The sequence below is a fragment of the Calothrix anomala FACHB-343 genome, assembly GCF_014696435.1.
GTDB lineage: Bacteria > Cyanobacteriota > Cyanobacteriia > Cyanobacteriales > Nostocaceae > Aulosira > Aulosira anomala_A.
The window spans coordinates 1-57,671 of record NZ_JACJQG010000035.1 but is presented as its reverse complement, the minus strand read 5'-3'; the positions used below and the strand labels follow the sequence as shown (position 1 = coordinate 57,671).

Sequence of the window (57,671 nt, the reverse complement as noted above, 5' to 3'; positions counted from 1 at the left end):
CAACTGCTACCAGTTGGCCAACTGGTGCTAGTTCTTCCACCCATAACCAGCCTCAACTGCCATGTGACACGGCAATTTTACCACCCCATGCCCAATGCCCCATGCCCATAAAAAATGCGATCGCGTTTCTTTGGAATCAGGGCGTGTAGAAGTGCGATCGCGTTTGTGAATAACCAACAATGAGTTAAAACTCATGGGTCAATCCTAAGCGACGGCGGAAGTAATGCAGCTTCATATTCATCCCAAACCCGGTCAGCGATACCTTCTAGAGATTTTGCTAGGGTTTCGGGGTTGTCCATATCGCCGTTGAGTATTTGGCCAATTAGGTAACCAAGGGAAAGTATCAAATCGGTTTTGTTGATCATAGAGTTGCGATCGCCCCCAAAACTTGGTCTTCAGTAGTGTCAATGTACAGTTGAAGACTTTGTAAACTAGAATGCCCCGTAATTTGTTTAATCACAGGTAAAGCTATTCCACTGCGAGATAACTGAGTAGCAGTAGAGCGCCGGAAACTGTGAGTGCTGTAACCCATATCATCCAACCCAGCTTTTTTAATCGCCCGCCGCAAAGCATCATCAGCAGACTGAAACTGCAAATGAGTACCTTCAATCAACCCAGGAAATAAAAAATCATCATAATCCGGCTGTATTTCCTGCCAGTAGGCTTGTAAATGTTGTTTAAGCGTTTCACTGACTGGTATTTGTCGGGTCTTCTTAGTTTTAGTAGAACCTTTCTCATAAGTAATCTTGTCAAACGGTTTACCAGTACGGAAATAAACATCAGATGTTTTCAGCTTGCAAACCTCACCCATCCTGGCAGCAGTCCAATAACACAGCCGAAAAATCATCCGGTGATTCTTGCCCGGAGTCAGCAGCAAAATTTTTTCATAATCTTTTTTAGAAAAAACACTAGCTTGACCATGACCGTTGACTTTCATAACTCATATACAACTTTTACTATTTAGCAAATAAAATCAGGTATATAGCTTAATTAGCTATTAATTAATAATTCATCAAGTATAGACACAGCAAGCATCACAGCCCCTCAGTAAATCTACAGCTTTTAGGTAAAAGATGTAGATTTACTATTTTTTTGATTGCTCTTATAAAAGAATTTAAAGAGTTTCAATCATCATCAAAATGGCAGAACCAACATTAACAGACGTTTTCGGTGCTAACGCCACACAAACCAGCACTACCATCACAATTACAAAAGCAGACCTACCAGGACTAACAGCAGGAAGTAACAATACTGCTGAAAGTTTACTAATAGCAATTTTATTAAAAGCGCAAACACCTTTATCACAAACAAACTTTGAAAGTAATTTAGACCAGAGTATTTATATTGCAAATGGCTTCCCAAGTTTTGCTTTTAGGGGAACAAACAACGACCAATACAGAGTTGACCAACTAACAATTAACGCTGCAAAACCAGATACAACAAGCACAATTGATCCAGATGATTACTAAATATGGCGATAGGGCATTTAGAAGGAATTGTTGGTGTAGGGGCAACAGGAACTTATGAATTCAGAGAATTACCAAGTACTGACATACCTCCTAATTCATCTGGACAATACATTGTTACCTACCAAGCTTGGGTTTTCTTCGCTGGAGAAACTGCTTACAAAGTTTTTGTAAACGGCATTGAACCTAATCCCGGATGGGGTTTTAGATACGGTACTGCTGCATGGATTTTAGATCCTTTTAAATATGATTGTATTAACGGTGCTTGCATTCCCAGCAGTACCTATAATACGCCGGGAATTTACCAATCATTATCAGAATGTGAAATTGCTTGCGGTACGGGATGCAATGGCAAGTGTATCTCCAATGCTGAATGGTCAAAAATTGAAGGATTGTCCAGTCAATTGAGAAACAAAAATTGTAGTTAGCAGGATAAATTAAATGAGTGCTTCCAGCACAATAAATAATTTGCAACAAGCCTTAAATTGTGCTGGCAAGTGCGACTGTTGTTCCAACTTACAGCAACAGATTAATGCTTTAAGAGCCGAAATATCTGCATTAAAAAATCAAAGTTCAAATGTAGACGAATATGCCAGAAGAACAGCAAAACAAGCACTAGCAGAAGCTTATCGCGCTTCTGGGCAAGCACTTGCTGCAATGGGTGAAGCCGAAAACATTCGCGCCGAATTAAAAGAACTCAAAGCGATTCTCACAGCGGCCGCGGCGGCTGCGGCAATTGCGGCCGCCGCCTTAGCTGCTGCTGGGACTGCGGCTGCCACTGCTGCTAGTGCTGCAACCACAGCATCGACAGCCTTGGGTCGCATAGCTTCAGTTTTAGACAAAATTGATAGGCTACTGAGCATCATTGACACAATTTTGTTTTTAAAACAGGTAGTCCAAGAAATCCAATCCGGTCAATTGTCACTAGAAACTACTGTTAATGGTTTGCAAATGGCTGTTGGCTTTTTACGAAATCGTGCAGCTACACCAGGCCCGGCGGGTAGAGCCGGACGAGATGGACTTAACGGTAGAGCCGGACGAGATGGACGTGACGGTAGAACCGGACGGGACGGACGTAACGGACGAGATGGACAGCGCGGTTTACCTGGACGTGATGGTAGAGCAGCGCCACCCGGACGCGATGGCAGACCAGCATTACCCGGACGTGATGGTAGAAATGGCATTGATGGCAAACCAGGACTACCAGGACGGGACGCAAGACCAGCATTACCCGGACGTGACGGTAGAAATGGCGTTGACGGAAGACAAGGAATACCAGGACGGGACGGGCGTAACGGCGTTGACGGTCGCAACGGACTAAATGGACGGGATGGGCAGCAAGGTAAAAACGGCGTTGACGGTCGCAACGGACTAAACGGACGGGATGGGCAGCAAGGTAGAAACGGCGTTGATGGTCAAGACGGCAGAACCGTAACCATTGAAGTAACCAAAGTCGAAACCATCATGAGAGAAATTAAGGTTCCTGGGCCAGCGCCCATAGTGATACATGGCAAAGATGGACGTAACGGTTTAGCTGGTCGCAACGGCGTTGATGGACGTAACGGTTTGGCTGGTCGCAACGGCGTTGATGGGCGTAACGGTCGCGATGCTATTCCCTTAAAACCTTATCCCATCCCAAGAAACGGAATTGATGGTCGCAATGGAACCGATGGCAGAAATGGCGTTGACGGGCGTAACGGTTTACGCGGCTTACCTGGGACAAATGGGCGTAACGGTACTGATGGGCGTAATGGAACCGATGGCAGAAACGGAATTGACGGACGTAACGGGGTTGACGGTCGCAATGGAACCGATGGCAGAAATGGTGTTGACGGTCGCAATGGAACCGATGGCAGAAATGGCGTTGACGGGCGTAACGGTTTACGCGGCTTACCTGGGACAAATGGGCGTAATGGCATTAACGGCCGCAATGGCACTGACGGACGTAACGGTACTGACGGGCGCAATGGCACTGATGGCAGAAATGGTGTTGACGGTCGCAATGGCATCAATGGACGCAATGGTACTGACGGACGCAATGGCGTTGACGGACGTAATGGCGTTGATGGACGTAATGGCGTTGATGGGCGTAACGGTGTTGGCGTTGATGGACGTAATGGTGTTGATGGCAAACCAGGTGAGGATGCGGATGTGAAATTTATTCCTGTTCAAGTTCCTGTTTGCCAATGTACTAAGAATGAACAAGGTGAATGGGAAGTTAAAAGAGTTACTGAAACTGTTAAAGCCATAGCTAACAAGACTGGTACAGCAAGTAATTCGTCAACAATCATCGGCGAATATGAGGAATTATTTAAAGCTAATTCTGAACTTTGTTTAGCTAAAAATAAAGAATTTGAAGCTTATTTATCTGTACCTGATTATTGGCAGACTCGCACCCGTCAAAGACCTCAATTAGCTATTCAATATGCAGAGAATTTAGGCAACGGAAAAATAGGTAGAAGCCGATGGACTTTGATACTACCCCACTACAGGTATAACCAAAATCACAGTCCTAATTTCCCCGACTATGAGAAAGGTAGATACAGAGGTATTCAGACATTAAATGATAATTCTAAAATTATTGTCTGGTGTAAAACTGAATCTGAGTGTTTACGAGTATTAAGAGCGCTATTGCTATATGTAGAACCGGATTATTTAAAAGGTATTAAATCACCAGAAACTACTAATTCTAATGAGAATTATAAAGAAGTTTCAGTAACTCCTACACTCTGTCAATTCTTCCCCACAGGTCAAAAAGATACTGTGCCAACTTGGACTAAAAAGTTAAGAGATAAAAAATGAGGATAGTAGAACTTGATACTGTTTTTGTTGTTAATGGTAGGTTAGCCGTTAAATTAATTACGTTTGCTAGACTTATACATTATTCAGAAAAGTATCTGTTACAGTTAATTAAAAAGCTCTTAAAAAAGAGAATTAAAATAGCCTTTAAATGGAAGAGAAACTGGTATATATTTCTTCCATCTACTTCAATAAAATCAATTATTCAAAATAGAGACAATACTATTACTGATAGTGGTAATGATGGAGATAGTGCAATTACCCCATCAGGGAATAGTATTAATACTGACTGGAGTGCAGCTATTGATGAACTACCACCAGCAGTAAATACGGTTTTGGAGCGAACTAGTTTTAGTACCACTGTTGTTAATAATCGGCTTGTAATTCCTACTCCATCATCTGAGTTGCTGTCTTTGACATTAACCCCAAAGACAGTAACTCAGTTTATTCCCCCCAATTTGGGGATGTTTCCGGCTATGACTGATTACAAGTACGGCTATTACATTTATTACGACGAGGACAAGATGTCTACTTTTGATCCAGGTACTTCCGGAACTTTAAAATCTACTCAATTACCTGCTGCTTTTTTTGAAATTTGTAGAGCGTTGGATGCTGCTGAAAATTCTCGCAATGGTGCTAACCCAGGACTGACACCTAGACGTAATATTTCGACTACAGTCAGTTTTGATACGGGAACAATTGCTGTAGCAGCAACTTTACCTGTAACAACTTCTATTGGTGCTGGTGGCGCAATTGATATTGTTGTATCTGATTATTTAGGTTCTACCTATTCAACCTTTGCTAATGGTGGTGGTGACTTAGCCTCAGATACATTACCAGAAGCACTATTAGAAATGGCAAGCTTGCTTGCAGCAGCAGAAAAAGCGGTAACTCCAGCAGAAAATCAGCCTAATAATATTCAAATTCAGTTTGATTTAGAAACTGGAAGTGCAACTATTTCAGGTAACTTACCATTTACCACCTCAGCCGCAACCAATGGTGATGTTACTGTTCATGCCATTGATTATCTCTAAATCTAATTAATGACTATCCACAACTTATTAATAGATAGGTAGGTAATTAGATGGCAGGTAAAAAATTAGGCCCTAGGGCTACTGTTTTGTTTAAATCTGGTACTGGACAAGGTGCTGGCGCAAAATCTCAGTATGTTTATATGTTGCGCTCAGTCGCCGAAAAACTTGGATTTAAAATTGTCCAAGAGGCGACAATTACCCGTAAACCGTCCAAAACTAGCAAGGGTAAGAAAGACGTTAAAGTCGCCGTTCGTGGTTCTGTTGGCGCAAAACGTATTAAAGTGCCCCTACCAGGTACTAACAGCAGCGCTGCATCAAAAAAAGGCGTTGCAGTTAAATACTTGAGTGTTCCAGTTCCCGCTAGCGCTAATATTTCTGACATTAAGAAATTTTTACAAGGTGCTAGTAAGAAGCCGACTAGTTTTGTTAGTCCCAACGGACGGACATATTCACTCGTTACAAAGTGATGATTGAAACACAGCTAGTGTTTAAGAATGAGTATAGGCTGGATTTAAGACAAATTCAGTCTATTCTTTTTCCTTACGTATTTGATAGCAGCGATACTAATTTAATTATTAGCGTTCAAGCAAATCCTACCCGAAATTATAGAAGTGCTGGACGTATAGAACGCATTTTGATTGATTATCCGGGTAGGGTAATCTCTGGCTCTTATATAGTCGGCTTCAGTAATCAAGAAATCGAACTCCCGCCTAAGGGTAGGTTTAAATTAGAATTTTTTCCTAATACTTATTTAGGAAGAACAACAATTAGCATTAAAAAAATATTGTCTTTTGAAGCAGATGAAAATTGATGTTAATAATGCAATTACTGTTATCTCTGGACTGCTTTTAATCATCGGCGCAATTTATCGACTTTCTCAAGTCGAGTCAAATATCAACGCCAAAATTACCAAAGTTGAAACCAGCATTTTAACAACGATGGATCAGCTTGAAGATAAACTGGCCATTCGGTTTCACGATACCGAGAAGAAATTAGATATCCATCTAACTGAATATTCTGAGAAAAAAGTATTTCTCGATTATCGGCTTAACGCCACAGATAAAGCGATTGAGCATAAATTCAACCGCCTTGCAAACTGGATTAAGCAAATAACTGGCTTCCTTGGTAAGGAGTCTAATTTTCAGATCCGCGATGACCAGTTTTAACTCTCTGGGGATTCTATTGTGCCGGATTTAGGGCGATCGCAGTTATCTTCATCTGTGTTCCTTTAGGTTTCCCAGAAACGTAACTATAATGACAAGGCTAAGATATGGGGACAGAACATGGCTAAAACAAATTCCTTTGCAATTCTGGCACCTGTTCCGGAGATGCACTTGCTATCTGCATTGGAAACAATGGAAAAGCTAGAAAACGAACTCAGCGATGAAACAATTAAAGTCGCTTTTGGTAGCATGGCTTTTGAAGTCTTCCGTAAAGCCGATGAATTACGGGGAGATAAAGAAGTAGAAGTATTAATTTACGCTTCTAACTGTGTTAATCAACCGCTAAACTCAGAAGCTGCTTGGCAAGGTTTATATATTGGTCATGGAAATTCGCGCAATGGTAGATATGCAGGTAAATCTCAGTTTCGTCCGCCATCGACTGCAACAGATAAACCTACTTGGGCAATTTTTTGGGAAGTCAAAGAGTTAAAACCGTTAAAAGCACCCATCCCTGTAGCTGCTTTAAAAGTTTTAGGTAAAAAAACTAACTTTACCTCTCGCTTCATTCCCGAAGGGCCGTTACTGATTGAATATTATTAATTTTTGTAACTAATTTTCCTCGCTGCCATCTTCACTCTTGGGGAATTCAAAATTTTACAATTCAAAATTGAAGACCCCCATTGATATTTTTGTATCCGCAAAATTGCTCATTGACAAAAGCAGATTAATTAGCAAATCTGCAAATGTTAATTTATCCTTTAATTTTTTGGATTAATCGCAGTTTTATGTATTACGAAAAAAGCGATCGCTCTTGCCAAAAGTTTTGAAGAGCGATCGCCATTAATATGATTAAGGGGTGGACAATTGCCCGCCCCAGAGATTTAGATATCGGTTTCGCTCAATTCGCGAGTGATATGGTCAAATGGCTCATCAACAAAGGCGGTATTAGCCACGCCTGCTGCTGCTACTTGTGCCTTGACGATATCCTTCATAATTTGTACGCCGCGTACTGTAGGGCCGATGGGTACGCCTAAAGAATTGTAAGTTTCGCGCAACCCTTGTAGTACCCGCTCATCCAATACATTGGTATTGCCAGCCACTAGCGCGTATGTAGCATAGCGCAAGTAGTAATCCATATCGCGCAGACAAGCTGCATAACGACGAGTTGTATAAGCATTCCCGCTAGGGCGAATCAACTCTGGCAATTCTTCAAATAATTTAGCACCAGACTGCTTGACAATTGCAGCTGCATTGGAATTGATTGCTCCCGCAGCTTGAACTCTTGCAGTACCACTATCAAAGTAGGATTTAAGGCTGTCGAGCGCATTCCGGTCAAAATACCGTCCAACTACGTCATAATTCTTAATTAAAGTTGTTACTGCATCGCGCATTCTGGTTTCTCCCAATCAATACTATCTATGGTTTGATATTTATTTGGCTGCTTTTATGCACAGTCATTTTTTGTGCCAATTACAATATAGATTTCGGCACAAAACAATCTATCCGCTACTTAAGGATTTTATGCCAAAGTTGCCCCCTATGAGATGATATGTTTGAGTTTTGTACAGATGTTACAGAAAGGTTAAATAACTCGGAAACTAAAAGAACTGTAACAAAAACTACAAATTTTCTTAATCTCCTATCATTAGGATATTCCAGGTGTGTCACAATTGGGTTCATCTCAGCAGGGTCAGCAAGCTTTGAAGATTCTAGGTTGAGTTTATTTAATTGGCAGAGAAGGAGTAACAATGACAACCCCACAAGAAGTCTTGAAAAGAATTCAAGACGAAAAAATTCAGATGATTGATCTCAAATTCATCGATGCACCAGGGACATGGCAGCACCTCACTGTGTACCATAACCAAATCGATGAGAGTTCATTCACTGATGGTGTACCTTTCGACGGTTCCAGTATTCGGGGTTGGAAAGGCATCGAAGAGTCAGACATGACAATGGTTCTCGATCCAAACACTGCCTGGATCGATCCATTCATGAAAGAGCCAACACTAAGTATAATTTGTAGCATTAAAGAACCTCGCACAGGCGAATGGTATAATCGCTGTCCCCGCGTTATTGCTCAAAAAGCCGTAGACTACTTAGTTTCTACAGGACTTGGTGACACAGCCTTCTTTGGCCCTGAAGCCGAATTTTTCATTTTTGATGATGTCCGTTATGACCAAACCGCTAACGAAGGCTACTACCATGTAGATTCTGTAGAAGGTCGTTGGAACACAGGTAGAAAAGAAAGTCCCAACTTAGGTTATAAAACACGCTTCAAAGAAGGCTACTTCCCAGTACCGCCCACTGATAGCTTCCAAGATATCCGTACAGAAATGCTGTTAACAATGGCAGCTTGCGGCGTACCCATTGAAAAGCAGCACCACGAAGTTGCCACCGGTGGTCAATGCGAACTGGGTTTTAGATTTGGTAAGCTAATCGAAGCAGCAGACTGGCTGATGACTTACAAATATGTCATCAAGAACGTTGCCAGAAAATATGGTAAAACCGTCACCTTTATGCCAAAACCCATTTTTGGTGATAACGGTTCGGGTATGCACTGTCACCAGTCTATCTGGAAAGATGGTAAACCCCTATTTGGCGGTGATAAATATGCTGGTTTGAGCGAAATGGCACTGTATTACATCGGTGGTATCCTCAAACACGCACCAGCATTATTGGGAATCACCAACCCCACCACCAACTCTTACAAGCGTCTAGTACCTGGTTATGAAGCACCAGTTAACTTGGCTTACTCCCAAGGTAACCGTTCTGCTTCTGTGCGGATTCCTCTGTCTGGTAATAACCCCAAAGCCAAGCGTTTAGAGTTCCGTTGTCCAGACGCTACCTCTAACCCTTACTTAGCGTTTGCTGCTATGCTTTGTGCTGGTATTGATGGTATCAAAAATAAAATCCATCCCGGCGAACCTTTAGATAAGAACATCTATGAACTATCTCCAGAAGAACTGGCGAAGATTCCTTCTACGCCCGGTTCTCTAGATTTAGCATTGTCAGCGCTGGAAAACGATCATGCTTTCTTAACAGATACTGGTGTATTCACAGAAGACTTTATCCAAAACTGGATTGAGTACAAGCTAGTTAACGAAGTTAAGCAGTTACAACTACGTCCTCATCCTTACGAATTTTATCTGTACTACGATTGCTAATTTTGATAACTAGCATCAGCAGGCATCAGGAAAGAAAGCTGAAGAGATAAGTTTTCTACCTTTTGCAACTGAATATTTCTTGCTGCTAATTTTTAAGCCACCCCTGAGGGTGGCTTTTTTTTTAAGTTAATCGTTATCAGGATGCAAAACCCCCTTTCAAATTAAGGGGGTTTTGATTAAAGCTGAGACACCTGATTTATCAGTCATGGTGTATTTGTTTCTCCTTGAACTCAGCTAAATTACACTTCCAACCTAACTCATACCAGCGTGGCTACTGCCATAAAGTGTACGCGAAGCTTGGTCTACTTTACCTTGAATAGGATTCCAATAATGAGACATTTCTTCAGGAAGACCAAGTTCTTGTGCGCTACGCATCAGCATCGATTGTTGACGTTTCTTTACTTCTTGATATTGACGCACCATAATTGCACGAGATTTTTCTTCAATAGACATAACCTAGTCCTCTCTATTTTTTAGTTATAAATAATTGGTTTCGTCTTTCTTTTAATTAATATAGCAAACAATTCTGTAACAACAGCTACAAAATAGATTTTTGCAACAAAACTTAACAATAAATATTACTTTATCGCGGAAGAAAACTATATGGCATCAGCCGCAAATGCTTATTATGCATAGGCATCTAGCTTCAGGATGTTCTCCAAAAAGATATAAGCCTGTCTTAAGGTCAATTGCTGGTTTATTACAGTTATTTATATTTGAGGGGGAAATTCTCAGAAAGTCCAAAACCGTAATTTCTGGGAAATTGCCGATGAGTTGATTCTCGAGAAGGCAGGGATTTTACTGAGAAGTAAGATTCTCCAGCTTGCTGCTGTTTGATCAAAGGTAACTAAGTTACCATCAAAAGCAGATGAAAACATAGTTAACAAAAGTTAATCCAACTATGACAGTTATCTATCCCAGAAAATCTCCGAACGGAATGAGCGCGCGCGATATTCTCAAAAGAGTAGTAAGCGATCGCGAATTGCATTTAATTATCCTCAACCGCTACCGATACAGCGAACAACGCAGTTGCAAAGACTTGACAGAGGTAATTGAACAGCTAGATGGACAGCCCAAGGAACTGATTAAAGATTTATCACACCATATATCTGATGAAGCGCGTCATGCTATGTGGCTGACAGATTTGCTGGTAGATTTAGGGGCAGATATTGGCAAACCACCAGGGACTTCTTATATCGACGAATTCGATCGCCTCATAGATCGAGACTACTTCAATACCAAAACTGACTTAGAAGACGCTGTAATTTCTGGGTTAGCAGCGATTAACATTACCGAAAAGCGTGGTTGTGAGTATTTCTCTGCTCACATATATGCATTAAAACAAGCACCACAAACTGAAGAAAATCTTAAAATTCGCGAAACCATAGAAAGGATTTTGCCAGAGGAAGCCGGACATGTGCGCTGGGGTAATCGTTGGTTAGCACAAATAGCAGATAAAAGCCCAGAACATCGGCAAAAAGTTGAGCAAGCCAAGTGCAAGTATGCAGCAATTGAACAAGCGGCTTTTGAGTCTGGGATGGATATTACCTTAGGTGCAGAACTGCGACGAGTTGCTAAGTTAATGGATGTGGCTAATACTATGCCTGTATGGCAACGTCCCCAATACCTAATGGAACGGTTACCACAAACATTGCTAGCACCGGAATTGCAATTCACAAGGCTTCAAGTTGCCCAAAAAGCATGGGAACGAGATCCTCAAGCATTTATGGAGAAATTTGTGCCCATGTTCCTCAATGGCGTTCAAAATAGGGGTTAGGGGTTAGGAAGAAGGACAAGGAGGACAAGGGAGACAAGGGGGACAATTGTACAGACGCGATTAATCGCGTCTCTATGACCATTGACTATTGAGCATTGAATAATCAAGAAAATTTTCGCTACTTCAGTCTTGGTAAATTCAACTAAAGAAAATATTTGTACTTAGGGAACTCCAAAAAATAAATTATGCCAACTCGTAGGGGCGGGGTTACGCCCACCTGTGTCAACTTAAGTATCTCTGACTTACCCAACAGATCGCCCACAGGCTGTAAGCCTGGGGCTAACGTTACAAAGCCCACCTGCGTGGGCTAGATTTTCTTAGCCCACGCAGGTAAGCTCATGTTCAATTAGCCGCACCCTTCGAGGGTGACGGCGGTTTATTGGGTAAGCGAGGGGCTGGGAGTGAGGGCGAAACCTCTTCACCAAGTGGGTTTCGCGTTAAGTTGACACCAATGGGTTACCCCGCCCCTACGAGTTGCGGATTTGGTAAGTTAATGATTGGAATATTTTTTTATTTGCAAGTCCCTGATAGCTGTAGCCAGAGAGATTAAGACATCAAGCTAAAATAAAACCCGGTTAACAGTCAACGGTCAACAGTCAACTTTCAGCAGCCATATCTGCAAACTTGGCTGGAAACCTACAGCTGAGATACTTTAAAAAAAATAAACAGTCTATGAATCTGGAGGGCAGACAAGATAAAGTTAGACGCAGTATTACGTCCAGAATCAGGTTCAAAGTAAATTTAGAAGAAAGTTTATGGAGATGTATAATTAGCGCGTCTCCTATTTAATCGTATATAAACATAACGTTAAAGCTGGCCGAATTTCTGTATTTCTGTACCCTGATAAGGAGCATATGTGGCAAAAATCGAAACAAGATAGTGCAATATTCCGTTTGGCATTACTGCTGGCTGTGGGTACTATGCCTATGGCTGTAAATCTTTTAGTACCAAAACAGATACTGGCACAATCTGCAACTGATGCTCCCGCTTTTCCCTTACCAACAACAGTAGAAAATGGGACTACAGTGCGGATTGATGGCTCAAGTGCCTTGAATGCAATCAACCAAAACCTCAAACAAAGTTTTGAACAGCAATTTTCTGGATCGAAGGTTGAAGTTCAAGCGAATGGTACTAAGGCGGCACTGAAAGCTGTACTAGATGGTAGTGTAGATATCGCCGCATTAGGTCGTGGCTTGACGAAAGAAGAACGGGCACAAGGTTTAGAGCAAGTGCGCTTGTACCGAGAAAAAATAGCGGTGATTGTCGGTGCGGACAATCCTTTTAAAGGTGGCTTGAGTAGTAGAGAATTTGCGCGGATTTTCCGAGGAAGAATTACAGATTGGTCGGAAGTTGGCGGTGTTAAGGGTAAAATCCGTCTGATCGATCGTCCGACAACTAGCGACACTCGCAATACTTTTCGGACTTATCCAGCCTTTAAGGCGGCTACTTTTGCTACAGGTTCTACAGCAACTCAAGTGACTGATGATAATACTGTAGAAATTGTCAAACAATTGGGTAATGACGGAATTAGCTATGCCTTAGCTAATCAAGTATCGCAAATACCTGGCGTGCGGGTTGTCCCCATAGATAAAGCTACGCCCACAGAAGAAAAATATGTCTTTTCCCAACCTTTAGTTTACGTCTACAAGAAAAATCCCAGCCTTGGCGCGGCTAGTTTTTTAGGCTTTGCGATCGCACCTCCAGGACAGCAAGCCATCGAAACAGCCAGAACATCAGAAGCCGCCGCGATCGCTCAAGGACAATTACCTACATTAGCTACCGCGAACGCCCCAACACCAGAAGCGACAACGGTTGCAACTAATACCTCACCTGTATCTGAGGCGACAACTACCACCGCCGATGCAAATACAACTGCTGCGCCTAACGAGTCATCAGTAAATTCTGCTGCGAGTAACAATGGCACTTTACCAACGCCATTGTTAATTCTATTACCTTTGTTGTTACTGGGTGGTTTAGGTAGCTGGTTTGTGTTTTCCCGCAAAAAACCCTCGCCAGAAGCGGAAACAGCAGATAAAGATGTAGAATCAGTACCGACTGCACCACCATCACAACCGATATCTCTAAATACATCGACTGAGGATGTTAGTATTAATGATGACAATGCTTGGGATGCAGAAGCCCCAGCAGCAGTTGTAAATACTTCCTATCCCCACATACCAGAAGCCCCAGCAACTAACAGCGATTTAGCCAAAGAGGAAGAACCATCTCTAGGTACTGAGAATTCTGGGCAGCAAGTAGTAGCATCGGATATTCAAAACGCGGCAGAAGAACAACCGCCGTTAGAGTCTAATAATGTAGATGCGATCGCCACAATTGGCGGTGCCGCTTTAGGAGGTGCAGCCATAGCAGCTGGTGTTGCTGATACAGTAGCAAATTCTACCGAGCAAAATACTTCTATCGGTAACAGCAATTATGCTATCTGGGATGCACCAGAGTCTGAATTACCTGTGATGGATACAGCAGGGACAATTCCCACAGATGTAACCGCACAGACAGCAGACGAAAATTTACCCGTGATTGAAACAGCAGGGACAATTCCCGATGTTGCGGATGTGACGGAACAGACAGCAGGTGAAGATTTACCGATAATTGAAACAGCCGCCACAATTCCCGATGTTGGGGATGTGACGGAACAGACAGCAGATGAAGATTTACCTGTCATTGAAACAGCCGCGACAATCCCAGATTTACCAGACATTCCCGAACAGATAACAGATGTAGACTTACCCGTAATTGACACAGATGCGACTATACATGATGTAGCAGATGTGACGGAACAAACAGCAGATGTAGATTTACCTGTCATTGAGACAGCCGCGACAATTCCCGATACAGCTGATGTTCAAGACTTAGCATTAGATGCGGTTGCAGACGCAGCAGAATCATTCCCTGACGATACAGAAGAAGAAATCATCGAAATCGTCTCAAATTTCCCAGAACAAACAGATGAAACATCTGCAAATGCACCAGAAGATGTATCTCTGGGTAACTTAGGCGCATTAGCTGGTGGCGCAGCAGTAGCAGCTGGTGTAGGAATTGGCGCTTGGGCATCAATTTCTGGCAATAATCCAGATGTGGAAGTTAATGATAATATCAGCGATGCACCAGTAGAGACAGCAGAAGTTAGTGCAGCGACAAATGGTAATGTCAAGGATAGCGTTAACCTCAGACCCCATACACCGAAATGGGCTTATGCATCTTGGCACATTTCTGACAATGAAAAACAAGCAATAGAAGATGCTGATTCCCGGTTAGCGCTGCGACTGTACGATGTGACTGATATCGATTTGAGTTATCAGACTCCCCATTTGGTGCAGCAATATGAATGTGACGATACAGCACAGGATCGCTTTATAGCCATTCCCGCAAGCGATCGCAATTACTTCGCCGAAATTGGCTATGTCACAACAGGCGATCGCTGGGTGAAAATTGCCCATTCCCCGACTGTGCGTGTATTTAGCAACCCCGCTTTACCCGGTGAAGATAATGATGATGATTTAGCCGATAATCTCCAAGACAGTATTACCTTCACACATCAAAGCGCAAAATCGGCTCAAGTCTCATGGCAAATTTCTGATGTCAACAAGCAAGTATTGCAACAATCAGGTCGTCAATTAAGCTTGCGGTTGTATGATGTCACGGGAATCGATCTCAGCTACCAAACCCCGCAGTTTATCCAGCAATATGAATTTGATTCCGCAACCGAAAGTAGCGTCATCGAAATTCCTGTGAGCGATCGCAATTACATCGCCGAAATTGGCTATGCTGCAGATGGCGAAAATTGGATAGCGATCGCGCGATCGCAAACCGTGCGCTTTTTCAGTCCAGTTGGTACAGAAGATCCAGAAAATGCTGGCTTACTAGAGACAGATCGCGAACCGATAGAAAGTACTATTACACTCACACCCCGCACAGCCAAATGGGCTTATGTGACTTGGTACTTTGCGGAAACTGAACAGCAACTATTAAATAATAGTGGAATTTCCCAACTGACAATTAAGCTGTACGATGTCACCCATCTCGACTTGAGTTATCAACATCCCCAGCTAGTACAACAGTACGATTGTGAGGTATTTTCAGGCGATCGCTTTGTCGCCATTCCCAACAGCGATAGAGACTACATCGTCGAAATTGGCTATCAACAAGAAAGCGAACCTTGGGTAACGCTAGCACGTTCTAGCACTGTGCGTGTCTTCAGCCGTCCCTATCCTGATTTTTGGTTTGTCGCCGACGCAGAAATCATTATTCACGGCGCAACCGAACCAGACGCAACCGTCAACATCGCCGGACATCCCATCAAACTCAAGCCAGATGGTACTTTCCATTTCCGCATTCCCTATTCTGACAGCTTAATCGAATATCTAATGACAGCAACTTCTGCTAACGGACAGCAGACTAGAAGCATTCATAAGAAATTCTCCCAAGATAATCCAGAAGTATAGGGCATGGGGCATGGGGCATTGGGCATTGGGGAGCCAGTCGCGTGGGCGGGTTTCCCGACTTGAGCGAACTGGCGTCATGGGAAAGACAGATTCACAAGGTATTCCTCATCAAAAAATTGCTCGCCCCTAACCCCTAACCCCTAATACAACCTTCCCCCACCAGGCTAAAACTCTGGCTGGGGGATTCTTATACTAATTTAAATAGGGTTTACGGCACATCAAAAATATTCTAGAGGGCATGGCAATGCCCAATGCCCCATGCCCAATGCCCCATGCCCAATGCCCAATGCCCCATTCCAATTTTCCCTTTAGCTAATTTAGATATGGATGTACAATACAAATAAAGGTGAATAGACTGCTCAAGCGCTTCAGTCACAGTCCTCTGAACGCCTTGAATCTGCGTGTTCTGTGCAAAACTAACAGTCAATTTGATTGGATAAATAGCAGTCTACTCATAAATATTGGGGAAATTTTGTTAAATCTAACTTGACAATATGTCATAAATTTCAGATATTGCACTGCAAATCTGCACCACCACCAGCGATCAGGTTTATTAGCAGCAATTAACAGTATGGTATTTACTGTTAGGATAGCAGGTGCATAAATAAACCAAGCAGGAGAGATATCTGAAATCTAAAAAGATAATAACGAATTGCCCTTTACAGGAATTTACCTAACTTTGCGGTAAGTAGTGGCAAATCTACAACACCAAGATGGTAAACCTTAATCAATTATTAATTTTTAGCAGCATTGCTAGGCTAATAAATTAGTACTGAATCTTCACTGCTAACTTGCCCAAAAACCTTTTGTACTAGATAATCTAGAGGGATCGGCCAATGAATATTAATACATTTACCACAGAAAAAGAAAAAGATAAACCTCTCAATGAGGATTTATCTGGCAAAGAACAACGGTTCATCAATCATGAACCAGAAAGTTCCCTACTTAAAAAACCAAATTCCACAGCATCAAGTTCACTATTCCAAGGAATTCATCGCGGTCGCGTAGCTATTTTTATTGATGGAATCAATCTCTTTCATGCAGCTTTGCAAGTGGGTTTAGAAATTGATTATCTCAAACTACTCTGTAGATTAACAGAAAATTCCCGTTTATTACGGGCTTTTTTCTATACTGGTATTGATATGTCACGACCACCAGCAATCCGGCTGCGTTCTCAAGAAAAGCAACAGGGTTTTCTGTTTTGGATGCGGCGGAATGGTTATCGCGTCGTCACTAAAGAATTCCAACCTGTAGAGAGTTATAAAAAACCTAATTTGAATGTAGAAATTGCTGTAGATATGATAAATTTAGCGCCCTACTACGATACTGCGGTATTAGTTAGTGGCGATGGCGATTTAGCTTATGCAGTCAATGCTGTAACCAGCACCGGTGCGAGGGTAGAAGTTGTGAGTTTGCGGGCGATGACCAGCGATAACTTGATTGATGTCGCTGACTATTTTATTGACTTAGATAGCATTAAACAATACATTCAAAAAGATGCTAAATCGGGATACAATTATCGCACTTTATCCAATTCTACTGTTTAATAGGACTTTAGAAATGATGGAAAACTTTTGCTAACGACATATTGACAAAATGCGATAAATAATATGTCAGATGATTAGTTGAAAATTAAAATTTGGGAATTTCTCTGCGTATAATACTTTCTTTAATAGAAATGGATATTTTAATAGTTGAAGATGAAATAGATATTGCGGAATTAATCCAATTAACTTTAGAAAAAGAAGGATTTATTTGCCGAATTAGTCGTGATGGTGTCAATGCTTTGCGGATGTTTCAAGAGCAACCACCAGATTTAATCATTTTAGACTTAATGATTCCTGGTTTAGATGGGTTAGAAGTTTGTGCCAGAATTCGCCAAAAACCAGGTGTAAAAGATCCTTATATTTTAATGCTCACAGCTAAAGGTGAGGAAATCGATCGCGTAATTGGTTTATCTACTGGTGCTGATGACTACATGGTTAAGCCTTTCAGCCCCAGAGAATTAGTGGCGAGAGTGCGCGCCTTGTTACGCCGTAGTCTCCGCCAAGGGGGACAAAATCAAGTCAATCGCAGCCAACATTTTATTGTCGATGTAGACCAGCGTACAGCTAGCCGCCAGTTAGATTCCCAACAAGCGGAAGTCTTAGACTTAACAACTCTAGAATTTAACTTGTTAACTACCTTTGTCAGCAATCCCGGTAGAGTGTGGAACCGCAGCCAATTAATTGACAAACTTTGGGGTGATAACTTTTTTGGTGATGAGCGTGTAGTTGATACGCATATAGCGCGATTGCGGAAAAAAATTGAACCAGATCCATCTAATCCTACTTTTATTAAAACTGTTGTGGGAGTAGGCTATAAATTTGATGATTCCACCATGAGCTAAACATTATGAAAAAGGGTTGGCCTTGGACAAAGTCCTTACCTTTAACATCACGCCTGTTATTTTCACACTTGGTAGTGATGGTAGTAGGCGTATTTAGTCTGGTGATCATTAGTAAAATCTCCTCTCCCCGGTTTTTTGTTCTCCACCTAGAACGATTAGAAGATGAAGGGGTAGATTTAATTGATATCCGCACTGAATTAGTGCAAGGATTTGAAATAGCTTGGCAACGCAGTACTCTGTGGTCAGTATTAGTGGGGACAACAGCAGCTGGGGGATTAAGTTACTGGGTATCTCGCCGGATCATGCAGGGATTGACCGATATGGAGCAAATTACCCGACAGTATGCTTCCGGTGATTTTGAAGCCAGATTACCCATATCTGATATTCCCGAAATTAACCAATTAGGTGCGAGTTTTAACCGCATGGCTGATAGTTTACAAGGAGTGGAAACTAGACGGCGGGAATTAATTGGAGATATGACCCATGAACTACGAACACCCCTAACAGTTGTTCGTGGTTACTTAGAACAACTCGCTGATGGCGAAATTGAACCATCAGCAGATGTTTATCGCAGATTAGCCAAAGAAACTAAGCGTTTAGAGCGCTTGGTGAACGACCTGCAAGAACTTTCTAAGGCGGAAGCTGGTTCTTTAGCGATTAATATCCAGCGCGTCAATATTCGTCCTTTATTAGAATCATTAGTAGAAAAATTTACTGACCAATTATTAGAAGATGGCCCGACCCTGCTGTTAGAATGCCCGCCTACACTGCCTTTTGTGTTGGCTGATTTAGACCGCACCGAACAAATACTGGTAAATTTGCTGGGTAATGCAGTCCGTTATACCATTCAAGGTACAATTACCATTCATATTTGGGTTGACTCAAAATACCTGTGGATTGCAGTTGTAGATACAGGTATTGGAATTGCGCCGGAAGAGTTACCCCATGTATTTGAGCGGTTTTGGCGTGCGGATACATCGCGCGATCGCCATTCTGGGGGTACAGGTATTGGTTTAACCATCTCTCAACGGTTAGTTGAACTCCAAGGCGGCAAAATTCACGTAGAAAGTCAAAAAGGACTGGGTAGTAAATTTGAATTTTCTCTACCTTTAGCTTAAGACAAGGTTGGTTTAAGCTAATGGGCGTCTAAATTGCATAACTAATAGGCTGTCAACAGTCAACCGTCAACCGTCAACCATCAACCGTCAACAGCCCTCACGATGGATTGTGCAACTTAAAAGCCCAATTCCCAATGCCCCATGCCCCATGCCCAATGCCCAAATCTAATGTTACGCCTTCAACCTTTCTGGGAAAACTACTCTTATTGACACTCCGTCGCCGTAGAACGGCGAGGATTCTTGGGCTAATCACTGCCCTTTGAGGATTGCTCCCTACCGAGGTCTTACACGATTATGTCTAATCCGAGCTTACTAGAATATCACTTGCTATCTAGTCGCCCTTTTAGTGGACTACTCCCCAAGCGTTTACCCATTTCAGGGTACGTTTGCGTATGCCCTAACCTATCTGTTGTAGATGAGGTATTTCATGTCAGCAGTTAACCTCAAAAGAATTCTCAATAAACCAGAGTTACCATCTTTGTTGCAAAACTTCGCTAATCAATTCAACATAGCGATCGCGGTGGAACTACTAGACGGGACAAAAATCTTGACTATGGGAGAGCATCTGGTTGCTAACCGCTATCCCATTGAAGTGTCAGGAGAAATCATCGGTTGGGTTGTGGGCGCACAACCAGCAACTTTAGTGGCGAATTTGCTTTCATTGCTAGCCAAGCAAGAAGCCGAAAAGAAAGAATTAGCCAAAGAATTATTAGAAAGATATCAGGAAATTGATTTATTTGAAGATATTTCTACTCAACTTACCACTAGTTTAGATCGGCGACAAATTGCTCAACTCGTGCTGCATGAAATGAGTCAATTAATGGAATCTTCTGGCGGTACAATTTTACTTTTGAATGCAGATGCTACAGCTTTTGAAACTTTGGCTGATTTTGGCGATTTCTGTCAGTACAATCAACCAAAACCGGGTAAAGGAATTATCGGGGATATTGTTCAATCTGGTAGAGCCGAATTGATCAATAATGTACCAGCCGATCCGCGATTATGGCGAGAGAATAATATTCAGGCGTTGATTTGCGTACCCTTACGCGCTAGAGAACGGATATTAGGCGCGATCGCTATTGGTGCAGATCGGATCGATGCTTACAAAGCAGAACACTTGAAACTGGCGAGTATCTTTGCTTCCCAAACTGCGATCGCTCTTGAAAAAGCATTACTTTACGAACACAGTATTCAAGCTACCGCCCAAGCCAAAGCCCAAACCGAAAAACTGCAACAAGCTCTCCACGATTTGCAATTAGCTCAAACCCAGTTAATTCAAAGCGAAAAAATGTCCAGCTTAGGACAACTCATCGCCGGAGTCGCCCACGAAATCAATAACCCTGTAAATTTTATTTGCGGTAATTTAAGATATGTTACCGACTATGCCCAAGACTTATTGCATCTGTTGCAGGTGTATCAAAAATTCTTAACTGTTACCCCAGCAGATTTGGAATCAGAGCTAGACAATATCGATGTGGAATTTATTATGGAGGATCTCCCCAAATTACTTGATTCGATGAAAATGGGGAGCGATCGCATCGTCGAAATTGTCCAATCGCTGAAAAACTTTTCCCGCCATGACGAATCTCAAAAGAAACCCGTCAACATTCATCATGGCATTGATGGAACGCTGATGATCCTTCGCCATCGCCTGAAAGCAGCTACCAATCGTCCAGAAATTGCCATTATCAAAGAATATGCCTCACTCCCCCTGATTGAATGCTATCTCGGACAGTTGAATCAGGTATTTATGAATATCCTTTCTAATGCCATTGATGCTTTAGAAGAGTCCATAGTCAACAATCCTGAAGAATTCACTCAACCCCAAATTACCATTCGTACAGAACTCCTGAGCGATCGCTGGGTAGTAATTCGCATTGCTGATAATGGCCCGGGAATGGAAGAGGAAGTCATGCGGCGCATTTACGATCCATTTTTTACTACCAAAGAACTAGGTAAAGGTACTGGCTTAGGCATGGCAATTAGCCATCAAATTGTTGTGGAAAAACACCAGGGAATTCTTAAATGTCGTTCTCAACCAGGACAAGGTACGGAATTTTGGATTCAGATTCCTGTAGATTCGGCAATGGTAGAAGTTGTTGAACCAAAAAATAGCAACATTTCTGACCCTGTCGTCTCAGTAATTTCTCCCACAGAGTCATCTCCCACCGCCGATCCAGAAGGCTTTATTCCCTCCACAACTCCTATGCTCAAACCAACGGATCTGCTAGCACGCCATACTCAAATGTTACAGCAACTTTCCCAACACAATCCAGATGTGGCAGCTGCTACTCCTGAGCAGATTTACGAAATTTTCCAACGCCATCCGATTTCCTTAAAACTTTACGCCACCTTATTGTCTTGGTTTTATTGCCCCAACTCTACCCCAATCCATCATTCAGAGAACAACTATGTCCAACCAAATTGAGCAATACAGCCGTCAGCTATTAGAAACCTGTCCTCTGGGTATGGTACTTTGTCGTATGGATGGGACAATAATTTACATTAATCCCGCCTATGCGGCGATTGTGGGGCGTACTGTCTCGGAAACTCTCAATTTCCCCTACCCCATCAAGCCAGATATATTAGAACAACTCCAACAAACTACTTGCTACGGGACTCATGAACAAAAGTTAATTCATCAAGATGGGCATTTAGTTCCTGTCAAAGTGTCAGGACAAATCATAGAGCAGGATGGAGAATCGCTAATTTGGTCGATTGTAGAGAATATTAGCGATTTCAAGCAAATCCAACAAGAACACCAACAATCAGAAAAAAGCTTAAAACAGAGCGAAGCGAGATATCGTTCCTTAATTAAGACTAACACCCAAATTATTTGGGTTAGTTCCCCCGAAGGAATTTGCTTTGAACTCGAAGATTGGATCGCCTACACAGGACAAACTTTAGCCGAAGCAGAAAACGGCGGTTGGATTGAGGCTGTTCATCCTGACGATCGCGGCTACACTGGTGAAGCTTGGGGTAAGGCTGTCGCCAACCTCAGTCAATATCAAATTGAATACCGCATCCGGGGTAAAGATGGTAACTATCGCTACTTCTGGGTTTGGGGCGCTCCCGTAATTGAAGATGACGGGAGCGTGCGGGAATGGATTGGTACCTGTACCGATATTCACGATCGCAAATTAGCTGAAGCTGAAAATCGCCGTCTCAAAGAAAGATACCGTTCCCTAGTTGCAGCTACCTCTCAAATTGTTTGGGGAGCAACTCCCGAAGGATTAGGTATCAGTAGTGAAATGATGACTTGGATGGCTTACACAGGACAAACGGAAGCAGAAGTTACTGACTGGGGTTGGATTGATGCTATTCACCCTGAGGATCGTCCCCATTCCTTTGACGCTTGGAGTACGGCGGTAGCGAAGCGAGGTATTTATGAAACTGAGTATCGTCTTTTGGGTAAAGATGGTAATTATCGCTATTTTTCGGTATGTGGTGTTCCCGTATTAGAAGCAGACGGAAGTATTCGCGAATGGATTGGTACCTGTACAGATATTCACGAACGCAAATTGGCTGAAGCCAAAAATCAACGCTTGCTGGATATGTTGAATCATTCCAGCGATGCCATTATTGTGCGTGATATGAGCGACAAAATTCTGTACTGGAATCAAGGCGCAGAAATACTCTATGGTTGGAAGCGCGAAGAAGTCAAAGACCAATACATTTACAAATTTATCCAAAAAATCTTTCCCCAACCCAAAGAATTAATCCTCGCCGAGTTATTACAGCAAGGTAATTGGGAAGGAGAAGTCCAACACCTTACCCATGATGGCAAACAAATTACCGTCCAAAGCCGTTGGACATTGCAACGCGACATCAACCAGCAACCCAGCGCCATCCTGGAAATTAATACCGATATTACAGCCCGCAAGCAAGCAGAAATCGCTCTGCGACAACTCAATCAAGAACTAGAAGCCAGAGTAGCCGAACGCACAGCAGCCCTACAAAATACCTTAGCTGAAGCCCAAGGTTTAAACGCGATTTTAGATAACCTCGCTGATGCTTTACTGGTGACAGATGTGACTGGACAAATTACCCACTTCAATCCAGCTTTTTTAACTATGCATGGATTGACAGCCAGCCAACTCAACGGACATTATCGAGAATTACCAATATCCGGTTTAGGACATTTAATTGAGCAAACCCAGTCTCATCCCCAAGAGGTATTTGCGGCGGAAATTGCCTTAGCTAAGGAGAAAATTGGGCAAGCAGTTGCAACCGCAATCTTTAAGAAAACCGTAGAAAATGAACCACCTACCTGCTTTGGTTCCGCCTTAATAATTCGCGATATCACCGCAGAAAAAGAAGTTGACAAGATGAAAACAGACTTTATCTCCACGGTTTCTCACGAACTGCGGACACCCCTAACTTCTGTTCTTGGTTTTGCTTCGATTATTAAAGAAAAGCTCGAAACCGATGTCTTTCCCATCTTGACAACCGACGATCGCAAATTGCAAAAAACCATCAAGCGGGTAGGTGATAATCTTAACATTATCGTTTCCGAAGCTGAACGGCTCACATCCTTGATTAACGATGTCTTAGATATCGCCAAAATGGAAGCAGGGAAGGTAGAATGGCACATGGAGCCTGTAGATCCCAGTGAGTTAATTGACTGGGCAAGCAATTCTACATCAGCATTATTTGAAACTAACGGCTTACAGCTAATTACGGAAATTGAACCAGGATTACCGCAAATAATAGGCGATCGCAATCGGCTGTTGCAAGTCTTGATCAACCTGATATCTAATGCCGTCAAATTTACTCAATCTGGTTCTATTACCTGTCGTCTTAAACAACATCATGATGGTGTTTGTGTTAGCGTCATCGATACAGGTATTGGAATTGCACCAGAAGATCAGCCAAAAGTCTTCGAGAAATTCCGCCAAGTTGGTGACACCCTCACCGATAAACCCAAAGGTACCGGTTTAGGCTTACCCATCTGCAAACAAATTGTTGAGCATCACGGCGGTAAAATTTGGGTAGAAAGCGAACCAGGTAAAGGTAGCACATTCTCCTTCCTCATTCCCTTTTACACCAACGAGCATAAAGCCAGTGCTAATCTCAATCTCGAAGCATTGGTGAAGCAGCTTAAAGAACATGTCATCGTCACCAATTCCGTCTTGCATGAGAACCGCAAAACTATTTTGGTAGTCGATGATGATATCAATATTCGCGAACTGTTGCGCCAACAACTAGAAAATGAAGGCTATAACGTCCGCGAAGCCAAAGATGGGATGGATGCAATCCAGCAAATCAAAATCCACCGTCCCGATTTAATTTTGCTAGATGTAATGATGCCGCAAATTAACGGCTTTGATGTCGCCGCCGTCCTCAAAAACGATCCGCATACCGCAGATATACCGATCATTATTTTGTCAATTATTGAAAATAAAGAACGAGGTTACCATATTGGCATCGATCGCTATCTTACCAAGCCAATTAACACTGAACAACTCCGCAGCGAAATTGGCTCACTGCTTTCTCAAGGTACTTCCAGTAAAAAGGTGTTAGTTGTAGATCGCAACGCATCAACTTTAAAAACCATCTCGGATGTATTGCAAACTCAAGGCTATAACGTAATTGAAGCCTCCAATCCCCAAGAATGCATCAACAAAGCCCTCTCAGTCAAACCTGACATGATTATTATCGATGCTCTTGTCTCCCAAGAAGCTGATTTAGTGAAAACTCTCAAGTTTGAGAAGGAATTGGAAAATGTATTGTTTATTATGCTGTCCGATAATTTCCAAAACGAACGAGGAAGATAAACAATTCAAAATTCAAAATTCAAAATTCAAAATTATATTTGCCCAATGCCCAATGCCCAATGCCCAATGCCCAATACCCAAATAATATGACTCAAAAAATTTTGATTGTTGACGATGAACCCAATATCGTAACTTTAATGGAACAAGCCCTAGAAGCCCTAGAAGATGAGGGTGTTGAACTACTCACCGCCAGAAACGGGGAAGAAGCGTTAGCAAAAATTAAAACTGAAAAACCAAATTTAGTTTTTCTCGATGTGATGATGCCGAAAATGAATGGTTTAGAAGTTTGTCATACTGTGAAACACGATTTGCAAATGACTGATATTTATATCGTCATGTTAACAGCCAAAGGGCAGGAGTTTGATAAACAAAAAGGTATTGATGTAGGTGCCGATTTATATCTGACTAAACCCTTTCGCCCCAAAGAGGTGCTAGAAAAATCAATGCAGGTGTTGGGTTTTTGAACAAGATTTATGAAGACGAAAATTTGTCTTCTGTTTCCCGCAGGTTTCTGGCGGGAAAATAGGGATTAGGGGAGAGCAAATAACTCAATTAATCGGGGATAACTCGAGAAAATAAACTTATATGTTGGCAGAATTGGCTGTTTTAACTTAAAATAAACAATATCACCATAAATATCCATTATTTTGATTCTATACAGGTTGCAATGTAGCATCATATACAAACTTCTTCGTCAAACGATTAAGCAAATTGCTGCGCATACAATATATTGACACAAGGTAGTCATGATGATGTCATATCAAATTGCTAGTTTAAGATTTAGAAAACCTAGTTTTTAAATCATGGATAGTGAGAGACTAAACTCTTATTTTGGTGCTAGTAAAAATCAGCTTTTATCTCTATTGTGCTGAGATTGATGAGACCTATCACTCTCAATCAACAGATTTTTTACTGTCTGTGTAACTGCAGTTGACAGTCAAGGATAGTGAAAATTTAGGTAATTGCTATACAACTACAACCAACTCATCATCGAATATGTCTACCTTCATATTAGCTGCATTTTTGGTCAGCCTATTAACTGCTTCTGGTTGTGCGGCGATCGCTTATCTATTTCCAAATAACCATTCTCAAGAATAATTGCTGCAAAATGTCAAGTATAGTTTACTTAATTTACCACAGCAGAAATGATTAAACTGTGATATTGTCGCCACCTTGCCGATTAATTACTAATCGCAAAACTGACAGTCCCAAAATGATTAAGAATAATACTAATCCAATTGTACAAGCATAACTAATTTCCAAATTGCTAAATGCTTGTTCATATAAATAGTAAACAATTGTTTTTGAGCGATTTAGCGGCCCGCCTTGGGTCATAATATATACTTCTTCAAACACTTTGGTTGCGGAAATAGCGGAAATTACCGCCACTAAAGCCAGATAAGGCTTCATTAAAGGTACAGTAATATCCCAATGTTTGCGAATACCATCTGAACCATCAATGGCTGCGGCTTCATACACATCAGCAGGAATTGATTGTAATCCTGCTAAGTAAATTACCATGTAGTAGCCTAAACCTTTCCAGACAGTCACAGCCATGACACTGGCTAAAGAAATCGGTACGATACCAAAAATTTTCATGGGTGGATTATTATCAGTTAACCAAGGTATCCCTTCAGCCACAATTCCTAAACCTTGTAACAACTGATTCAGTAATCCCTTTTCTGCATACAGCCATTTCCAAGCAATTCCGGCAACTACCATTGAAATTACTACTGGGGTATAGTAAGCTGCTCTAAACCAAGTCATTCCTCTGAGTTTTTGGTTGACTAAAATTGCTAACCCTAAAGGCGCAATTACTAAAATTGGCACTACACCAACAAGATAAATAAAAGTATTAGTCAAAGTTTGCCAAAAAACTTTATCTCGCCACAACTTGAAAAAATTATTCATCCCTATCCATTGTGGCGGTTGAGCAATATCTTCATAACTGGTAAAACTTAGGTAAAAGGCTTGCAATGCAGGCCAAAATACGGTTAAACCTAAAATTATTAAAGCGGGTAGCAAAAATAAATAAGGAGTTAGTCGTTGTTTAATTAACAGCCAATCTTTAGCAGATAATTGATGCATAAAAGTATTTTTTTAGTTTAAGTTTATCATTCAGATCCCCGACTTCTACCAGAAATCGGGGATCTAAACAACGCAAAATAACAAAAATAAGTCAGAGAAAATAACTATATTACACAATAATTGTATTTGAGCAACTAATTAGCGATAAATTAATTATTTGGAGGGGAAAAAGATTTTTATGCAGGTTGCAAGCGCTACTAACGGATGGATAAATACAATTGACTCGGAAAAACCAGAAATCATCGCCAAAGCGCAAAATTTGATTATTAATAACATATATTGCACTTTATCTACTTGTTCTCCAGCAGGTGAACCTTGGGCATCACCTGTATTTTTTGCTTATGATGAACACTGGTATATATACTGGAGTTCGGCTATTGTTTCCCAGCATTCACAAAATATTTATCATAATTCTGGACGGGTTGCGATCGCTATTTTTAATTCCAGCGTGGCTCAAGGTTCGGCAGAAGGTGTATATTTGTCTGGTGCTGCGGCTGAGATAAATGCAGATGATATTGAAAAAACGATGAAATTGCTAGAAAAGCGAGCGAATAAGCAACTTAATCGCACTGTCGCAGATTATTTACATGATTCCCCCCGCAGAATCTATCAATTCCAACCTCAACAGGTATGGCTGACAGGTAATCGCCTAGCAGTTGGTAATCAATTAGTCGATACGAAGATTAAGATCAGCTTATCGAGCTTTTTGAACTCTAAACCACATCTCTAAAAATTAGTACAGTCGGCATTGCCCACCATACACATAGCATATTTCCGGTAAATAAGGTACGCGCTTCGGGGTATGGCACTGCCCATTGGTGTCAAATTAAGTTCTCTGGCTTACCCAACAAATCGCCCACAGGCTGTAAGCCTGGGGCTAACGTTACATGAGCTTACCTGCGTGGGCTAAGAAAATTTAGCCCACGCAGGTGGGCTTTGTTCAATTAGCCGCACCCTTCCAGGGTGACGGCGGTTTATTGGGTAAGCGAGGGGTTGGGGATGAGGATAAAACCTTATCAACCAAAAGGGTTTCGCGTTAAGTTGACACGTATGGGCACAGCCATACCCCTACAATCAACGATTATCTGTACTCGTGACAAATTACGAATTACGAATTACGAATTATCACTTGCTTCCTTCCAGTAATTTTGGTGTTTTTGTGCTGGAACCGTATAGTTCAACAAATCTTTTAAACAGCAACATGGTTTGATGATTAGAAGCTAAACTAAGATGAAATAAACGCTCAATATTTTTTTCGTAGAGATTGCGCAAATAAGGTAAGTCTTCAAACAAAGTTAAACAAGATGCAAAATGCAATAAAACTTGTAGTATTGGTTTCGGCCAGTCTAAATCGCTGTAGATTTCTATAAATAGATGATGCTCTCGCTGAGATAGCGGTAATGCATAAAACATTACTGTGATTCTTTTACCATTATAGACGGGAATACTTAATTCAATGGTATAGGGAGTATGTAAAATTAAATCTACCTCAACTATCGGCTGTCGCCAAATTCTTAAAGCGTTTAATGGAGAGTCTAACACTGTTTGAAACTTGATTGTACCACCGCCATCTGTCTTCTGGAATGAGCTAATATTAATTACTCTTAAATTATTCAGACTAAACTTGTGGATAGTTTCTAAATGCTTTAAGTTCAACAAATGATAAATCTGGCACAAATAAGGCACTGGTAAAATATATTCCTGACTGATCATGTGCCGCTTTTTTAACTCAAAGCGATTATCTTGAGTCGGGCAAAGGTATCCATGAATATTCTGTGAATCCGTTTCTGGTCTTAAATACAGCCAACTTAAAAAGAAGAATGAAGCTGTAAATAATTGGAATACTTCTAAAGCAGATATATAACCATCAGCAAAAGCGGCGAAGCTTCTATCTGTGATGCCAAAAAGCCATGAGGGAATTCCCGCTAGCCAAACGCCATTTTTAAGTCTGGCTATAAAAAGCGCTAGTTCAAATTCTAGATTATGCGGATTATTTTTGGTAATTTCCGTATCCTTTAGGGGAGAATTTATAGGCATTTTAATTTAAGTTTTAGATATTTCTAATTACGCATATTCTAGCTATGGATAAAGTTTGAACCCTCTATCTTTAGCTGGAAATGTGCGAAGGAAGATGTTTAAGACTATTTGTTTGTGAAGCTGTATATTTTTTTATTTAACGCAAAGGTACGCTAAGGTTAGCGCAAAGGTACGCAGAGTTTTTTGGGTTCTATATTTTTGGAGGGTTTTGGTATAAGTAGGTGATTTTATGGGTTGATAATTTTAATGGATGAATAATCAAAGGAGGTATATCTATGAGTTGTTTACTAGATAATAAAGAGTAAAATTGAATACAGTTTCAGGGGGAAAGAATTGTAGTGAAAGTAACGGTAAATTTATAGGCTGTAGATGAGAAAAGACGAAACAGCCGATAGTTGTTGCTTTGGCAAGAGTTAGATGATAGCGATCGCTTGTTGCTAACCTGATATCAGCAACATAACTATTTCTAGCCTAACCTATAGAATTACTGGCTCGAAGGCTGTATGATTTTTAATTATTTTTAGAAAAATTCCCCTAAACCCGGCAGCAATGACTATCCGCCATGCAAATGAAGATGACTTACCTGCTATTGTAGCAATTTACAATGCTGCAATTCCTAGCCGCATGGCCAGCGCTGATTTAGAGCCGGTATCGGTAGAAAGTCGCCTGAATTGGTTTCGGGGGCGATCGCCTTCGCATAGACCGCTCTGGGTGGTAGAAGAAAACGGTATAATTGCCGGATGGCTGAGTTTTCAATCTTTCTACGGGCGACCAGCTTACAATAATACTGCGGAAATTAGCATTTACATTCAGCCAGACTTTCAAAAATGTGGTTTAGGGCGAAAACTCCTAACACAAGCTATTGAAAAAAGCCCTAATTTAGGTTTAAAGACTTTAATTAGCTTTATTTTTGCCCATAATCACCCCAGTTTAAAATTATTTACCAACTTCGGCTTTAAACCTTGGGGACATTTACCCAATATCGCCGAACTCGATGGTATTGAACGCGATTTAGTAATTATGGGCTTGCGAGTGAGTGATTAAAAATGGGTATTGGGCATTGGGCATGGGGCATTGGGCATTGGGCATTGGGCATTGGGCATGGGAAGATTGATTTTTATGGTTCTTTGTGAGAATTAAGACTTTTGTTAAAAGTCTAATGACTAATGACTAATGACTATTGACTATTGACTATTGACTATTGACTATTGACTATTGACTATTGACTATTGGCTAGGAACTAAATTATGTCATGGATGGAATTAAGCCTCGATACCACAAATGAGGCGGTTGATTGGGTATGTACGCTATTGGCTAAAAATAATTTTACTAGCGACGTTTATATTAAAAAGTATACAGAAGTCGAGAGTGGGGAAATTGCAGCAGACTGGGCATTTACTATCAGTTTATACTTACCCAATGATGTTTATGCAGATATCCAAGGCTCAGAAATCGCGCAATTACTCTCGCCATTACAGCGCACGGGAATGGCTACCGATTTGCAGATGGCTGTGGTAGAAGATAAACCAGCAGATACAGAAGTTGCGAGTTCGCTGATACATCGGATTGGTGAAAGGTTTGTCGTGGTGTCTACTGATACAAATTATACTTCTAAATATGAGGAAATTACTTTAAGACTTAAACCGAGCTTGGCTTTTGGTAGTGGTTTACATCCAGCAACGATACTGAGCCTCAAATTACTTGAACGTTATGTTACCCCTGGGATGAAGGTTCTGGATTTAGGTTCTGGTTCCGGGATTTTGACTGTGGCGATCGCAAAATTGGGCGCAAATGTTTTAGCTTTAGATAATGACAGTATCGCTGTTACAGCAACTCAAGACGCTGTATTGCGTAATAATGTAGAGCAACAAGTCACCGTCACCGAAGGTAGTTTAGGATGTGGTAGCGATTTAGGACATTGGTTAGGGGGAGATTCTATTAATAATGTACCTACAGTTACCGCGACAAATCAATTTAATTTAATCGTTGCTAATATTCCCGGTAGATTTCATATTGCTTTAGCTGCTGATTACCAAAAAGCGCTATGTACCACTCATATCGATGGTGGATTAGTAATTTTAGCTGGTTTTACCGATGATTATGAGGAAGATTTAGCTGTAGCCTTCACTGATTTAGGATTTGAATATGTCGATTGTGAGCGACAAAATGAATGGGTAGCACTAGCCTATAGATGGAAATCAAATTAAGTAGCTTTGGGGGAATAAACTCAAATATTTTATTAACAGTCTCTAGGCTTGTAATTCTTACACACGACAAATCACAGCCTTAAACAGCTATCTTTAATTGCGCTGCCATAATAAAACCAATTCTCTTAAATGAAACCCAAAATTTAAATCAGCCAATTCTTTCTACATCTCAGGTTCTTTTACTGCACCAACCTATTTATTCATGGTGTTGGCATTACTAGCACTTGTTCGCCTAAACCATTTAGCTGAATAGTTGTTTCTCCCAAATCCAAAACTAGTTGATTTTGATTTTTAGTAGTATAAGCTCCAAAATTTCCCCCCATTTGATTTAGCAGTTTGCTTAAATCAGCTAAATCTTCTAAATTTGTCACGCGCAATGCACCCAGATGTCCATAACGATTAGTTTTATCTAATCCAGCTTTAGTCCAAGCTTGAGCTACTTCCAAAATATTATTGATATAAAGCGCATCATTTTCTGGGTTAAAGTCTACAATTACATCCTTACCGCCATCTTTACCATCAATATAAAAAACATCATTCCCAGAACCGCCTGTTAAGTCATCATCACCTTTAGCGCCTACTAGTAAATCGTTACCATTTTGAGCAGATAGTCTATCAGAACCATCTCCGCCAATTAATACATCATCTTTATCTCCACCTTGGAATTTATTGTTACCAATATCACCAGAAATGAAGATACTAGATTGAGATTGGTTGGCGAAATTCTTATTACCAGCAACGTTAGTGACTACAATATCATAAGCACCTTGTTTAGCTGCTATAGATGCTTTATCGGGACTGGTAAAGCGCGTCCAAAAATTATGATCTGCATAACCTAAATCCTCAGTGCGCTGCAAATCTTGCCAAGCTAAATTACCTAACTCGGTCAAAATTTCTGTGTTAGTACCATTAAAATAATAAGCATGACCACCTTTTCCATAGGTCAAATCATTATTATCATTAGCAATTCCTACCCAAGCAATTCTGCCAATTTCCCGTGACTGAGCTGCTACCATCATATTGGAACTAGCTTGAATAACGCTTCTGCCAATATTTTCTGAGCCATATTCGCCTACTATCATGGGAATATCTTGCGCCTGGAGTTGATCGAAATAAGCGCCAATATCTTTATTTACCCACTGATCGTAAACATGGATAGAAAAGACAATATTTTCGTTACCTGCCATAATATTTTGAGCAGCGTTAGCAATTGTCCGGGTGTGATAATCTTGTCCCCAAGCTTCTCCATCAACGACAATTACATTGTTAGCACCTTCGCCTCGGATAATATCAATTAATTGACGATGATAATCTGCCCATTTTTCCGGTTGAGCCTTGCTATTTCCGGGTTCGTTATGTAAGTTAAACCAAACATAAGGATTATCTTTAAATTCTCTCGCCATTGCGCGCCAATAGTCTTTGAGAATTTCCCATTGATCGCCTTCGTAATATCCACCGATGCGATCGTGAGCGTCAAAAATAACTACAGCACCTTGACTTGTATAGACATCAACAATTTTGTGGTTAGTTTGATAATTATCTTTTGCTGGGTGGGGTTGATTATAACTACCTAATAAATAGTTAGGAACTCTGATAGTATTAAATCCCCAACTTTTTAAATAAGTATCATAACTCCGATCCCATGTAAAGGCATTGATACCTTTGGCAATAAATTCTTGTCCGTTGGGGTCATAAATTCTATTACCAATTGTTTTAAAGTTAGCAAATTTTAAGGGTGGTAAGGTAGCATTGATATTTGTTTGAGTATAATTGGTGCCGATAAGATTAGAGCCGTATTCCCCTGGTATTCTGGAATCCTGATTGCGGCTTTGACCTAACTTAGCCCCAATATTCTTGCCATTATCCTCATTTCCAATCATGCGATCGCCTGTGTCAAACATGACTACCGCATTTTGAAGGGTATATATATCTGTAATTTTCTGGTCTATTGTTTCATTATCCCCTATAGAACCCAGTTGATTATTGTTGGTTAAATCATCCTGAGGATATCTAATAGCATTAGAACCCCAGCTATCTAAATAAATATCGCGTATTTCATCCCAAGTGAAACCATAGAGTCCTTGGGTAATAAATTCTTGTCCATTGAGTCCAAAAATTTTATTTCTGATTACCTGAACGCTGGAGAAGTTTGAATTGCTATTTAGCATTTTATAAAAATCTGATGAATAACCATCCAATATTTACAGCTTGAACAAATTACAACAATGTCAGATACACTTATTTTATTTATTCATAAATCTCCTGATATTTGCTTACACGCTTATTGGAAAAATTTGAGATTTTATCTATATATTTAGCCAAGAAAAGTGTTGAAAGAGATAGCTATTTCTTGAGCCGCATTAATATGTTTCACAACTGAATGTAGAGAATTTAAGCAGGTTTGACAGCAAAATTAGAAGTAAAATAACCTATGCGCAAGGAAACAATAAATATTGATATTCACTAAATTAATTAATAGCCATAATACTGTGCTTTATTTTTTTTTAATAGACTAGCTTCCTAGGTTTGTTCCCAGCCACGGAAAATTTAAAAAAGCTGTCTCCAAATAGCAATAATACTTAAATAGACAATAAATAATTATACTAATTTTGTACGCGAATATACAGCAGATATTACCTTACTACTATGCATTGTATGGCGTAGCGCAAGCCTAACTCCCCTGCACTCACCAAAGCTGAACGACGAGTAGAAAGAATGCAGATGATCAATCCTCAGTTAGATCTTGGCAAAAGTTTCTCAAAAAGGTGAGCTAAACATTTATTCTGAGAAAATGCTGATGAGTATTGCCTCTGTCTATGGCAAAAATAGTAATGAGTATGGCTGGGGGAACGCGCAGATCCGATCGCAAAAAATCACGTATCGAGACAAACCAAACAGATACATCTGCAGAATAATTGTCTAAGCTGTATGACTTACGGTAGATACTATGATGAAAACTAACTCTCTTTTGATAGAGAGAAATTCTGAGTATTTACCTGATAATAATCTTGTGTGTAATACATCATCTTAGGGCTTGAAGTCACTCCAATCAATTCTGGGGTGACATTTTTATTATATTCTAGAGGGCAAGGCAATGCCTTGCCCCTACGATGTGTAACATTTTTTCTGGTTATTATTTACCTTGTTTAGATTTAACCAGAAGATTCTGTAAGATACTCAGCATCATCAAAATATAACTACTGAAAATAGCTATACTTAAAGTCTGAAATGTAGGTAAATGATGTGCTTTAACTAATTTTTCCAGCACAATTTTTGCTGCAATACTAAAAACTAAACTAGCTATAAAAGCTATGATGTTCTTAATCAAAGCATTTTCCTAAAGTATTAGATGCAGACTTTATTAATTAATAAAATATATGTTATATAAAGACTGTGATTGACGTTACTTAATAACTTCAAGAAAGTTTTATTTAAATTGACTTAAGATTTTTATCTCAGATAAATAGGTCGGCGTAATTAAATATATAGCAGATTGCCCGTTGGTGAGGTACAAATTATCGTTGATTGTAGGGGCACTGGCACTGCCATGCCCCGAAGCGCTTTTCTGGGATGGGCGTCGATGCCCCCTACAGCGTGGTCTATTTACCTGAAAATAGCTGTAATATGCAATTTTAGCGTGCAAACACAGGATTAAATTTAAACTGTGCTGCGAATGACTTCGCTAATGGTTTGACTAACTAATTTATTATTCCAATAGCTACCATGTGCTTCGCCACCCCATAATAATGGCAATAATTTCTGTCTAAAAGGCAAATTAAATACATTGCCTTTATCAGTGATGACATCTTTTATATCTACATAGTCCTTGCTGCTGGCTAAAAGCATCGGCTTGAGTCCTTCTAAAGGGTAAGCAATGGGATCGCCGGGATGAGCAAAGTTACGCCAAGCTAGGGGTTTTTTTCGCAAGTTATATAAGTTGGCTAACAGGGTGCTGAGTTCGGGTGTAAGATCGTGAGTACTAACACCGTTAACGTTACCGCTAATATTCAGCAGACTAAATAATGCTAATGGTGAACCTAATGTGTGAATACTAGCGATGGGAATTCCGCTTTGAGGATTAGGATCTATCCCAAAAAGAATATTACGCAATGATTTGACGCTGTTGCGTACCGACTCATCTAGAATGGGATCTTCCCAACGACGCGCGAAGAGAATGTCAAATAAGATAACTGTACCCCAACTATGGGTAATGAGATGTAAGCGATCGCTTGTTTGTACTCCTGTAAGTTGACTAAAAGCTTGCTGTTGAAATCTTTGTACCACCTGTGTACCCACATGGCGACTTAAGTAAAGTGCTGCATCCCCGACAAACTCTAGTATTTGTTCTGTACGAAAATCTCTAAACCAAAATTCATTCCACTTTGAAGAAGCTTCGATTCTGGTGACTAATTCCTTTTGTGCGGGTAAATTTAAATCTCCCCAGAAAAAGAAAATTGGCTTAATCGTCCGCGATTTATCGGTAATTGACTCCTGAATGCCCTTCACTAGAAGCTGACATAATCCTTCAAATACCTTTTGATCGTAAACTTTTACCCCATGCACAAACAAAATATAATCGGTAGGCATTTTACTAGTCCTCACAACGACTTTAATATAGAATCCAACTTGTGAGCTAAAAAATGCGGATGCGATCGCAAAATATCACAAAATGGGGCATTGGGCATGGGGCATTGGGCATGGGGCATTGGGCATGGGCAAAGACGCGATTCATCGCGTCTCTACAATTGTTCGGTTTTTATTCGCAAGTCTTTTAAGGGGAAAGTTGCCAAATTTTAATTGATTTGTCACCGCTACCACTGATGAGAGTTTTGCCATCTCTGCTTAAGGCTAAAGCGTAAACTCCGCCTGCATGGCTTTTTAGCTCATTAACTAATTTCCCTGTCTTTAGGTTCCATAACTGAATGGTATGGGATAATCCACCAGTGGCAAAGGTTTTATTATCTGGACTAATAACAATAGCGTCAACGCTACCAATCCCCACAGTGAAGTTATGAATTAATTTCCCGGTTTTGACGTTCCACACCTTAACGTTTCTACCATCAGTTTGTTGTAATGATTGATGGGTGTCATCGTAACCGCCATTAATCAGGGTTTCTCCATCAGGGCTGATAGCTAGAGACATGACACCGGATGCTCTTTGTTGATCGTAGAAAGGATTGACTGGCTTAGGTGGGGTTAAGGTACGCTTTAATCTACCTGTGCTGAGATTCCATGATTGAATGGTCGCATCTTCGTTACCAGTAAACAAGGTTTTGTTGTTGGGACTAATGACTATGGCGGTGGCGACTTTTCCCGGTTTTAAGCTGCGAATTACTTGTCCAGTCTTCAGGTTCCACAGTTTAATTGTTTTGTCGTGACTGCTGGAAGCTAAGATTTTACCATCGGGGCTGATGACAACGGATGCTACCTGATTTGTATGTCCGTTCAAAGTCCGAATTAACTTACCTGTTTTCAGGTTCCACAGCTTAATTGTTTTCTCCCAACTGGTGCTGGCTAAAATCTGCCCATCTGGGCTGATTGCTAAAGACTGAACTCTACCGGAATTTCCCGTTAATGTCGCGAGTAATGCGCCTGTTTTGAGGTTCCATAGCTTGATTGTTTCGTCATCCCCCCCACTAGCTAAGATTTGCCCATCTGGACTCAGAGCGATCGCGCGAATTGGTGCGGTATGTCCTGATAATGTCCGGATAACGGGATTTTGTGACTGGGTTTTGGAGGTAGGATTAGCGGTGACTGGAGTTAAATTAATCGCAGTATAAGCAGTAAATAAGCTTAACGTTGCGGCTGTAATAGCTTTCCAGATTATGGTTTGCGGTTTCATCTTAGCTAAGTAAATCAATTAGTGTACATAGACTTCATCAGACTACCCACACAAATCGGAAAAGTACTTTCCCTGGTTCTTTTCTATCTCAATCCTTCGGCATAATAGGCAAGGTAAACTGTTGAAACTGGCTGTTTTGCAAAAGAATGTCCTATGCCGAATTTTTTATTAGAAGTTGGTACAGAAGAACTACCCGCAGGTTTTCTCGGTGGGGCGTTGGCACAATGGCGATCGCTAATTCCGCAAAGTTTGGTTACAAATAGTTTAACTAGCGATGCTGTGGAAGTTTACGGTACTCCCCGGCGATTGGCGGTATTAATCAAGGGTTTACCTTCCCAGCAACCAGATAGGGAAGAGGAAATTAAAGGCCCTCCCGCCCAAGCTGCTTTTAAAGATGGACAACCCACACCCGCAGCTTTGGGTTTTGCGAAAAAGCAAGGTGTGGAAATCGCCGCGCTACAAATTCGCCCTACAGATAAAGGGGATTTTGTCTTTGTCAACAAAAGTATTCCCGGACGACCGGTAGCGGAAATCTTAACAGAACTGGTTCCTCAATGGATTTTAGGGTTAGAAGGTAAGCGATTAATGCGCTGGGGTGATGGAGATGTGCGATTTTCGCGCCCGATTCGCTGGCTGGTGGCGTTGTTGGATGCGGCGGTATTGCCGATTGAGTTGGTAAATGCTTCTAAGGTGGTGAAGAGCGATCGCATTTCTCGCGGTCATCGTGTCTTGCATCCGGAAACGGTCACAATTTCCCAAGCTACAGATTATGTTACCACGCTTCGCTTGGCTTCTGTGGTAGTTAATGCCGAGGAACGCGCGAAAACGATTCAAGAACAAGTGCAGGTATCAGCCGCTAATTTAAGTGGAACTACGGAAATTTACCCGGATTTATTAGCGGAAGTTACGAACTTAGTCGAGTATCCCTCAACAGTTGTTGGTAACTTTGAAGCCGAATTTTTGAACTTACCTACTGAGGTGATTACCACTGTCATGGTCAGTCACCAGCGTTATTTCCCGGTTTTCCAGGATGAAAAGCATCAAGCATTATTACCTAACTTCATTACAATTTCTAACGGCGATCCCAGCAAAGCCGATATTATTGCGGTAGGTAATGAAAGGGTAATCAGAGCCAGACTAGCTGATGGGCAATTTTTCTACAAAACTGATTTAGCCAAGCCCTTAGAAAGCTTTTTACCACAGTTAGAAAAAGTCACTTTTCAAGAAGATTTAGGTTCCCTGCGGCTGAAGGTAGAACGCATTGTTAAAATCGCCGCCCAAATCGCCAGCCAGCTACAATTACCAGAAAATCAAAGCCAACATATCCAAAGAGCCGCCTTACTCTGTAAAGCTGACCTAGTAACCCAAATGGTGTATGAATTCCCCGAGTTACAGGGAGTAATAGGCGAAAAGTATGCGTTAGCTAGTGGAGAAACGCCAGAAGTTGCCAAAGCGATTTTTGAGCATTATTTACCCAGGGGAGCCGATGATATTTTACCTGCAACTCTTACCGGGCAAATTGTCGGTTTAGCCGATAGATTAGATACTTTAGTCAGTATTTTTGGCTTAGGTTTAATTCCTAGCGGTTCCTCCGATCCCTTTGCTTTACGGCGAGCAGCAAATGCGGTAATTAATATTACCTGGGCAGCAAATTTAGGCATAAATTTAGCTGATTTACTAGAGCAAATCACCACAGATTTTGTTGCTAAATATGACAAAGATAAAACCCAATTAATCGCCAATTTGCGAGAATTTTTCTTACAGCGTATCCGTACCTTATTGCAAGAAGAAAAACAGATTGATTACGACTTAGTCAATGCAGTTTTAGGCGAGAATGACCCCGAATATACCGAACGGGCATTACAGGATTTATTAGATGTCCGCGATCGCGCTTTATACCTGCAACAAATTCGTCGTGATGGTACTTTAGATACCATCTATGAAACTGTTAACCGTTCCACACGTTTAGCGGCGCAAGGAGATTTAGATACACAACAATTAGACCCCACATCCTTAGTGCGTGAGGAACTCTTCCAAAAGTCTTCCGAAGCAGCTTTTTACAAAGCCTTAGTCGAATTAGTGCCGCAAACACAAGCCGCCGCGCGATCGCGCAATTATCAACTGTTAGTCACAGCCTTAGGCGAAATTGCTCCTACTGTGAGTAGCTTTTTTGATGGTGCAGATAGTGTTTTAGTGATGGATTCCGATCCAGCAATTAAGCGCAATCGGTTAAATTTGTTAGGACTGCTGCGCAATCACGCCCGTGTTTTAGCTGACTTTGGTGCGATCGTCAAAAATTTGTAGCCCAAATCAACAAAAACTAGGTGTAATTTTTGCTCAGAAACGCTACCATTATTAATGCTTAACCAGGGAACGGTGCTATACACAATCTATGCCTAGAGCCTCTATCATTGGATTAGGAAAATCCGGGATTGCTGCGGCGAGATTGTTGCAAAGGGAAGGCTGGGAGGTGGAGCTAAACGATCGCAACACCTCCGAAACCCTCCTTAAACAACAACAAGAACTTGCTACAGAAAACATCACAGTAAAACTAGGGCATTCCCTAGAATTAAATGATGTCGATTTACCGCAATTAATAGTTGTTAGTCCTGGTGTTCCCTGGGATATTCCGGTATTAATCAAAGCCAGAGAATTAAGTATTGAAACTATCGGGGAAATGGAACTGGCTTGGCGATATTTGCAAACTAAACCTTGGGTAGGTATTACCGGTACAAATGGTAAAACTACCACCACAGCTTTAATCGCCGCCATTTTTCAAGCTGCTGGCTTAGACGCTCCCGCCTGCGGTAACATTGGCTACGCAGCCTGTGAAGTAGCTTTAGCAGAAAAACTACCAGATTGGGTAATTGGCGAAATTAGCAGTTATCAAATTGAATCTTCCGTTACCCTAGCGCCCCGCATTGGCGTCTGGACAACATTCACCCCAGATCACCTCAGCCGTCACAAAACTTTAGAAAATTACTACAACATCAAAGCCAAGCTCTTGCAAAATTCCCAATTGCAAGTATTTAATGGTGATGATGCCTACTTAAACAAAGTCGGCTTAAGTCAATGGACTGATGCCTATTGGACAAGCGTTAAAGGTAAAGAACACCTCATCAGCGATAAAGGCTTTTACATTCAAGATGGCTGGGTATTCGAGAAATTAACCGCCACCGCCACACCCCAAGCAATTGTTGAAGTCTCCGCCTTGCGCATGGTAGGAGAACATAACCAGCAAAACCTCCTCATGGCTGTTGCAGCTGCGCGGTTAGGAGAAATCGAAATTGAAGCAATTTCTCGCGCCGTGAGTGAATTTCCCGGCGTTCCCCATCGCTTAGAATATATCTGCACTTGGGAAGGAATTGATTTTATCAACGACAGCAAAGCCACCAACTACGACGCCGCCGAAGTGGGTTTAGCATCTGTGCAAAGTCCCGCAATTTTGATTGCCGGTGGTGAAGCCAAAGCCGGGGATGATACAGGCTGGTTAGCCAAAATTCAAGCCCAAGCCGCCGCCGTGCTATTAATAGGTAACGCCGCCCCAGCCTTTGCCAAAAGGTTGCAAGAAGTAGGTTATGATAATTACGAAATTGTCGAAACAATGGAAAATGCCGTCCCCAAATCGGCAGAATTAGCGCAGAAATATCAAGCTTCGGTAATTTTACTCTCTCCCGCTTGTGCTAGTTTTGACCAATATCCTAACTTTGAAGTACGCGGCGAACATTTCCGTCAGCTTTGTTTAGATTGGGTAGGTAATCGTTAGAGCCGGGTGAGCGCGCCCCAACAATTTGGTATAAATTATCATTTTGGATCGTGTGAAAATGCGATCGCCTAGAGAATCCATCCCATCGCCCGACAATACAATTGTAGGAGCGGGGTATTGCTCATTGGTGTCAACTTACAGCAGTTTTCACCTATTTGAACCACATCTATCGTAGGGGCACGGCACCAACAATCTTTTGGTACATACAATAATTTTACTGATGCCGTGCCCCTACAGCGTGGTCTATTTACCTGAAAATAGCTGTAAGCTAAAAATCAATACAGTTCAGTTAGCGCCAAAAACCATAATGCGATCGCACCTTAATCCAATCGGTGCGGAGTCCCTTGTCTGACACATCACACCTCGATATCGATTGCAATCAACACAACATTGAAGACAATCAACACAACATTGAAGACAATCAACACAACATTGAAGCCAATCAACACAACATTGACGCGAATCAACGCAACATTGATTGCAATCAACGCAACATTGAAGACAATCAACGCAACATTGAAGACAATCAACGCAACATTGAAGCCAATCAAAACGACTTCAAGAATTTGTTATTTAGAGCAAAGTGCCTTTGATTGCCATACCAATTTTAAAAAAGAATGCCACACATGGTAGGGGCACTGGCACTGCCCATACGTGTCAACTTAAGCTCAAAACTTTTCTCTATCTCGTTTCCAGCCTCCGGCTGGAAATGCGTATTGCGAGGCTCCGCCTCGTTTTCTGAATAAATTGAGGCAGAGCCTCAGGATCATCGCTCCCACGCAGAGCATGGGAGCCAGTTAAGCTCAAAACTTTTCTCTATCTCGTTTCCAGCCTCCGGCTGGAAATGCGTATTGCGAGGCTCCGCCTCGTCTTCTGAATAAATTGAGGCAGAGCCTCAGGATCATCGCTCCCACGCAGAGCATGGGAGCCAGTTAACGAGATAGAGAAGGCTTTTGAGCTTAAGTTGACACGTATGGGCAATGCCATGCCCCCCACCCGCATCCATGATTTACGCGCAATACCCTGTATCTGCATCACAACGCAAAAATTACATAAGTCCTCGCCCACCAAAGATATATATGAAAAAAGCGAGGAAAAACACCCATGAGCAGACAATATATTTTGCATTTGTTGCCAAAACTGAAACCAGCCTCAGCCAATATTCACCCAAGCTTTAAACTAAATCCCATCTAGCTCAGTATATATTCTGAAAATAACTTAATAATCCTAATTATCCCCAATCCAGACACAGATTCACACCCAAACGCCTGGATAACTTGTCTACCTCCCGATTACAAATACGGTAGGGGCGGGTTTACAGATATCCTTGCTGATTAACGATGATCCAAATAAACCCGCCCCTACAAATTACAAATTACGAATTACGAATTACGAATTATGCTTAAGCTTTACACTTTAACCTGCTTGCTGAGTGTTGTTTTATTATCCGAGTCAGTGGGAGCAAAAGCCACATTTAAACAGACGCAAATCGCCCAACAACCAACCACAACACAGCAAGATGCAACCCGCGCCGCAGCGATAAAAGCAACTGAAGAGGGGTATATACTTTACCAACAAGGTACAGCCGAATCACTGCGACAGGCGATAGAAAAATGGCAACAAGCCTTGGTATTGTGGCGGAAAGCAGGGAATAAGGAATGGGAAATTTTTACACTAGTTGGTATTGGTAGTGTTTATAACGATTTAGGAAACAAACACGAAGCCCTCAAATTCTTAAAATTTGCTTTGCCTTTGATTAGGGCAATGGATAATAAAGCAGGGGAAGCTACTATACTGAACAATATTGGCAGTGTTTACAACGATTTAGGAGACAGGCAGCAGGCTCTTAAATTTTTGAACTTGGCACTGGTTTTGAGAAAAGAAGTGGCTGATAAAGCAGGGGAAGCTATTACCCTCAACAATATTGGTTTAGTCTACGATAATTTGGGAGACAAGCAGCAGGCACTCCAATTCTACAATTTGGCTTTGTCTTTGAGTCAACAAGTGGAGGATAAAGCACAAGAAGCTACTACTCTCAGCAATATTGGTAGTGTTTACAATGATTTAGGAGACAAACAGCAAGCTCTTAAATTCTTGAATTTGGCACTAGCTCTGAGAAAAGAAGTGGAAGATAAAGCAGGGGAGGCCACTACTCTCGACCAGATTGGCACGGTCTACAATGATTTAGGAGATAAGCAGCAGGCTTTCAAATTCTATAATTTGGCTTTGGCTTTGAGAAAAGAAGTAGGTGATAAAGTAGGCGAAGCTACCACTCTCAACAATATTGGTAGTGTCTACCATGAATTAGGAGACAAACAACAGGCTTTCAAATTCTACAATTTGGCTTTGGCTTTGAGAAAAGAAGTAGGTGATAAAGCAGGCGAAGCTACTACTCTCAACAATATTGGCAGTGCCTACAACTTATTAGGGGATAGACAGCAGGCTCTTAATTTCTATAACTTAGCTTTGGCTTTGAGAAAGGAAGTAGGTGATAAAGCAGGCGAAGCTACTACTCTCAGCAATATTGGCAGTGTCTACCACTTATTAGGGGATAGACAGCAGGCTCTTAATTTCTATAACTTAGCTCTGCCTTTGAGAAAAGAAGTAGGTGATAAAGCAGGCGAAGCTACTACTCTCAGCAATATTGGCAGTGTCTACAATTCATTAGGAAATAAACAACAGGCTCTAAAATTCTACAACTTGGCTCTGCCTTTAAGGAAAGAAGTAGGTGATAAAGCAGGCGAAGCTACTACTTTTAACAATATTGGCACTGTCTACGATGAATTAGGAGATAAACAGCAAGCACTCAAATTCTACAATTTGGCTTTGTCTTTGAGAAAAGAAGTAGGTGATAAAGCAGGCGAAGCTACTACTTTTAACAATATTGGCACTGTCTACGATGAATTAGGAGATAAACAGCAGGCACTCAAATTCTACAATGTGGCTTTGTCTTTGAGTCAGCAAGTGGACTATAAAGCACAGGAAGCTACTACCCTTGGTAATATCGCCAGTCTAGAACGCGATCGCGGAAATCTCCAAGCCGCCCGCACTAACGTAGAAGCAGCTATCAAAATTATCGAAGACTTACGTACCAAAATCGACAGCAAAGAACTTCGCACATCTTACTTCGCCACCCAGCAAGGTGTGTACAAATTCTACATCGACTTGCTGATGGAACTGCACAAAAAATCCCCATCACAAGGATACGACGCATTAGCCCTACACTACAGCGAACGTTCCCGCGCCCGCAGCCTCATCGAATTATTAAACGAAGCCAACGCCAAAATTATTAAAGGCGCAAACCCAAAATTATTAGCAAAAGAACAAAATTTACGTCAGCAAATTGATGCTAAAGATACCCTGCGCATAAATTTACAAAATTCAGCCAATAAAAACGATCCCATTACCAAAACCGCAATTGCAAAACTGACTACACAAATAGAAAATCTCCTCAACCAATACCAAGAAATTCAAGCAAAAATTCGTACTTCTAACCCAGCATACGCGAAATTAAAAAACCCAGATCCAGACAAAGATATTCTCAAATTACCGCAAATTCAACAACAACTAGATCAAGACACCATACTTTTACAATATTCCTTAGGAGAAGAACGCAGCTTTTTGTGGGTGGTAAGTTCAAATTCCCTCGATACTTACGAACTTCCTAAACAACAAGATATCGAAAAAAGCGCCATCAATTTATTTTGTTTAATTAGCGATAACCGCTATAAACCCCCTTCTGCAACAGATAAAGAAAATCCTTGCGCTAATCTCAAAACTCAGCAAATTAATATCGCTGCTCAAGAACTCACGCAATTAATTCTCTCACCTGTAAAAGATAAACTCGGTAAAAAACGCTTAGTCATTGTCGCTGATGGTGCTTTACAATATATTCCCTTTGCAGCGTTGGCTGATTTAAATGCTCCCCAAAGTTCCACCACGCCAAAACCTGCAACAGAAACACCAAAAGATAATGACTGTTCTAATCGGAGTATTTTTCGTCCCTGTTACTCAATTGAACAACAAAATTGGAATTATCAACCCCTATTAGCTAACCATGAAATTGTTAGTCTACCTTCGGCATCAAGCATAGCCTTTCAACGTCAACAACTCGCTAACCGTCAACCTGCATCTAAAGCTTTAGCTATCCTCGCTGACCCAGTATACAGCGTTGACGATCCGCGATTAAAAGCCACATCAACAAAATCAGATAAATTTCAATCAAATTTAGAATTAGAACTCGAACGTTCCGCTTTAGAACGTTCCGCCAGAAGTTTAAACCGCAATGGTTGGCAAAGGCTCGTCAATACCGCCACGGAAGCCAAGGAAATTTTAAAACTCATCCCCACAGAAAGCAGTTTAGAAGCTTTAAATTTTGATGCTAACTACAATTGGGCAACAAGTAAAGCTTTAAATCAATTCCGTATTTTACATTTTGCTACTCACGGCTTTGTCAATCAAGACCAACCAGCGTTATCAGGCATTGTACTGTCTTTAGTTAATCAACAAGGTAAAGCCATTAGCGGTTACTTGCGGTTAGCAGATTTGTTTAACCAAGATTACCCCGCAGAGTTAATTGTCTTGAGTGCTTGCGAAACTGGGTTAGGTAAAAATATTAATGGTGAGGGATTGGTAGGCTTGACACGCGGCTTAATGTATGCGGGTGCAGCAAGGGTAGCGGTATCGCTGTGGCAAGTTAGCGATGAGGGTACGTCAATCTTAATGCAGGAGTTTTACAAGCAGATGTTACAGCAAAATAAAAAGCCTGCTGAGGCGTTACGTGCAGCGCAGTTGAAGTTATGGCAAGAGGGGCGCAGTCCCTATGAATGGGCGGCGTTTACGTTGCAGGGGGAGTGGAGGTGAGGAGGCAGGGGGGCAGGGGGCAGGGGGAGGGGGACAAGGAGGACAAGGGGGATAGGGGGGTGTTTTTTTTAAATGAGGCGGAAGATTAGGGGGTAGCGGTAGGAGAGATTGCGATCGCCTAAAATTTGGGCGATCGCAATAATTGGCATAATTATACTGACTACCCATAACCCAGCTAATAAAACAATGCCAATGCCGACGAGAACTAGCAAGCCAAAGATAATTCCGTAAATGTAAAGATTAATATGAAAATTTAGGGATTCTCTGGCATTATCTTTGACAATGGGGTCGTTGCTGATCAACAAAATGGCGATGGGTATGCCAATAGAAACAATTGTCGAGCTAAAAAATATCGCTCCATGACTGAGGGCTGATAGCAGCTTGCGTTGTGGAAAGTCTTCCATGAATTACAATCCCTGTCATTCGGTTCACCCTTTGATTTTATTGTTCCAAATTGCGATCGCCATCACTCTCTAAACATAATTCCTCATACCATTTCATACCAATTTAAATTGGATACAGGGCAGATGAGGTAAACTCATAGCAATTTAAATCATGTTTGCGGCACATCAATATATTCTAGAGGGCATGGCATTGCCCATACTTGCCAACTTAAGCTCAAACGCTTATCCTACAAGCCTTTATCTCGTTTCCAGCCTCCGGCTGGAAATGCGTATTGTGAGGCTCCGCCTCGAAAGCTGATAAATTGAGGCGGAGCCTCACGATCGTCGCTCCCACGCAGAGCATGGGAGCGAGGTAAACACCTCATATATTTTGCATTGCTAACCCCTAACCCCTAACCCCAACCAGCCCAATAAACTCAAAACCAATAACAAGGGTGTTAACCAATCTCCCCAACGCACATATAAGGTTTGTGTCTGTCTGGGATAGATGGTTTCGGCGTGAATTTGATAAGTATTATATTCAGATATCCACAAAGTTTTACCGTGGGGGTCGATAAAACCTGAATATCCGGTATTTGTCGCCCGCACTGACCATCTATCAGTTTCTATCGCCCGCATGATATCCTGTGCATGGTGTTGGTAGGGCATGGCGGCTGTATAATGGGCATCGTTGGAGGAACTGAGAATAAATTGTCCCCCGGCGGCGGCTTGTTGGCGGAAGAGATAAGAAAAAGCTGAATCATAACAAATACCAGCAATTACCCGCCCAAATGGGGTATCAAATACTTGATTTGGCGAACCGGGTACTTGATGTTCGTCTAGGGGTGAGAGGCGTTGAATGATTTGTCCTAAAATCGCCTCAAAGGGGATATATTCGCCTAAGGGTACTAGTTTGGTTTTGTCGTAGCGGCTCAAGGCTTCACCTTTAGCTGTGTAGGTAAATAAGCTATTGGTGTAACTGCGCCCCCGTTCCCCAAATGCGCCAATCCACGCAACTACGCCTTTTTCTTTGATTGCATCGATGATGGGGGTTCGGCTTAAGTTACGCTGGAAAAATGGTAAGGCTCCTTCTGGGGTGAGGACGGCATCGACTCCTTGATCTGCTAAAGTTAAATATCCATTGGTGTAACCTGCGATCGCTCTTTGTAATCCTTCTGGTTTAAGTTTAATAATGTTGGGAATGTTACCTTGCACAATGCCTATTTTTAAGGCTTGTTCTGGAGTTTTGCTGAGAGGAATGTTGTATAAGCTAAAACCGATTAGGTGTAGGCTGATAAATAATGCGATCGCTAGTGCAGAGTATTTATTAATGAACCGCAGAGGCGCGGAGGACACAGAGGAGATTTTGTATTTAATCCAGGTTTCCGCTATTAAGCCATTAAAGGCAACGATGGCGGCGGTTATGGTACTCGGCCCGGCGAGTTGACCGAGGTGTAAAATTACTAAATTATACGGGCTTTGGGTGTATGAAAGGGAACTCCACCACAAAGCGCCTGCACTCCAAATTCCTTCTAAGGCACACCAAATAGCTGTACCAATTAGCACTCGTAAAAGCGGCTTCTGTGTGGCGAAACGCACCATTAAAGCAGCCCAAGTAACTACTATTGCTGCACCCCAAAGGGTAACGAATGTCAAACAAAAACTGGTAATTGCTAAACTCGCTAACCAAGGGACGCCTAGCCAATCCATTGGGTGTATACCAGTAATCCAGAATAAAGCTAATCCGTGATAGCCAATACCCCAAAATAAAGGTAAAAGGAGAAATTTTCGCCTTTTAACTGCTAATTCCTGGTTATGTTTGACAATTAATACCCACAGGGGCGCGAGGGCTATCCATGCGAGGAACCATGCACCTACAGGGGCTACAGTCAGCCCCATTAATACCCCACTGATGAGGGATAAAATGTAAAGGCTAACAGATGAAAATAGCTTTTTTATTTGATAATTCATAAGTCTTGCAAAATAGCTTCAACAGTTGTTTTGAGTTGAGGCAAATTTTGCTCTATCACACCCCAAATTCGATTTAAATTTACCTTTGAATAATCTTAAACCCGCTATTTGCTGCCAAGGTACATCTGGATTAGCGGCTCTAATTTCTTAAGTATTTCATCAATTCCCATAGCTGAATACCAATTCAAAATTTAGAAATAATAGTGTTTGCGGCACACTAATATATTCTAGAGGGCATGGCATTGCCATGCCCCTACAATCTGCTGCATTCTTTTTTTACAGCAATTTTCAGGTCAATAGACCACGCTGTAGGGGCACGGCACCAGTAAAATTATTGTATGTACCACAAGATTTTCGATGCCGTGCCCCTACCACAGATGTGGTTCAAATAGGTGAAAACTGCTGTAATTGGTATTAATGAATAAATAATTACCGCTTGGTAGTTGTTCAGCATGAAGTTTACCTTGCTGCTACACCATCCAAGCGGTTTGATAGCTCACCTATTGATTTGATTAGGTTTATCAGAAGTCGGCGGGAAACTCCATCCTCTTGTGGGTGGAGAGGGATAGCTGCCCGCCGACTTGGGGCATTGGGCATTGGGCATTGGTAACTCTTTGCTATGCCCTATGCCCTATTCCCCATGCCCAAAAACTTCATCCCCTTGTGGGTGGAGTTTTTTATTCTGCCTCTTCTAATTCGCCTGTATCGCCTGTATCAGGAGGAACTATGGCTACTCCGGTGATGGCGTCATCTTCGTCTAAACGCTGTACTCTGACGCCTGTAGCCGATCGCGATTGGACGGAAATTGCATTCACGGCTTGCCGAATTATAATACCGCGATTGGTGACCATCATGATTTCATCGTCGCTGTTGACGATTTGCAAGGTGGCTAGTTGGTCTTTGGTTTTGCGGTTTTTGAATTTGGTAGCCATTAAACCTTGACCGGCACGGTTTTGCAAGCGGAATTGAGCAACTGGGACGCGCTTACCATATCCACCCATTGTAATTACTAACACCCAAGGGCCGCTAATACCGTTGGTTGTCACTTCTGCGGCTTCTTCGTTGTCGGTGTCTTCGATTTCCACGATTTCTTCAATATCGGTTTCGACTTCTGTGTCTGTACTGAAGGTATCGAGAACTGCTGCGGGGAGTATATCCATCCCCACTAATTCATCACCGGCTTTGAGTTTCATGGATTTGACACCACGAGTCGCCCTACCTAAAGGACGCAGTTGTTCGTGGTTACATCTAAAGTGTATTGCCATACCGTGACGGGAACCGACGATGACGCTATCTTCTACTCTGGCGCGTCGTACCCAGCGTAGTTGATCGCCTTCTTCTAAGGAAATCGCAATTAAACCGTTGGCGCGAATGTTACTAAAGGCTGCGAGTTCGGTTTTCTTAATATTGCCGCCTTTGGTGAGCATTACCAAGTATTCTTCACTGGTAAATTCATCGACGGGGACAATGGAGGTAATTTTCTCTTCCTTGGGAATGGGTAGCAACTGCACAATAGGCGTACCGCGACTGGTACGGGAACCCACGGGAATTTGATAAGTTTTTAAGCAGTAGACGACACCGCGATCGCTAAAGAATAAAACGCTATCGTGATCGCAGCAAGTTAAGAAATGTTCAATGGTGTCATCATCTTTAACTTTGGCGGCGGCTTTTCCTCTGGTGGCGCGGCTTTGGGCTTCAAAGGTGCTAACGGGCATCCGTTTGATGTAACCTTGCTCTGTGAGTAAAATCAGAACTTTTTCGTTAGCTATCAAGTCAAGGTCATCAATTTCACCTTCTGCATGGGTAATTACCGTGCGTCGGGGGGTGGCGAAGCTGGTTTTGATGTGGGTAACTTCTTCTTCAATAATTGCCAGAACTCGTTCCCTTCTTGCCAAAATATCCCGCAAATCGGCAATTTGCGCTTGTAAATCTTCGTGTTCTTGACGAATTTTATCTGCTTCTAGGGCTGTTAACCGCCGCAGTTGCATTTGTAAAATCGCGTCGGCTTGGACTTCTGAGAGTCCGTAGGTGGTGATGAGTTCGCCTTTGGCTGTGGGTGCATCGGAAGCATGACGAATTAGGTTAATAATGGCGTCTAAATGTGACAGCGCAATTAATAAACCTTGTAAAATGTGGTCGCGTTCTTCAGCTTTGCGCAGTTCGTAGCGGGTGCGGCGATTAATCGATTCGATGCGGAAATCGAGGAAGACTTCTAAAAATTGCTTGAGTGTGAGGGTTTGGGGTTCCCCGTTCACCAAAGCTAGCATATTCGCCCCAAAGTTGGCTTGCAGTGGGGTTTGCTTGTAAAGGTTATTTAAAACTACTCTGGGGTAGGCATCGCGCTTGAGTTCGATGACGATGCGCATCCCATCGCGATCGCTTTCATCGCGAATATCTGCAATTCCCTCAATGCGTTTATCGTTTACCAACTCGGCAATTTTCTCAATTAATGCGGCTTTGTTGGTTTGATAAGGCAATTCGGTGATGATAATTGCTTCTCGTTCCGGCCTTCCCCTTTGTTCAACGGTTTCAATATTCGCTACGCCGCGCATGGTAATGGAACCGCGCCCGGTGGTGTAAGCTTCTTTAATCGCCCCCGTCCCCAAAACTTGCGCCCCGGTAGGGAAGTCGGGGCCGGGGATGTACTGCATTAACTGCTGATTGGTGATTTCTGGATTGTGAATCAGGGCGACTAATCCATCAATCAATTCGCCTAAGTTGTGCGGGGGAATGTTCGTCGCCATCCCCACAGCAATCCCAGAAGAACCATTGAGGAGTAACTGGGGAATTCTGGCGGGGAGAACGGTGGGTTCTTGTTGGGAACCATCGAAGTTATCGATGAAATCAACGGTTTCCGATTCGATATCATGAAGTAAGGCGGTGCCTGTTAACGCCTGCAAGCGACATTCTGTGTATCGCATTGCTGCTGGGGGATCGTTATCGACGGAACCGAAGTTACCATGACCGTTGATTAAGGGCGATCGCATGGAAAAATCCTGCGCCATCCGCACCAAGGCGTCATATACTGCTGTGTCGCCGTGGGGGTGATATTTACCGAGAACTTCCCCAACCACACGGGCGCATTTGCGGAACGGGCGATCGTGCGTTAAACCTAGCTCGTGCATTGCGTAGAGGATGCGACGATGCACAGGTTTCAGACCATCCCTGGCATCTGGCAGCGCCCGACCCACAATCACACTCATGGCGTATTCCAGATAAGACCGGGACATTTCGTTCCGCAGATCTGTCGGGATAATCCTCTCCTGTGAGGTTGTCATAACCTAAATAACTCCAAAAATCGCAGATTTTAGCCCTAATAGTTGACAAAATGCAAAATTATTCTAATTTACTCTTGAATAATTGCTATATTCTGGTACAATTCTAGCACATCTTGTTTTTTCTTGTCGGGAGAGGTAAGTCCCAGGGCTAAAAAGCAGCTAAAAAAGAAAACGGTCAATGACTGTACTGGAGAGGGTTTTAGCCGAGAGTTAAGCGCATCTAACTAAAGAGCTTGTCAAATATAAGGAATTCAAAATTCACCGCCAAAAATAAGCTAACGATTATACAGCAGGCGTTATAGCTACACAGAGATATTAAATCAGACCCTTGGCAACAGAATTATCTTGACTAAACTATAGACATGTCCGAGCAAATATTAGATAAATATCTAAATTATTAGCAAATATTATCTTCATAGGTTTAAGCTCCCATGAGATTCCAACAATTACACATTGGTGACTATTTTCGCATACCAGGGATCAGTTTTGGTTGCGTCTATCGAAAAGCTAGTACCACATCTTGCAGCTTAAATTCTCTATTACAACCAATTCGTCCTGGGACGACAGTTATACCTTTAAATCAGGCACAAATTGCTAAACATATTGCTGACAAGCACAATTTCTGGAAAAGTTTACAGGAATAGTAATTCGATTTACTAAAGCATTGTCAGCTAGTTGGATAAATCTAAAATCCGCCCATTGAAGAACAAATGGATAAATCCGCTATATTGAATTAATGTTGCCACCGAATAAATCAATTCACAGCCTTTTATCCTTCTTTAATTTGGCGCACAAAAGAATTGGCGACTAAATAGAATATTATTAGGGAAACCTGTTACACCAATTCACTAAAATCAGCAAACAGAGCCAAATTCAAAAACCCTGGTAAAATATGGATTTCTTAATTTTGAATTTTGAATTTTGAATTTTGAATTGGTATTAGCAGTAGATAGTCACATCTTCACCGCATTCATCTGCTAAATAACTTAAAGCTTTGAAACGGAGTTCAACAAACTGTTCGTAGAAAGGATTGAGTTTACATAGAGGCGGAATGTAAACTAAAGTGCGATCGCCAAATTTAATTTCTCGCTCAAAGGGACAACTGGCGGGAATGAGGGAACAGATGAAGTGTGCGAATCGAGAATTATTTATTTTCAAGGATTCCAGATGGCGGCGGATTGCTTGTAGGGGAAGCTGAAGCCAATTAAGTGAAGCAGATTTGGTAGACATCATTTTGTGGCGAGTGAAAGAACTTGAGCAGGAGTGACTACAACTTTTTCGATTAAGAGTCTATCGGACTCGGAAGTATTTTCCATGACGATAGCTTTTGTACTTTCATGAAGGAGAATTTTACCTTCCGCATCAAAACTAAAGTCTTGGCTAGGAATAAAGCCTTTTTGAATGAGTTTTTTGAGGACAAATCTGGTAACTTCTGCTAACAAATTAGCGTAGGGCTTCCAACCAGATAAATTATCTAAAACCCAATGAAATGTATCAAGATTAGTAAGAGATAATTCGAGGACTGCTGCTGTTAAAAAAGACTCTGTATATTGCAAACCCATGCTGCTATGTAACTGAGTTACCCAACATTCTGCCAATTTTTGATCTTTGAAATTTAAGATGTAGATTGCTCTTTCAAGATGGAAGTGAAATAGTTCTAAGTCTTGCATACAATTGCACCAATGAGTTACAGCAAATCAATCTAACCAACTCGTTTAAGGGGAGGAAGTAAGGTGGAGGTGAATTTGAACTCCACCCTGGATTTAGGTGTTATCAAGTTGGTGGTTTCCTACTTGGTTTTAACTGTAAAACTCAAAAATGCAGAAATTGTGGAGATGAAAAGAAATTAGCCAATTTTCTGGAAATCGATTTTTCCACCCAATCTTTGCAAAAATGTTGGTAATGACAAGGCTAGAAGCCTTGCAGCTTTCATTGAAAGCGGCGGGAAACTCCGCTCCGTGGGTGCAAAGGGTGCGCGCCCCGCCGCTTGGGGCATTGGGCATTGGGCATTGGGCATTGGTTATACCAATTTAAATAATGTTTGCGACAGATAAATTCTTTGTAGGGGCACGGCATCCACAATCTTTTGGCATATCAAATATCTTACTGGTGCCGTGCCCCTACCCATCTGTCGCGTTCTTTTTTCAAAATGGTATTATGTTCTTTCCCATGACGGCAGTTTGCACAACACTGGAAACCAGCAACGCACTGCCATGCCCTTACAATCAACTATAGGATTCCTATTTGATTTTTGAAATAAAACTCAGTAAACTTTGATTCCTTCTTCCCTGTTTCCTGTTCCCTGTTCCCTCCCTACGCTAATATCTTTCTAATAACAGCTTGACTTCTGCATCTAATTCCCAATCTTTCATTGCTTGCCATTCGGCTTGACGAACTGCAACAAAAGCTTGTGCTAACTGGGGATTTAAGGCAGTTAATAATACATTATTCTGTTTCAGGTGCGCGATCGCATCTCCTAAATTTGTCGGTAAGGGATCGATACCATTTGCTGTACGTTGTTCAATAGATAAGTTTCCCGGATCTTCTGTCACTGGATTTGGTGGTTCTAAACCTCGCTGTACGCCATCTAATCCCGCCGCGATGACTGCGCCTAAGGCTAAGAAAGGATTAGCTGATGCATCTACGGTTTTTACCTCAAAATGACTCGAACTACTCAAACCCGCATCGCTAGGAACTCTCACAGATGCTTCCCGGTTATCTAATCCCCAACAACGAAAAGCACCACTCCAAGTATGAGGACGGATGCGACGGTATGAGTTAACACTAGGGGTGGTTAATGCCATCAGTGCTGGTAAATGCTCTAAAATACCAGCAATAAATGCTCTACCTATTTGGGAAACACCGCAGACACCTTGAGTATCCGGTAGCAAATTTTTGCCATCGCGCCACAAGCTGAGGTGGATGTGACAACCGCTACTGGCATCATCAGGAAAGATTTTTGGTAAAAAAGAAGCTGTAAGATGATGTTGACGCGCGATCGCTCTGACAGTTTCTCTAAAAGCAATTTGCCAGTTAGCGGCTTCTAAAGCATCAGTGTAGCGTATAGAAATTTCTTGTTGACCGGGGCCTGATTCCGGGTAATACTGTTCTACGGGAATTCCCTGAGCGATTAAGGCATCAGCTATACCATCAATTACTTCTCGATTAATATCCATTGATTGCGTCGCCCCAAATACTGTCGAGTCTGTCGGCGCAATGCCCGTATCTGTATGTTTTAATAGATAAAATTCATTTTCAAAAGCCGCTTGAATTTCCAAACCTTGATTTTTCGCCGCCTCTAGCATTTGGATTAAGAAATTTCGCGGACAAAAAGCCCAAGGTTGCCCATCAAGTATCATATTTCCTAAAACGCGGGCATGACCGGGAGCATAAGGCAAAGGCGTCAGACTAGCCCAATCGGGTACTAAGCGAATCTCCCCTACTGGCGCTACACCACTATCAGGCGCGATCGCATCATACATGACAGGTATCCCCTGTTCCCCAGCAGATATGCCTACACCATGCTCAAAATAGTGAGACAACATCTCCACATGAACAGCCTTACCGCGAATCACATTGGCATTATCGCACCACAGAATCCGGACAAACTTTACACCAGCTTCCTGAAGAGATTTCTTAATCTTTTTAAACGTATATTGTCCACTCATAGCTTTTAGTCAATAGTCATTTGTTAGAGACGCGATGAATCGCGTCTGTACAATTATCCTCCTTGTCCTCCTTGTCCCCCTTGTCCCCCTTGTCCCCCTTCCCCTAGCCCCTAGCTAACCGCAGACAAAACATGCGATCGCATATCTTCCACTAATTGATGTAAATTACCTGTATTCAGGCGATAACTCAACGGGTGAGCAATCAACCGCGCTGTACTTTCATACAAAGTTGTAATTTCTACCAAACCGTTTTCTTTTAAAGTCCGTCCTGTAGAAACTATATCCACAATCGCCTCTGACATTCCCGTAATCGGCCCTAGTTCCACAGAACCGTAAAGCGGCACAATTTCTACAGGTAAATCCAAACTTTGAAAATATTCACGGGCACAGTTAACATACTTAGAAGCTACTCGACCATGTGCGGGTAAATCTAAAGGTGATTTGTAAGGGCTGGATGCTTTCACAGCTACAGACATCCTACAACCTCCAAAATGCAAATCTACCAAATGTGCCACCTGGGGCTGTTTCTCCCGCAGCACATCGTAACCGATTATACCTATTTGTGCTTGACCATATTCAACATAAACCGGCACATCCTGACCCCGCACTAATAATCCTTTCGCTTTTCCGCTAGCGTCAACAATTTGAAGTTGGCGGTTTCCTGAGTCTAAAAAAGCGCTAAAATCCAATCCTACAGCTTGCAGTAGGCGGATGCTATTTTTCAGTAGTTCCCCTTTTGGCAATGCAACAGTCAACATTATCGTTTTTGGTATCCTTGGCATATCGGCGGTTCATTATTGAGAATATCTCGATATGCTCACCACAAGCATTATTGAGTTTAAATAACAAAAATATAGTCATGAATCAATTCAAAATTCAAAATTCAAAATTCAAAATTAAAGACAGTAGAGTGAGCATTGCCCACCATATCCGGGTTTCGTAAACCCTTACCATTGACAAATGACAAATGACTAATGACAAATGACTAATGACAACCCTTGTCAGTATTTTCGTTACGCGCCCTAGTTATGAAAATTTTATTAGTTGATGACGAAATTGAATTAACTGGCCCCTTGAGTCGCGTCTTATCCCGTGAGGGCTATATTGTAGATGCGGCTGATGAAGGCATCAATGGTAGTAATCTGGCGCAAACAGGCAATTATGACCTGTTAATCTTAGATTGGATGATGCCAGGAAAGACAGGCTTAGAAATTTGTCAAGAATTACGCCGCCAAGGTAAAACCACACCTGTATTGTTTCTCACCGCTAAAGATACTTTAGATGACAGAGTTGAAGGTTTAGATGCAGGTGCAGACGATTATTTAGTCAAACCCTTTGAATTGCGGGAATTACTCGCTAGAGTCCGCGCCTTGTTGCGTCGTGCTGGCGCTGAGACATACAGTAATCCTACAGGACGTTTAATCGTCGCCGATTTAGAATTAGATATTGACAATCAAATAGCTTATCGTCAAGAACGAGTAATTGAACTATCGCAAAAAGAAAGTCAATTGCTGCAATATTTTATGGAACATAGCGGACAATTATTAACTCACGCCCAGATTATGGAAAATCTCTGGACAGATGAAGAACAACCAAGCAGTAACGTAATTGCCGCCTTAATTCGGCTTTTGCGGCGAAAAATTGAGGTTACAGGCGAAACGCAACTAATTCACACCGTTTATGGTAAAGGTTATCGCTTTGGTGTTATTACAGGCGAGTAATACCAATTCAAAATTCAAAATTCAAAATTCAAAATTAAGTCATAGATAATTGTAGGTTGGGTAGAGCGCCAGCGAAACCCAACATTTTCCCAGCTTAGGCATTAAGGGACTTCCAAATAAAAAAATATACAACTATTTATTGTGGGGTGGGCGTCTCGCCATTGGTGTCAACTTAACGTGAAACCCTTATGCTAACTGGCTCCCATGCTCTGCGTGGGAGCGATGATCCTGAGGCTCTGCCTCAATTTATTCAGAAGACGAGGCAGAGCCTCGCAATACGCATTTCCAGCCGGAGGCTGGAAACGAGATACTTCCAAATAAAAAAATATACAACTATTTATTGTGGGGTGAGCGTCTCGCCCGCCCATAGTCAAAGGCTGGCAAGATGCCCGCACTACAAATATTAAATTGTTCAACTTATTTCTACACGACTCCTTAGGTTGTCGTAAAGATTGCAATCAACGTTGTATTTATCGCAATCAATGTTGTGTTGATTGCAATCAATGTTGTATTTATCGCAATCAATGTTGTGTTGATTGCAGTCAATGTTGTATTTATCGCAATCAATGTTGTGTTGATTGCAATCAATGTTGTATTTATTGCAATCAATGTTGTGTTGATTCCAATCAAACAAACAATTATCCAACTTATTTAATCCAATTTTTCTCTCCTCCCCCTGCCCCCTGCCCCCTGCCCC

48 protein-coding genes (1 of these 48 running past the window's edge) are annotated in these 57,671 nt (G+C 41.7%); 26 read left to right on the top strand and 22 right to left on the bottom strand.

The window, feature by feature from the left end; translation table 11 throughout:
* The 4 genes in view from H6G08_RS20015 to H6G08_RS20000 are tightly spaced (each overlapping or abutting the next) and all read right to left on the bottom strand, a layout consistent with a single transcriptional unit that may run on beyond the window.
* Nucleotides 1–44, bottom strand: partial view of a hypothetical protein gene (locus H6G08_RS20015; protein ID WP_190546085.1) — the beginning only. It extends 244 nt beyond the left edge of the window; the window shows 44 of its 288 coding nt (coding positions 1–44); the start codon lies at nt 42–44; the stop codon falls past the left edge of the window.
* Nucleotides 28–195, bottom strand: coding sequence for a hypothetical protein (locus H6G08_RS20010; protein WP_190546082.1), 168 nt, complete (start codon nt 193–195; stop codon nt 28–30). The genes H6G08_RS20015 and H6G08_RS20010 overlap by 17 nt, the downstream gene beginning before the upstream one ends.
* Nucleotides 192–365, bottom strand: a complete 174-nt coding sequence (locus H6G08_RS20005) for a hypothetical protein (protein WP_190546080.1) — start codon at nt 363–365, stop codon at nt 192–194. The genes H6G08_RS20010 and H6G08_RS20005 overlap by 4 nt, the downstream gene beginning before the upstream one ends.
* Entirely contained in the window at nt 362–937 is a 576-nt protein-coding gene (locus H6G08_RS20000) for a tyrosine-type recombinase/integrase (RefSeq protein WP_190546078.1), read from the bottom strand. The genes H6G08_RS20005 and H6G08_RS20000 overlap by 4 nt, the downstream gene beginning before the upstream one ends.
* Before the next feature lie 202 nt (nt 938–1,139).
* On the opposite strand from H6G08_RS20000, the gene H6G08_RS19995 reads away from it, so the two are divergent.
* The 8 genes from H6G08_RS19995 to H6G08_RS19960 all read left to right on the top strand — a co-directional run bounded on the left by H6G08_RS19995 (nt 1,140) and on the right by H6G08_RS19960 (nt 7,062).
* Nucleotides 1,140–1,469, top strand: a complete 330-nt coding sequence (locus tag H6G08_RS19995; protein ID WP_190546076.1) for a hypothetical protein — start codon at nt 1,140–1,142, stop codon at nt 1,467–1,469.
* Nucleotides 1,470–1,471: 2 nt separating this feature from the next.
* Entirely contained in the window at nt 1,472–1,894 is a 423-nt protein-coding gene (locus H6G08_RS19990; RefSeq protein WP_190546074.1) for a hypothetical protein, read from the top strand.
* Between the two features lie 13 nt (nt 1,895–1,907).
* On the top strand, nt 1,908–4,268 hold the full coding sequence (locus H6G08_RS19985) for a collagen-like domain-containing protein (RefSeq protein WP_190546072.1): 2,361 nt from the start codon (nt 1,908–1,910) through the stop codon (nt 4,266–4,268).
* On the top strand, nt 4,265–5,299 hold the full coding sequence (locus tag H6G08_RS19980; protein WP_190546071.1) for a hypothetical protein: 1,035 nt from the start codon (nt 4,265–4,267) through the stop codon (nt 5,297–5,299). Before H6G08_RS19985 ends, H6G08_RS19980 begins: the two co-directional genes overlap by 4 nt.
* A 50-nt stretch (nt 5,300–5,349) precedes the next feature.
* The gene (locus tag H6G08_RS19975; RefSeq protein WP_190546068.1) at nt 5,350–5,766 is read left to right on the top strand and encodes a hypothetical protein; all 417 of its coding nucleotides are present in this window, start codon (nt 5,350–5,352) and stop codon (nt 5,764–5,766) included.
* Entirely contained in the window at nt 5,766–6,110 is a 345-nt protein-coding gene (locus H6G08_RS19970) for a hypothetical protein (protein WP_190546149.1), read from the top strand. The genes H6G08_RS19975 and H6G08_RS19970 overlap by 1 nt, the downstream gene beginning before the upstream one ends.
* Entirely contained in the window at nt 6,100–6,465 is a 366-nt protein-coding gene (locus tag H6G08_RS19965) for a hypothetical protein (protein ID WP_190546066.1), read from the top strand. The genes H6G08_RS19970 and H6G08_RS19965 overlap by 11 nt, the downstream gene beginning before the upstream one ends.
* 117 nt (nt 6,466–6,582) lie before the next feature.
* Nucleotides 6,583–7,062, top strand: coding sequence for a hypothetical protein (locus tag H6G08_RS19960; RefSeq protein ID WP_190546064.1), 480 nt, complete (start codon nt 6,583–6,585; stop codon nt 7,060–7,062).
* 281 nt (nt 7,063–7,343) lie between these two features.
* Here H6G08_RS19960 and apcB read toward each other — a convergent pair whose 3' ends face one another.
* Nucleotides 7,344–7,853, bottom strand: a complete 510-nt coding sequence (apcB, locus tag H6G08_RS19955; protein ID WP_190546062.1) for an allophycocyanin subunit beta — start codon at nt 7,851–7,853, stop codon at nt 7,344–7,346.
* Between the two features lie 357 nt (nt 7,854–8,210).
* Between apcB and glnA the strand changes: the two genes are divergently transcribed.
* Nucleotides 8,211–9,626, top strand: coding sequence for a type I glutamate--ammonia ligase (glnA, locus tag H6G08_RS19950; protein ID WP_190546060.1), 1,416 nt, complete (start codon nt 8,211–8,213; stop codon nt 9,624–9,626).
* A 252-nt stretch (nt 9,627–9,878) separates the two neighbouring features.
* On the opposite strand, the gene gifA is transcribed toward glnA, so the two are convergent.
* Nucleotides 9,879–10,079: a glutamine synthetase inactivation factor IF7A gene (gene gifA / locus H6G08_RS19945; protein ID WP_096642359.1), complete on the bottom strand. Its 201-nt coding sequence runs from the start codon at nt 10,077–10,079 to the stop codon at nt 9,879–9,881.
* Between the two features lie 448 nt (nt 10,080–10,527).
* Between gifA and H6G08_RS19940 the strand changes: the two genes are divergently transcribed.
* From H6G08_RS19940 to H6G08_RS19905, 8 genes are all read left to right on the top strand, one after another.
* A complete protein-coding gene (locus H6G08_RS19940; protein WP_190546058.1) occupies nt 10,528–11,403 on the top strand; it encodes a ferritin-like domain-containing protein in 876 nt (291 codons plus the stop codon).
* A gap of 854 nt (nt 11,404–12,257) precedes the next feature.
* Nucleotides 12,258–15,866 carry a DUF4912 domain-containing protein gene (locus H6G08_RS19935; protein WP_190546056.1) on the top strand — a complete coding sequence of 1,203 codons (3,609 nt, stop codon included), beginning with the start codon at nt 12,258–12,260 and terminating at the stop codon, nt 15,864–15,866.
* 836 nt (nt 15,867–16,702) lie between these two features.
* The gene (locus H6G08_RS19930) at nt 16,703–17,413 is read left to right on the top strand and encodes a LabA-like NYN domain-containing protein (protein ID WP_096642362.1); all 711 of its coding nucleotides are present in this window, start codon (nt 16,703–16,705) and stop codon (nt 17,411–17,413) included.
* Between the two features lie 131 nt (nt 17,414–17,544).
* On the top strand, nt 17,545–18,255 hold the full coding sequence (locus H6G08_RS19925; protein ID WP_190546054.1) for a response regulator: 711 nt from the start codon (nt 17,545–17,547) through the stop codon (nt 18,253–18,255).
* Nucleotides 18,256–18,260: 5 nt separating this feature from the next.
* Nucleotides 18,261–19,373 (top strand): sensor histidine kinase, encoded by a 1,113-nt coding sequence (locus H6G08_RS19920; RefSeq protein ID WP_199322668.1) that lies wholly within the window; start codon nt 18,261–18,263, stop codon nt 19,371–19,373.
* A gap of 427 nt (nt 19,374–19,800) precedes the next feature.
* Nucleotides 19,801–21,801: a sensor histidine kinase gene (locus H6G08_RS19915; protein WP_190546052.1), complete on the top strand. Its 2,001-nt coding sequence runs from the start codon at nt 19,801–19,803 to the stop codon at nt 21,799–21,801.
* On the top strand, nt 21,785–25,150 hold the full coding sequence (locus tag H6G08_RS19910) for a PAS domain S-box protein (RefSeq protein WP_190546050.1): 3,366 nt from the start codon (nt 21,785–21,787) through the stop codon (nt 25,148–25,150). Before H6G08_RS19915 ends, H6G08_RS19910 begins: the two co-directional genes overlap by 17 nt.
* Before the next feature lie 86 nt (nt 25,151–25,236).
* Nucleotides 25,237–25,614: a response regulator transcription factor gene (locus tag H6G08_RS19905; protein ID WP_190546144.1), complete on the top strand. Its 378-nt coding sequence runs from the start codon at nt 25,237–25,239 to the stop codon at nt 25,612–25,614.
* 685 nt (nt 25,615–26,299) lie between these two features.
* On the opposite strand, the gene H6G08_RS19900 is transcribed toward H6G08_RS19905, so the two are convergent.
* On the bottom strand, nt 26,300–27,238 hold the full coding sequence (locus tag H6G08_RS19900; RefSeq protein ID WP_190546048.1) for a carbohydrate ABC transporter permease: 939 nt from the start codon (nt 27,236–27,238) through the stop codon (nt 26,300–26,302).
* Nucleotides 27,239–27,416: 178 nt separating this feature from the next.
* On the opposite strand from H6G08_RS19900, the gene H6G08_RS19895 reads away from it, so the two are divergent.
* Entirely contained in the window at nt 27,417–27,968 is a 552-nt protein-coding gene (locus H6G08_RS19895) for a pyridoxamine 5'-phosphate oxidase family protein (RefSeq protein ID WP_190546046.1), read from the top strand.
* Nucleotides 27,969–28,363: 395 nt separating this feature from the next.
* Here the strand turns inward: H6G08_RS19895 and H6G08_RS19890 are convergent, their stop codons facing one another.
* Entirely contained in the window at nt 28,364–29,275 is a 912-nt protein-coding gene (locus H6G08_RS19890; RefSeq protein ID WP_190546044.1) for a hypothetical protein, read from the bottom strand.
* A 549-nt stretch (nt 29,276–29,824) separates the two neighbouring features.
* On the opposite strand from H6G08_RS19890, the gene H6G08_RS19885 reads away from it, so the two are divergent.
* Both H6G08_RS19885 and H6G08_RS19880 read left to right on the top strand, forming a co-directional pair.
* Entirely contained in the window at nt 29,825–30,319 is a 495-nt protein-coding gene (locus H6G08_RS19885) for a GNAT family N-acetyltransferase (protein ID WP_190546042.1), read from the top strand.
* 203 nt (nt 30,320–30,522) lie between these two features.
* Nucleotides 30,523–31,482 (top strand): 50S ribosomal protein L11 methyltransferase, encoded by a 960-nt coding sequence (locus H6G08_RS19880; RefSeq protein WP_190546040.1) that lies wholly within the window; start codon nt 30,523–30,525, stop codon nt 31,480–31,482.
* Nucleotides 31,483–31,682: 200 nt separating this feature from the next.
* On the opposite strand, the gene H6G08_RS37595 is transcribed toward H6G08_RS19880, so the two are convergent.
* From H6G08_RS37595 to H6G08_RS19855, 4 genes are all read right to left on the bottom strand, one after another.
* The gene (locus H6G08_RS37595; RefSeq protein ID WP_190546038.1) at nt 31,683–33,650 is read right to left on the bottom strand and encodes a cellulase family glycosylhydrolase; all 1,968 of its coding nucleotides are present in this window, start codon (nt 33,648–33,650) and stop codon (nt 31,683–31,685) included.
* A 965-nt stretch (nt 33,651–34,615) separates the two neighbouring features.
* Nucleotides 34,616–34,810: a hypothetical protein gene (locus H6G08_RS19865; protein ID WP_190546036.1), complete on the bottom strand. Its 195-nt coding sequence runs from the start codon at nt 34,808–34,810 to the stop codon at nt 34,616–34,618.
* A gap of 329 nt (nt 34,811–35,139) precedes the next feature.
* Entirely contained in the window at nt 35,140–36,069 is a 930-nt protein-coding gene (locus H6G08_RS19860; RefSeq protein ID WP_190546034.1) for a DDHD family phospholipase, read from the bottom strand.
* 184 nt (nt 36,070–36,253) lie between these two features.
* Complete coding sequence (locus H6G08_RS19855; RefSeq protein WP_190546032.1) at nt 36,254–37,324, bottom strand: WD40 repeat domain-containing protein; 1,071 nt, start codon at nt 37,322–37,324, stop codon at nt 36,254–36,256.
* A 153-nt stretch (nt 37,325–37,477) separates the two neighbouring features.
* Between H6G08_RS19855 and glyS the strand changes: the two genes are divergently transcribed.
* From glyS to H6G08_RS19835, 4 genes are all read left to right on the top strand, one after another.
* On the top strand, nt 37,478–39,628 hold the full coding sequence (glyS, locus tag H6G08_RS19850) for a glycine--tRNA ligase subunit beta (RefSeq protein WP_190546030.1): 2,151 nt from the start codon (nt 37,478–37,480) through the stop codon (nt 39,626–39,628).
* An 88-nt stretch (nt 39,629–39,716) separates the two neighbouring features.
* Entirely contained in the window at nt 39,717–41,090 is a 1,374-nt protein-coding gene (gene murD / locus H6G08_RS19845) for a UDP-N-acetylmuramoyl-L-alanine--D-glutamate ligase (RefSeq protein WP_190546028.1), read from the top strand.
* Nucleotides 41,091–41,434: 344 nt separating this feature from the next.
* Nucleotides 41,435–41,683, top strand: a complete 249-nt coding sequence (locus H6G08_RS19840; protein WP_190546026.1) for a hypothetical protein — start codon at nt 41,435–41,437, stop codon at nt 41,681–41,683.
* 805 nt (nt 41,684–42,488) lie between these two features.
* Nucleotides 42,489–45,953 (top strand): CHAT domain-containing tetratricopeptide repeat protein, encoded by a 3,465-nt coding sequence (locus H6G08_RS19835; protein ID WP_190546024.1) that lies wholly within the window; start codon nt 42,489–42,491, stop codon nt 45,951–45,953.
* A gap of 68 nt (nt 45,954–46,021) precedes the next feature.
* On the opposite strand, the gene H6G08_RS19830 is transcribed toward H6G08_RS19835, so the two are convergent.
* From H6G08_RS19830 to gyrA, 4 genes are all read right to left on the bottom strand, one after another.
* Complete coding sequence (locus H6G08_RS19830; protein WP_190546022.1) at nt 46,022–46,357, bottom strand: DUF4870 domain-containing protein; 336 nt, start codon at nt 46,355–46,357, stop codon at nt 46,022–46,024.
* A 378-nt stretch (nt 46,358–46,735) separates the two neighbouring features.
* On the bottom strand, nt 46,736–48,307 hold the full coding sequence (gene lnt, locus H6G08_RS19825; RefSeq protein WP_190546021.1) for an apolipoprotein N-acyltransferase: 1,572 nt from the start codon (nt 48,305–48,307) through the stop codon (nt 46,736–46,738).
* 459 nt (nt 48,308–48,766) lie between these two features.
* Complete coding sequence (locus H6G08_RS19820) at nt 48,767–48,904, bottom strand: hypothetical protein (RefSeq protein WP_190546019.1); 138 nt, start codon at nt 48,902–48,904, stop codon at nt 48,767–48,769.
* 80 nt (nt 48,905–48,984) lie between these two features.
* A complete protein-coding gene (gene gyrA / locus H6G08_RS19815) occupies nt 48,985–51,585 on the bottom strand; it encodes a DNA topoisomerase (ATP-hydrolyzing) subunit A (RefSeq protein WP_190546017.1) in 2,601 nt (866 codons plus the stop codon).
* 431 nt (nt 51,586–52,016) lie between these two features.
* Here gyrA and H6G08_RS19810 point away from each other — a divergent pair, with 431 nt between their 5' ends.
* Complete coding sequence (locus H6G08_RS19810) at nt 52,017–52,229, top strand: hypothetical protein (RefSeq protein WP_190546015.1); 213 nt, start codon at nt 52,017–52,019, stop codon at nt 52,227–52,229.
* 295 nt (nt 52,230–52,524) lie between these two features.
* On the opposite strand, the gene H6G08_RS19805 is transcribed toward H6G08_RS19810, so the two are convergent.
* The 5 genes from H6G08_RS19805 to hisG form a co-directional block, all read right to left on the bottom strand.
* Complete coding sequence (locus H6G08_RS19805; protein ID WP_190546013.1) at nt 52,525–52,818, bottom strand: Mo-dependent nitrogenase C-terminal domain-containing protein; 294 nt, start codon at nt 52,816–52,818, stop codon at nt 52,525–52,527.
* Complete coding sequence (locus tag H6G08_RS19800) at nt 52,815–53,255, bottom strand: hypothetical protein (RefSeq protein WP_190546012.1); 441 nt, start codon at nt 53,253–53,255, stop codon at nt 52,815–52,817. Before H6G08_RS19800 ends, H6G08_RS19805 begins: the two co-directional genes overlap by 4 nt.
* A gap of 176 nt (nt 53,256–53,431) precedes the next feature.
* Complete coding sequence (locus tag H6G08_RS19795; RefSeq protein WP_190546010.1) at nt 53,432–53,581, bottom strand: hypothetical protein; 150 nt, start codon at nt 53,579–53,581, stop codon at nt 53,432–53,434.
* A 322-nt stretch (nt 53,582–53,903) separates the two neighbouring features.
* A complete protein-coding gene (locus tag H6G08_RS19790; RefSeq protein WP_190546008.1) occupies nt 53,904–55,253 on the bottom strand; it encodes a glutamine synthetase family protein in 1,350 nt (449 codons plus the stop codon).
* Between the two features lie 110 nt (nt 55,254–55,363).
* Nucleotides 55,364–56,011, bottom strand: coding sequence for an ATP phosphoribosyltransferase (hisG, locus tag H6G08_RS19785; protein WP_190546006.1), 648 nt, complete (start codon nt 56,009–56,011; stop codon nt 55,364–55,366).
* Between the two features lie 270 nt (nt 56,012–56,281).
* On the opposite strand from hisG, the gene rppA reads away from it, so the two are divergent.
* The gene (gene rppA / locus H6G08_RS19780) at nt 56,282–56,974 is read left to right on the top strand and encodes a two-component system response regulator RppA (RefSeq protein ID WP_190546004.1); all 693 of its coding nucleotides are present in this window, start codon (nt 56,282–56,284) and stop codon (nt 56,972–56,974) included.
* Nucleotides 56,975–57,386: 412 nt separating this feature from the next.
* Here rppA and H6G08_RS37215 read toward each other — a convergent pair.
* Nucleotides 57,387–57,671: hypothetical protein (locus H6G08_RS37215; RefSeq protein WP_206758298.1), on the bottom strand; the 285-nt coding region annotated here is incomplete at its 5' end.

Coding starts and splice junctions, on each gene's coding strand:
- H6G08_RS19805 (WP_190546013.1), bottom strand. CDS start 52,818: ATGATGTCTACCAAATCTGCTTCACTTAATTGGCTTCAGCTTCCCCTA.
- rppA (WP_190546004.1), top strand. CDS start 56,282: ATGAAAATTTTATTAGTTGATGACGAAATTGAATTAACTGGCCCCTTG.
- gifA (WP_096642359.1), bottom strand. CDS start 10,079: ATGTCTATTGAAGAAAAATCTCGTGCAATTATGGTGCGTCAATATCAA.
- H6G08_RS19940 (WP_190546058.1), top strand. CDS start 10,528: ATGACAGTTATCTATCCCAGAAAATCTCCGAACGGAATGAGCGCGCGC.
- H6G08_RS19790 (WP_190546008.1), bottom strand. CDS start 55,253: ATGAGTGGACAATATACGTTTAAAAAGATTAAGAAATCTCTTCAGGAA.
- H6G08_RS19895 (WP_190546046.1), top strand. CDS start 27,417: ATGCAGGTTGCAAGCGCTACTAACGGATGGATAAATACAATTGACTCG.
- gyrA (WP_190546017.1), bottom strand. CDS start 51,585: ATGACAACCTCACAGGAGAGGATTATCCCGACAGATCTGCGGAACGAA.
- H6G08_RS19900 (WP_190546048.1), bottom strand. CDS start 27,238: ATGCATCAATTATCTGCTAAAGATTGGCTGTTAATTAAACAACGACTA.
- H6G08_RS19970 (WP_190546149.1), top strand. CDS start 5,766: ATGATTGAAACACAGCTAGTGTTTAAGAATGAGTATAGGCTGGATTTA.
- H6G08_RS20010 (WP_190546082.1), bottom strand. CDS start 195: ATGAGTTTTAACTCATTGTTGGTTATTCACAAACGCGATCGCACTTCT.
- H6G08_RS19960 (WP_190546064.1), top strand. CDS start 6,583: ATGGCTAAAACAAATTCCTTTGCAATTCTGGCACCTGTTCCGGAGATG.
- H6G08_RS20000 (WP_190546078.1), bottom strand. CDS start 937: ATGAAAGTCAACGGTCATGGTCAAGCTAGTGTTTTTTCTAAAAAAGAT.
- lnt (WP_190546021.1), bottom strand. CDS start 48,307: ATGAATTATCAAATAAAAAAGCTATTTTCATCTGTTAGCCTTTACATT.
- H6G08_RS19890 (WP_190546044.1), bottom strand. CDS start 29,275: ATGCCTATAAATTCTCCCCTAAAGGATACGGAAATTACCAAAAATAAT.
- H6G08_RS19965 (WP_190546066.1), top strand. CDS start 6,100: ATGAAAATTGATGTTAATAATGCAATTACTGTTATCTCTGGACTGCTT.
- H6G08_RS19975 (WP_190546068.1), top strand. CDS start 5,350: ATGGCAGGTAAAAAATTAGGCCCTAGGGCTACTGTTTTGTTTAAATCT.
- H6G08_RS19995 (WP_190546076.1), top strand. CDS start 1,140: ATGGCAGAACCAACATTAACAGACGTTTTCGGTGCTAACGCCACACAA.
- H6G08_RS19830 (WP_190546022.1), bottom strand. CDS start 46,357: ATGGAAGACTTTCCACAACGCAAGCTGCTATCAGCCCTCAGTCATGGA.
- H6G08_RS19915 (WP_190546052.1), top strand. CDS start 19,801: ATGTCAGCAGTTAACCTCAAAAGAATTCTCAATAAACCAGAGTTACCA.
- glnA (WP_190546060.1), top strand. CDS start 8,211: ATGACAACCCCACAAGAAGTCTTGAAAAGAATTCAAGACGAAAAAATT.
- hisG (WP_190546006.1), bottom strand. CDS start 56,011: ATGTTGACTGTTGCATTGCCAAAAGGGGAACTACTGAAAAATAGCATC.
- H6G08_RS19820 (WP_190546019.1), bottom strand. CDS start 48,904: ATGCCCAATGCCCCAAGTCGGCGGGCAGCTATCCCTCTCCACCCACAA.
- H6G08_RS19835 (WP_190546024.1), top strand. CDS start 42,489: ATGCTTAAGCTTTACACTTTAACCTGCTTGCTGAGTGTTGTTTTATTA.
- H6G08_RS19810 (WP_190546015.1), top strand. CDS start 52,017: ATGAGATTCCAACAATTACACATTGGTGACTATTTTCGCATACCAGGG.
- H6G08_RS19920 (WP_199322668.1), top strand. CDS start 18,261: ATGAAAAAGGGTTGGCCTTGGACAAAGTCCTTACCTTTAACATCACGC.
- H6G08_RS19990 (WP_190546074.1), top strand. CDS start 1,472: ATGGCGATAGGGCATTTAGAAGGAATTGTTGGTGTAGGGGCAACAGGA.
- H6G08_RS37595 (WP_190546038.1), bottom strand. CDS start 33,650: ATGCTAAATAGCAATTCAAACTTCTCCAGCGTTCAGGTAATCAGAAAT.
- murD (WP_190546028.1), top strand. CDS start 39,717: ATGCCTAGAGCCTCTATCATTGGATTAGGAAAATCCGGGATTGCTGCG.
- H6G08_RS20005 (WP_190546080.1), bottom strand. CDS start 365: ATGATCAACAAAACCGATTTGATACTTTCCCTTGGTTACCTAATTGGC.
- H6G08_RS19800 (WP_190546012.1), bottom strand. CDS start 53,255: ATGCAAGACTTAGAACTATTTCACTTCCATCTTGAAAGAGCAATCTAC.
- apcB (WP_190546062.1), bottom strand. CDS start 7,853: ATGCGCGATGCAGTAACAACTTTAATTAAGAATTATGACGTAGTTGGA.
- H6G08_RS19860 (WP_190546034.1), bottom strand. CDS start 36,069: ATGCCTACCGATTATATTTTGTTTGTGCATGGGGTAAAAGTTTACGAT.
- H6G08_RS19795 (WP_190546010.1), bottom strand. CDS start 53,581: ATGCCCCAAGCGGCGGGGCGCGCACCCTTTGCACCCACGGAGCGGAGT.
- H6G08_RS19925 (WP_190546054.1), top strand. CDS start 17,545: ATGGATATTTTAATAGTTGAAGATGAAATAGATATTGCGGAATTAATC.
- H6G08_RS19855 (WP_190546032.1), bottom strand. CDS start 37,324: ATGAAACCGCAAACCATAATCTGGAAAGCTATTACAGCCGCAACGTTA.
- H6G08_RS19905 (WP_190546144.1), top strand. CDS start 25,237: ATGACTCAAAAAATTTTGATTGTTGACGATGAACCCAATATCGTAACT.
- H6G08_RS19930 (WP_096642362.1), top strand. CDS start 16,703: ATGAATATTAATACATTTACCACAGAAAAAGAAAAAGATAAACCTCTC.
- H6G08_RS19935 (WP_190546056.1), top strand. CDS start 12,258: ATGTGGCAAAAATCGAAACAAGATAGTGCAATATTCCGTTTGGCATTA.
- glyS (WP_190546030.1), top strand. CDS start 37,478: ATGCCGAATTTTTTATTAGAAGTTGGTACAGAAGAACTACCCGCAGGT.
- H6G08_RS19985 (WP_190546072.1), top strand. CDS start 1,908: ATGAGTGCTTCCAGCACAATAAATAATTTGCAACAAGCCTTAAATTGT.
- H6G08_RS19880 (WP_190546040.1), top strand. CDS start 30,523: ATGTCATGGATGGAATTAAGCCTCGATACCACAAATGAGGCGGTTGAT.
- H6G08_RS19980 (WP_190546071.1), top strand. CDS start 4,265: ATGAGGATAGTAGAACTTGATACTGTTTTTGTTGTTAATGGTAGGTTA.
- H6G08_RS19910 (WP_190546050.1), top strand. CDS start 21,785: ATGTCCAACCAAATTGAGCAATACAGCCGTCAGCTATTAGAAACCTGT.
- H6G08_RS19885 (WP_190546042.1), top strand. CDS start 29,825: ATGACTATCCGCCATGCAAATGAAGATGACTTACCTGCTATTGTAGCA.